Here is a 57,671-nt window from a genome sequence, read left to right on the forward strand (position 1 = left end):
CCCTCCATGGAAGCGGAACCCGTACCGCGAGTTCACCAGCAGGTACAGCACGACGACCGGGATCGAGAACAGCAGCGAGAACACCGGCAGCACCTGCAGGTTCACGCTGCCGCCCTCGTCGGTGAGGGTCTGCATCAGCACCGCCCCGGGCTGTAGGTCGATCGACCGGATGAGCAGGAAGGGCACCAGGAAGTTGCCCCAGGAGTTGACGAACGCCCACACCATGATGGTGGCCAGGCCGGGCCGCGCCACCGGTAGTACGACGTCGCGCAGGATCTGGCCCGTGGACGCGCCGAACACCCGGGCCGACTCCTCGTAGGACCGCGGCACCGCGTCCACGAAGTCCTTCAGGATGAAGATTGCCGCCGGCAACAGCCCGCTGGTCATCACCAGCGCCACGCCGAACCGCGAGTCGATCAGCCCGAGCTGGTAGATCATCACGAAGATCGGCACCATCGCGGCTGTCCCAGTGACAACTGACGACAGCAGCAACAGCCCGTACAGCAACGCGTCCCGGCCAGGGACCCGGACCCGCGACAACGCATAGCTGGCCAACGCGGCGAATGCGGTCACCGCCACCGCTGTGGTCACGCAGATGACGAGCGAGTTCACCATCGAGTGCATCGCGTACGGGTGGTCGAGCGTCTTGCGGACGTTGGCCAGCGTCCAGTCCGGCCAGCCCACACCGAGACCCGGCGAGGCGTCGAACGGCGCCGACGCAATCCACAGCATGGGTACGGCGAAGAACAGCATGATCGCGCAGATCAGCACGTAGAACCCGATCCGCCGTACGACGTAGGCAGGAGTCCTCACGAGCGCCTCCTCAGCAGCCGCAGGTAAATCAGCGAGACCAGCAGGTTCGCGATCAGCAGCAGGAACGAGATGGCCGAGGAGTAGCCGAGCTCACCGCCCTGCAGCGCCACGTTGTAGATGTAGACCGGCACCGTCTCGGACTCGTGGTTCGGCCCGCCCTTGGTGAGCAGGAACGGCGAGAAGTCGTTCGCCGTCCACAGCGAGATCAACAGCGTGTTGGTGAGCACGTGCCCCCGGATGTGCGGGAACACCACGTCGCGCAGCGTCTGCCATCCCGACGCCCCGACCATCCGCGCCGACTCGAGTTGCGACGGCGGCACCGCCTGCAGCGCGGACGAGTAGAGCATCATCGAGAACGCCGTACCGCGCCAGGTGTTGAAGATCACCAGGCACGCCATCGGGTAGTCGATCAGCCAGGCGGTCCCGGGTGTGCCGAGCAGACCGTTCAGCGTGCCGCCGTCCCGGTCGAAGAACGCCACCCACAGGTACGCGACCACCGTCGAGGGCAGGATCCAGGCCAGCAGGACCAGCGCTTCGACGGTCCGGCGGACGACGGGACGCGTACGGCGCATCACCCAGGCCAGCGTGAAGCCGAGGATGTTCTGGCCGATGATCGCGGAGCCGAGGACGAACAGCATCGTCAGCCACAGGGCGTTGTGGAAGAGCGCGTCGTTCAGGGCCTTGGTGTAGTTGGACAGGCCGACGATCGACGGTGACACCGCCTCGACACCGGTCAGCCGGTAGTTGGTGATGCCGATGTAGATCGTCCAGAACGCCGGGAAGACCAGGAACGCGCCGATCAGCAGCAGCGCCGGCGCGACGAAGCCGAGCGCGCGCCCGACACCGAGTCCGGCGACGTCCGCCGCCGGACTCCGTAGCCGTGTGCTCATCAGTTGCCGGCGACCTTGTCCTTGCTGCCGGCCGCCGCCTCGACCGCCTTCTGGTAGGCCTTCGCGGCGGCGTCGGAGGTCTTGCCGCCGACCACGTCCGCGGTCGCCTGCTGCAGGGCGGCCGAGATCTTCGGGTACTCCGCCACGCCCGGCCGGTACTGCGTGATCGGCAGCACCTTGGTGGACACGAAGTTCAGCATCGGGTCACTGGCCAGCACCTCGTTGTTGACGTCGGTGCGCTGGGTGATCTTGGCCGCGCCGTTCAGCGACTCCTTCACCATCTCGGCGGAGTTCATGAACTGCAGCAGCTCCCACGCCTGCTGCGGGAACTTGGTGTTCGGGTTGATCACGGTCGCGCCGCCACCGGACATCGAGACGAAGTCCTGGCCGTTGACGCCGCCGCCCGGCCGGGCAGCCGGGATCAGCGCGTAGCCGACGGCGGTGTCGCGGTCGGCCATCTTGGCCACGCCCTCCTTGGGCTCGACCACGCTGCGCCAGAAGTAGTCGCCCTCCAGCAGGATGCCGATCTTGTTCGCGGCGAACTGCGCGAACGACTTGTCCCGGCCCTTGGCCTCGCGCTGCAGCACTGGGTCGCCCAGACCGGTGGTGTAGATCTGGTGGTAGAAGTCGAGCACCTGGCGCAGCTTCGGGGTGTCGCCCAGCCACTTGCCGTCGGGGTAGACGGTCGTGCCGGTGCCGACCAGCAGCGGCAGCACGCCCTGCATGGAGGTCGCCTCGCCCATCGCCGTACCGGCGTTGAGCTGGATCGGGGTGACCCCGGGCAGCTTCTTCAGCGCCTGGCCGGCCGAGATGATGTCGTCCCACGACTTCGGCTGCCAGTCGGCCGGAAGGCCGGCCTGCTGGAACAGCTTCTTGTTGAAGTACAGCACCCGGCCGTCGGTGCCGCCGGGGACGCCGTACCGCTTGCCGTCGAAGCTGCCGAGCTGCTGGACCGCCTCCGGGATCTGCTTCCAGCCGTCCCAGTCGTCCACCTTGCCGGCGTCGCCGACGGTGTCGGCGAGCGGCTTGATGTAGCCCGCCTGGGCGAACTCGCCGACCCAGATGCCGTCGATCTGGACCAGGTCCGGACCGGACTTGTTCGACAGGTCCAGCGACAGCTTCTGCTTGTAGACCTCGTCGTCGGAGCCGTCACCCTGGAACTTGACCGTGACGTCGACGCCCTTGCCCTTCTGCTCGGCGACGAACTTCGGGATCAGCACGTCGGAGATGAAGGTCGCGCCGGCACTGCTCTTGCCGCCCTTGACCGAGTTCGAGCCGATCGTCAGCTCGACCTTCTTGGCTTCGGCGTTGCGGCCGGTGTCCTGCTCGCCGCCGCTGTCGGACGAGCCGAGACAACCGGTCAGCAGGGCCAGCGCGGCGGCGCCCAGGACTGCGGTACTGGACAACCGCGTGAGTGATCGCATCAAGGGTCTCCTTGCGAGGTCGGTGCAGCGAGTGCCGGTCAAACATTGGCATCCGCGAGCGACTATGTGAAGACTTTTTCCCAACCCGGGGTAAACGTTGTCAGATGCCGTGAGCAACTGTGTCAAGTTCGGATCCCGCTCGACGGATTGCGGAAGTGTTGAAGGATGCTCAAGGTTCCGTGGCAGCTGGTAGTTGATTAGATACATACTGTGACATCAGGAGGTACGGTCTTGCCGATCGGTTCAGCGGATCGGAGGTGAAAGACATGCTGTTGCACGGACTGGCTTGCCTTCTCGACGACCTGTACTGGCACTGCCGCCACCACTGCTGGTGGTGATCGGCCCGGCCGGCTGGTGACGGCCACGGACAACGGGGGAGGCCGGTGATCCCGACGCGAGGCTCCCGCTGACGCGCAAGCAGCGGGGATCCAGAGCGCCGGACCCGAGCACCGGTTCCGAACCGAAGAGCTCACCAGACCCACAACTGAAGGAGTGTCGATCACACCGAAGGAGTGAGAAAACAGCCGGCCCCGACATCGTCGGGGCCGGCTGTCCTCTGTGTGGCTGAGGATCCTCCTCGGGTCAGCGCTGAGCCAGCTGCATCATCTGCTTCGGCAGCTCGGTCATCTGCGCCGGGATCGCCGTCTTCGGGCGAACCAGCTCGAGCAGGCTGGATGCGGCGTTCGCGATCGGCAGCGGCAGGGCCAGGCCCAGGGCCGCGAGCAGCGCGTTCACGAGTGCCAGGACCGCACCCAGGATGTCCAGGCCTGGCAGCGGCAGCGCGCTCCAGCCCTGGACCGGTGTGCCGGACGCGGCCATGCTGCCGGTCGGCTGTGCCTGCTTGGCCTTCCCCTTGCCCAGCAGAGAGGTGAGGGCGAGACCGCTGGCGGCGTTCACGAACGTGCCGGCGCTCTCGTCGTGGCTCCACTTCTGTCCGTCGCCGGCCCGGCACGGCAGCACCAGCAGTGGCGCCGAGGCCGGAACCTTGGCCAGGTCCGCACCGCTGTCCAGGCAGGCGCCGGTCTTGGCAAGGGCGCCACCGACGCTCTTGCTCATCGCGACCTGCAGCTGGCCGGACTCGGTGTGGATCCACTCCTGGGTCTTGCCTTCCTTGCCCGGCGCGCAGGCCATCATGACCGCCATCGGGACCTTGGCGGCCGCGACGAAGGTCAGGCAGTAGCGCGTGTCGGAGCGGGTGGCGATCTGCTTGGCGACGCCCACCTCGACGCCCGGAGGCGCCGACTCGCGCGGCGAGACGTTCGCGGCCTGCGCCGGGACGGCGGTGGCCAGCGCGACGCTGACGGCAAGCACCGTCACGCCGGTACGGCTCAACAGCTTACGGATGATCAAGACAACCTCCAGAGGTCGTGCCCGGAAGGCGACAGTGACTCAACGCGACGTTGACGCCACAACCAGTAAGGCACAGGAGGCTGACGGGTGGTTATGGGCAGACCTGGGAACTTGATGCCATTGGCAACTAATTGCCAGCTCGGAGTCGTTGCGCACGGCATCGAAACCTGGCTGCGGGCTCGCCGTGCGGCGGCCGAGTGGCGGCTGTGAGTCGATCGAGATCTTACGGCAACCTGTGGATATTCGAGGGGCTCAGGCCGCTATTTGGTGCCGTTGGCAACGGAGTTGTCAGTGGGGCTGTTTGGTCTGGCCGGGGTCGATGGTGGTGGGTTCCTCGGAGGTCGGGCGCTCTTCGGTGGCCGTACGCTCCGCGGCGGCCGCAGGCTCCGCGGTCGGCGCCTCGTCGCGGTCGGTGGTGAGCTCCGGCCGGCTTTCCGGGGTGTCACTCTCGGTGACCTGGGCGCGGAGGTCGCGCATCTCCTTGCGGCGCCGGTAGCCGCGGCCGAGTCCCTTCTTCGTCAGCCACAGCCCGAAGATCAGGGTTGCCCCAGCGAGCGCGCCGAGCACGAACACGGTGGCGACCGAGACGCCGAAGTCGACGCCGAAGACCTCCATCGTGGTGGAGGCGCCGGACGTCACCAGGACGCCGAGGCCGAACAGGACGGCGAGGACGATCAGGACGATTCCGAGGACGGCCATGGCGAGCTGCCTCTCCGCCAGCCGGGCTGGCTGTTCAGGCCTCACTGCTGAGTAGTGCGGTGAGCAGCGCTACCGCGCCGCTCTTGTCGAGTGGGTTGTTCTGGTTCCCACACTTCGGCGACTGTACGCAGGACGGACACCCATCCATACATTCACAGTGTGCAATCGCCTCACGTGTCGCGGTCAACCACTCGCGCGCAGCGGCATAGCCGTGTTCGGCGAACCCGGCTCCGCCCGGGTGGCCGTCGTACACGAAGACGGTGAGGCAGCCGGTGTCGGCGTGCCGGGCGGTCGAGACGCCGCCGATGTCCCAGCGGTCGCAGGTGGCGAACAACGGCAGCAGCCCGATCGACGCGTGCTCGGCGGCGTGCGCCGCGCCGGGTACGTCGTACAGCCCGAGTGCGGCCACCGTCGTGTCCGGCATCGTCCACCAGACCGCCTTGGTCCGCAGTGTTCGCTCGGGGAGGTCGAGTGGCTGTTCGTCGAGTACGTCGCCAGTCGCGATCAGCTTGCGCTGGAACGACACCACCTGGCTGGTCACCTGGACCCAGCCACGCGACAGCTCCGCCGTCCCCCAGGAGCAGGTCTCCTCGGTCGCCAGGATGCTGATCTCCGTCACGTCCCGGGCGAAGGTGGTGTAGTCGGGGGCGGCCGGCTCCACGACGGCGGCGTACCCCTCGAGGTCGAGGGTCTTGACCAGGTACGACTCGCCGGCGTGCACGTAGACGGCGCCCTCGTGGACCGACGCGTGCGCCGAGCCGCCGTCGACCGTGCCGAGCAGGCGGCCGGTCTGGTCTTCCACGATCTGCACCGTCTTGCCGCCGGCCGAGCGGATGTCGATCGCGTCCACCGCCCGCTCCCGCCGCGTCCAGAACCAGCCGTGCGGACGCTCCCGGAGCAGGCCCTGCCGCACGAGCTGCGCGATGACCGACGGCGTCGTGCTGCCGAAGATCTCGTGGTCCGCGGCGGTCAGCGGGAGCTCCTGGGCGGCAGCGCAGAGCTGAGGGCCGAGGACGTACGGGTTCTCCGGGTTGAAGACCGTTGCCTCGACGGGGCGACCGAAGATCGCGGCCGGGTGTCGCACCAAGTAGGTGTCGAGTGGGTCGTCGCGTGCGACCAGCAAGGCCAGGGCGTCCCCACCGGCGCGACCAGCGCGTCCTGCCTGCTGCCAGAGCGACGCGCGGGTGCCAGGCCAGCCGGACAGCAGTACGGCGTCCAGGCCGGCGATGTCGATGCCTAGCTCGAGCGCATTGGTGGCCGCGACTCCGGTGAGCTCACCGCTCTGCAGCATGCCCTCGAGTCGGCGGCGCTCCTCCGGCAGGTAGCCGGCCCGGTACGCCGACACCTGGTCGGTCAGCCCGGGATCGACCTCGGCGAGGTTCTCCCGGGCGGTCATGGCGACCTGCTCGGCGCCACGCCTCGACCTGACAAACGCCACTGTCCGGACTCCGGTGACGACGAGATCGGTCAGCAGGTCGGCCACCTCGGCTGTGGCGGAGCGCCGTACCGGAGCGCCGTTCTCGCCGCGCAGGGTGGTCATCGGCGGCTCCCACAGGCCGAAGGCGACGCCGCCACGCGGAGAGCCGTCGTCCACCACCTCCACCATCGGCAGGCCGGTCAGCCGTTCACCGGACACGGCAGGCTCGGCCACAGTGGCCGATGCGCAGACGAAGATCGGATGAGCGCCGTACTGCGCGCAGACCCGGCGCAGCCGCCGCAGCACGCCGGCCACGTGCGCGCCGAACACGCCCCGGTAGTGGTGACACTCGTCGACGACGACGTACTGCAGGCAGCCCAGGAAGCGGGCCCAGCGTTGGTGGTTCGGCAAGACTGAGCGGTGCAGCATGTCCGGGTTGCTCAGTACATACGTCGCGTGGTCGCGGGCCCAGTCGCGCTCGGTGCGCTCCGAGTCGCCGTCCAGCGTCGTCGCGCGCAGGCCGGGCACCGAGTACGACGAAACCGCGCGGAGCTGGTCGTGCGCCAGGGCCTTGGTGGGGGACAAGTACAGAACAGAGGCCGTCCGTCGGTGGGGTGAGGCAGCCTGCGCGATGCTCAGCGTGGCGAAGGCGGGCAGCAGATAGCCGAGCGACTTCCCCGACGCCGTCCCGGTTGCGACCACGACATGCTTACCCGCGTACGCCGCTTCGGCTGTGGCGACTTGGTGGGTCCAGGGCGCTGTGATGCCGGCGTCCGCGAGTTGGCTGAGCACCTCCGGCGGCGCCCACCGCGGCCAGGCGCACGTCTGCCCGACGCGCGGCGGCACGGACTCGACATGGGTGAGCCGGTCGTCACGCCCCATGGCAAGGCGCTTCAGCACGCTCGTCGCCTCACCACCCACCCGCATGACTCTGAGCTTAGTAACGCCCTCGGACAGTGGTGTTGCGGACCAGCCCGACTTGTGCTGCTACCGGTGCACACGGCATTTTGGGCAGGGAGATCGACTTCGGGTGTAACGAGATGAAAGAGTTTTCGGTAGCGGCCCTACTCACGGTCCGTACATGGTTGAATGCAGCAGTTCACGGGATCGGAGGCCGAAGTGGATCTGTCGCTCAACACGCGCGCCGAGGGCGGGCGTACCGTCATCGAGGTGGCGGGGGAGATCGACGTCTACACCGCACCGAAGCTCCGCGAGAAGATCGCCGCGCTCGTCGACGAAGGTGTCCACCACCTGGTGATCGACCTGGAACGCGTGGAGTTCCTGGACTCCACCGGTCTCGGCGTTCTGGTCGGCGGACTGAAACGGGTGCGCACCCACGACGGATCCCTGTCCCTGGTCTGCACCCAGGAACGGCTGCTCAAGATCTTCCGGATCACAGGCCTGACGAAGGTCTTCGACATCCACCCGGACGTCGCTTCGGCGATCTGAAGTATGCGAAAAGGTATCCTCAGCACTACGAAGAGTGAGGTTGTTGCCTGACATCGCGGGTATGGCGTAGACCACCCTGTCGTCAGGTCTGGTCGGATACCCGTTAGAGTGACCCACCGCGCCAGTCATTGGCGCTGTGTCGTATTTTCCCAACCCTTCGGTTGCGGCAAACGGGGGCCGTCAAGCCCGGAAGGGTTGCCTACAAGGAGGACGGATGTCCGCGCTGCTTGCACAAGCGGTGGATCTTTCGTCGAGCAACACCACACTGGTGATCGTCGTCGGAGTGATCGCGGTCCTCGCGGTCGCCATTGCGATGGTCTTCCGGGGCCAGGTGCTTGCCGCGAACGATGGCACCGAGAACATGAAGACGATCGCAGCTGCGGTCCAGGAAGGCGCCTCGGCCTACCTGAACCGGCAGTTCCGGACGTTGTCGATCTTCGCCGTGGTGGCGTTCCTGCTGCTGTTCCTGCTGCCTGCGCACAGTGACGGCGACAACGAGACCACGCTGAAGATCTTCCGGTCCGTCTTCTTCCTGATCGGTGCGGGCTTCTCCGCCCTGATCGGCTACCTGGGCATGTGGCTCGCGACGCGCGCCAACGTCCGGGTCGCCGCCGCGGCGCGCGACGAGGGTCGCGATCCCGCGATGCGCGTAGCGTTCCGGACCGGTGGCACCGTCGGTATGGCGACCGTGGGCTTCGGCCTGTTCGGCGCCGCGCTCGTCGTCCTGCTGTTCAAGGGTGACGCCCCGACCGTGCTCGAGGGCTTCGGTTTCGGCGCCGCGATGCTCGCCATGTTCATGCGTGTCGGCGGCGGTATCTTCACCAAGGCCGCCGACGTCGGCGCGGACCTGGTCGGCAAGGTCGAGCAGAACATCCCCGAGGACGACCCGCGCAACGCCGCCACGATCGCCGACAACGTCGGTGACAACGTGGGTGACTGCGCCGGTATGGCGGCCGACCTGTTCGAGTCGTACGCCGTGATGCTGGTGGCATCGCTGATCCTGGGCAAGGCCGCCTTCGGCGAGCAGGGCCTGATCTTCCCGCTGATCGTGCCGGCCATCGGCGCCATCACCGCGGTCATCGGTGTCTTCCTGACCCGCCCGCGCACCGGCGAGAACGGCCTGCGGACGATCAACCGGGCGTTCTACATCTCCGCGGTCATCTCCGCGGTGCTCTGTACGGTGGCCGCGTTCGTCTACCTCCCGAGCAACTTCAGGGACCTGACCGGCGCCACCGAGGCGATCGCCGCCCACGACGGCGACCCGCGCCTGATCGCCACCGTCTCGGTGCTGATCGGCATCGTGCTGGCCGCCATCATCCTGGCGCTGACCGGATACTTCACCGGCACCGAGGACAAGCCGGTCAAGGACGTCGGCAAGACCTCGCTGACCGGCGCCGCGACCGTCATCCTGTCCGGTATCTCGGTCGGCTTCGAATCCGCCGTCTACACCGCGCTGGTGATCGCGGCCGCCGTGTACGGCGCCTTCCTGGTCGGCGGCTCCGGCGTCGTCGCTCTGTTCGCGATCGCACTGGCCGGTTGTGGTCTGCTGACCACCGTCGGTGTCATCGTCGCGATGGACACCTTCGGCCCGGTCTCCGACAACGCCCAGGGCATCGCCGAGATGTCCGGTGACGTGGATGGCGAGGCGGCCCAGATCCTGACCGAGCTGGACGCTGTCGGCAACACCACCAAGGCGATCACCAAGGGCATCGCGATCGCCACCGCCGTCCTGGCCGCGACCGCGCTGTTCGGCTCCTACACGGACTCGATCTACGCGGTGCTGGACGACGCCGGCGACCGGGCGTTCAACGCGGACGCGCTGGTCTTCGACCCGTCCACCCTGGTCGGCCTGATCATCGGCGCGGCCGTGGTGTTCATGTTCTCCGGTCTCGCGATCAACGCCGTCGGCCGGGCCGCCGGCGCGGTCGTCTACGAGGTCCGTCGCCAGTTCCGCGACATCCCCGGGATCATGGAGGGCACCGGCAAGCCGGAGTACGGCAAGGTCGTCGACATCTGCACCCGCGACTCGCTGCGTGAGCTGGCCACCCCGGGTCTGCTCGCGATCACCGCTCCGATCGCCGTCGGCTTCGGCCTCGGCGCCTCGGCGCTGGCCGGATACCTGGCCGGCGCGATCGCGTCCGGCACCCTGATGGCGGTCTTCCTGGCCAACTCCGGTGGCGCCTGGGACAACGCCAAGAAGCTTGTCGAGGACGGCAACCACGGTGGCAAGGGTTCGCCCGCGCACGAGGCTACCGTCATCGGTGACACCGTCGGTGACCCGTTCAAGGACACCGCCGGCCCGGCCATCAACCCGCTGATCAAGGTGATGAACCTGGTCTCGGTGCTGATCGCCCCGGCCGTCGTGGGCATGTCGACGATCGGCGAGGACACCAACACCCCGCTGCGGATCGGCATCGCCGTCGCCGCGGTGGTGATCCTGGCCGCGGCCGTGATCGTCTCCAAGCGCCGGGAGTCGGTCATCGCCGACACCCCCGCCGAGGTGAACGCCGCCGCCTGATCCAGGCAAGCAGCGCAACGGCCCGCCGGTCATCCGGCGGGCCGTTTCGCATGGACCCAGACAGTCGACCGCTTTACTGTCGTCGGTAGGTGCCGACGTTTGAGCGCAGGGAGGTGGGGGTGCCTCGTCTGCCGGCGATGCTGCTGCTTCTCGTCGTTGCGGGCCTGCTGGGTACGGCGCAGCCGGCGAACGCAACGACGACGCAAGAGGACGTCACCTACCTCAATGCCGCCCACCAGACCCATCTGACGATCATTCAGGCCGCCCAGGCGGCCAAGACCCAGGGAAAGACCCGGTGCGTGCAACAGGTCGGCGCCCTGATGGAACGTGACCACCGCAGGCTGGCCGCGCAGGACCTCGAGGCCGCCAGCCAACTCGGCGTCGGGCTGGTCACCATCCCCTCGCAGGCCCAGCGTCAGCAGCTCGACGCCCTCCAGGCCAAGGCCGGGACGTCCGGGTACGACGCCGCCTGGCTGGAGTTGCAACGCCAACAGCACCAGCAGCTCCTGACGCTGATCTCAACCGAGCTGAAGAACGGCAGCGAGCAGGCCGTCCTGTCAGTGGCCAAGGGCGCCCAGCCCGTGGTCCAGATGCATCTGCGCATGGTGTCTCCGACCTGCCGCGTCATTTCCGGTTCCCCGATGGTGCCCACTGGCGATGGCGGCCAGGTGGCCGACGCCCAACGGACCCGCTCGCTGACCGCACTGGCGTTGCTCGGCCTCGGCGTACTCCTCCTCGCCGGCAAGGCGGCTCCTGTACGTCGGCGATTCTTCGGCGTCGTGGCGCTGGGAACCGGGCTCTTCATGGTGTTCGGAGGGCAGCCCGGTAACACCGGCGAGGTTCCGAAGGCCGGAACCACTGCGGCGGAACGGGAAGCGGCCATTCCACCGGTGCGCCTGTCGCTGCCCGGCTTCCTGGACGCGTCGGTGACCCCGGTCGCGACCGGTGGCGACGGTCTGCTGCAGATGCCGAAGTCGCCGGTCGACGTGGGCTGGTGGGCTGCGGGCGCCGCGCCGGGCGCGTCCGGCGGCACCGTGCTGCTCGCCGGGCACGTGGACTCCGCGCGCCACGGACGTGCGGTTTTCGCTGCGCTGTCGCAGGTGCCGGTCGGTGCCAAGGTCTCGGTGACGTCCGGGGATGGCGACGTACACCGGTATCGCATTGTGGCTCGCCGTACCTATCGCCAACAGGACCTGCCCGCCGACCTCTTCCACGGTGCTGCGAAGCCGCGACTGGCGCTCGTCACCTGCATTGGCAGCTACAACCCGGCGACCCGGCGCTACAGCCACAATCTCGTTGTGTACGGCGTTCCGGTGGATTGACGCGATTTTCGCGCTAAACCACACCATGCCGTCATTCGGTGGCGACTTCCATTTTTCGCATGGTTATCCGGAAGTACCGCCGTCCGTCGACTTTCGGCTGATGCGGCGGGTGGGGTCGATGGGGGATCGTCGGGGTCGTGGTCAGGGCTTTAACCGATGGCAGCGCGAACCGGCCGGACGGCAGAATCAACCCACGGGTGGACACACCGGATCCGCCCCGGGTCCGATGATCCGGCCCGGTCGGACCTCGATACTGATCTGGACACCACCGCCCGACGAAGTGCTGCACTGGCGCGTCACCGAACGAGGAGTACGGCGATGATCGAGGCAATCGGCCTCACCAAGCGATACGGCGCAACCGTTGCCGTAGACAACCTGTCTTTCGAGGTGAAACCGGGAAAGGTGACCGGCTTCCTCGGCCCGAACGGGGCCGGCAAGTCCACCACCATGCGGATGATCCTCGGCCTGGACACCCCGACCTCCGGCGACGTCCGGATCGACGGCCAGCGCTACCGCGACCTGCACCAGCCGCTGACCAAGATCGGCGCGCTGCTGGACGCCAAGTGGGTGCACCCGAACCGGTCCGCCCGGTCCCACCTGGCCTGGATGGCCGCCTCCAACAGGCTGCCGAAGGCGAGTGTCGACAAGGCGCTGGAGATGGTCGGCCTGACCTCGGTCGCGAACAAGCGGGCCGGCGCCTACTCGCTGGGTATGTCGCAGCGGCTCGGGATCGCCGGCGCACTGCTCGGTGACCCGGAGGTGCTGCTGTTCGACGAGCCGGTCAACGGCCTCGACCCCGAGGGCATCCTCTGGATCCGGAACTTCATGCAGCGGCTGGCCGCCGAGGGCCGGACCGTGCTGGTCTCCAGCCACCTGCTGTCCGAGATGGCGCAGACCGCCGAGGAACTGATCGTCATCGGCCGCGGCAAGCTGATCGCGCAGAGCTCCACCCAGGAGTTCGTCGACCGCGCCAGCGGCACCACTGTCAAGGTGCGGACCCCGCAGCTGGACCAGCTGGCCGGTGTCCTGCACCAGCAGCAGCTGGTCACCCGGATCGAGGACGTCGAGAAGGAAGGCAAGGTGTTGTTCGTCGAGGGCGACCTGACCACCGACCAGGTCGGTGAGGCGGCCGCCGCGCACGGCATCGTGCTGCACGAGCTCACCCTGCAGCGCGGCTCGCTGGAGCAGGCGTTCATGCAGATGACCGGCGACTCGGTCCAGTACCACGCACACGACGAGCTCGCCCACGTCGGCGACGTGAACCTCGACGCGCCGTCGAGCGTCGAGGTCGTCTCGGGTCCGAAGGAGGACAACTGACATGTCGCTGATCACCGTCGAGCGGATCAAGCTCTTCTCCACCCGCTCACCGTGGTGGTGCATGATCGTCGCGGCCGTGCTGTCGATCGGCCTGGCCGCGCTGGGGACCGGTTTGGCCCCCGACGATGCCGAGGTGACTCCGGCGATGTCGCAGTTCGGCGTCAACCTGGGGCAGATGGTCATCATCGTGATGGCAGCGCTGGCCGTCACCACCGAATACCGGTTCGGCACCATCCGGACCAGCTTCCAAGCCGTCCCGCAGCGCACGGCCTTGCTGTTGAACAAGACCGTCGTGGTCGCCACGCTGGCCGCCGTCGTCGGTCTGGTCGCTTCCGTCGGCTCCTGGGGGATCGGTTATCTCTTGGCCGGTGGGAGCGCCGACATGGCGATCGACACGTCGGGCGAGTACCGGCTGATCTTCGGTCAGGGCCTGGTCTACGGGATCGCGGCGATCTTCGCGATCGCGGTCGGCATCTTGATCCGGCAAAGCGCGGGCGCGATCGCCATCCTGCTCGTATGGCCGCTGCTGGTCGAGAACCTGGTGGTGCTCATCCCGAAGGTCGGAGACGACCTGCAGAAGTGGGCGCCGTTCACGAATGCGAACCAGTTCATCAACGGCGGCCAGGACATGGGTTCGGCCGGCGCCGAAGCCGCAGGTCCCACCACCGCGCTGTCGCCATGGTGGGCGCTGGCCTACTTCGCCGCCTGGGGTATCGGCCTGCTGATCATCGCCCTCGTCACCGCAAGCAAGCGCGACGCCTGAGAATCGTCGTCCCCGGCCCTGGTTGAGGGGCCCTGGCCGGGGACGCGAGGGCCCGGCCGGGCTGAGGGGTCCTGGCCGCTACGGCCCGTGGCACATCCGGGAGACCGGATGGACCACGGGCCGTTCCCCGTTCTGGAACCGGGCGGCGGGCTGGCGGGTTGTGGTGGAAAGCGTTTAGCCTGCCGCGCATGACCGACTGGGCGCGGGTGCGCGCCGACGGCTTCGCCGTCCCGACCGATCGTCCGCTCACCGATCTCGTCGCCGAGCTCTCCGGCCTGCTGCGCTCACCCGACCCGGTGCTGCGCGACGTCCAGGCCTACCCCACGCTCGCCACCTGGATCGGTCGCGGGGACCTCTCCACCGACCAGCTCCGCGGCCTCGGCGACGAGATGGTCACCCGGTTCGCCGACCCCGAGGTGCAGGCCCGCACGTTCGCACCGCTGATCCTTCGTGCGATCGTCTCGGCGGGCGTGTTCGAGGCGACCTGGGTGCCGCCGTTCGAGCGCTGGTACGTCGCCGAGGAGGACCTGCGCGGGTACGACGACAAGCTCGGCTGGCTGCACGCCGTTGCCCACGGCGCCGACCTGCTGGGCACACTCGGCCTGCACTCGGCGGTCGAGCCGGTCCAGATGCTCCGGCTCGGTATCGGCCGGCTGCTGACGCCGACGCCGTACGTGGTGCGCGACATGGAGGACGACCGCCTCGGCTACGCCCTCGCCGCCACGCTGACCCGCTCCGACCTCACCGAGACCGACGCCACCGAGTGGCTCGACCCGGCCATCCGGGTGCTCTCGAACCCGCCTGCCGAGGGGATCACCCCGGAGGTCACCAACACGATCCGCACGCTGCGGGCGACGTACCTGCTGATCGACCACGGTGTGCGGTTGCCCGGCGCCACTACGCTCACTCGCATCCCGCACCAGGACCAGGTCAAGACAAAGCTGGCCGACGTCGTCCGGATCGTCACGCCGTACTACCTCTGAGCGTCAGACCGTCGGTGGGCGGCACATCCGACTTTCGGTTGGGGTTTCCCTGAAGTGTCCCTGGACCACGGCGTGCCGCGGTCCAGGGCACGGTACAGGTGGTATCCGGTGGAAGCCGAACCCCTGTCGTGGGATCGTCTGTGCTGGCAGCGCCGTGGACCCCTCCCATGGTGGTGCCAACGCCACTACCGCAGTAGTGCAAACACCATCGGATCTGGTCCGTGGCGACGTTAGCTTTCTGGCTGACGAAAGCCGTTGGGGGCAGCAGTTCAGAGAGGGCGCGTGGAGTCATGGTTGCGACATACCTGAAGAAATGGGTCGGCAGCCGGATCTTGAACAGGACCACCCGCAAGGGTGGTCTCGACCTGTCCAAGATGCGGATGTTCCCGAGTTCGGTCTCGATGCCGCTGCGCCGCCACGGCGTGGACCCGGTGCCCGCCCTGCGGCAGGTGCGCGAGACCGAGCCGGTGCACAAACTGGCCCATCTGTTCGGGCTCAACGTCTGGGTGGTGAGCGGGCACGCCGAGGCGAAGGCGGTGCTGGCCGACACCACGAACTTCAGCAACGACATCCGGCCGCTGGTCGGCTCCGACCCGAACAAGCCGTCCGAGGGCATCGGCGGTCTCGGGTTCACCGACCCGCCGGACCACACCCGGCTGCGCAAGCTGCTGACCCCGGAGTTCACCAAGCGCCGGCTGGCCCGGCTGGAGCCGGCGATCGAGAAGATCGTCAACGACCAGCTCGACCTGATGGAGGCCAAGGGCCCGGTAGTCGACATCGTGGCGGACTTCGCCTTCAACGTGCCGTTCCTGCTGATCGCCGACCTGCTCGGCGTCGAGGAGTCCGACCGCGACCGGTTTCGGGCGCTCGGTCCGGCCCGGTTCGACTTGTCCGGCGGCGGGATCGGGGTGTTCGGGTCGGCGAGCGAGTCGCGGGACTTCCTGTTCGAGATCGTCGGCAAGCAGCGGGCCGAGCCCGGTGACGGGCTGATCGGGTCGATCATCCGCGAGCACGGCGACGCCATCGACGACATCGAGCTCGGCGGACTGGCCGACGGGGTGTTCCTCGGCGGGTACGAGACGTCGGCGAGCATGCTTGCGCTCGGCACGCTGGTGCTGCTCCGCGACCCGTCGAACTTCGAGCGGATCCGGAACGAGCCGGGCGCGGTCGACGTGATCGTCGAGGAGCTGCTGCGGTACCTGACGGTTGTCCAGGTCGCCTTCCCGCGGTTCGCGCGGCACGATCAGGAGTTGTTCGGGCAGCAGGTGAAGAAGGGCGACCTGGTCGCGGTCTCGCTGTCCGGGGCTGACCGGGACAAGCAGGTCTTCGGAACCGACGCCGAGGACTTCTACCCCCGCCGTACCGTCTCCTCCGCGCACCTTGCCTTCGGCCACGGCATGCACCGCTGCGTCGGCGCCGAACTGGCCCGCATGGAGCTCCGGGCCGCCTTCACAGCCCTCGCACACCGCTTCCCCGACCTGTCCCTGGCGGTCCCCGAAGAACAACTCCGCTTCCGCGACTTCTCCATCGTGTACGGCGTCGAAGCCCTCCCCGTCCAACTCCACGCCAACACCACGGAACAGGTCGCCGGGTAGTCCCCCTACGCGGCGGACCCGAGCGGGTTGGTCAGGGGGCGGGGTGGTTGCGGCGGGTTCTCAGGGTCTCGAACTTGTCGGCCAGGGAGGGGGAGTGGGTGCGGAGGCGGGAGAGGTCGCCTTGGGATTCGAAGAGTTGGGTCAGGAGGACGGCTCGTCCTTGGTCGAGGAGTTCTACGGCTCGGGCGTGGAGGGTGTCGGCCTCCGGGGTGCCGTTGGATGCTTGGAGGGCGGAGGCGGCTGCGTCGGCGCCGAGAGAGCTGAGTTGGCGTAGGCCGTGTTCCTGGTCGGAGCGGTCCAGGAAGCGGGGCGCGACGTACGGGAGTTGTTCGAGCGCGGTCGTGTAGCCGTCGAGCGCTTCGGTCCAGTCCTCGGCCCCGGCGGCGAGCGCTCCCCAATCAGCGGCGGCCTGCGTTCTGAGGAACGGCGGTGCCGACGAGGATCCCGCCGTCGACTGGTAGGCGGTCAGGGCCTTGCTGAAGTCCGCTGGATCGGCCGTCCGCCGGAACCGCTGCAGCCAGCATCCCCCGAGGTTGAACCCGGCGGCTATCCGGAACTGCGCCCCGGCTGCCGGGGCCGCGATCGCCTCCTGGTGCGCGACGATCGCGGCATCGAGGTCAGCCAGTACGCCGTCACGCTCGAAGCGACTCAACAAGGCGCGGCCCAGGTTGGACTGGAACATCGGCAGCCGGTTGTTGTCCGGCCGCGACTCCTGAACCGCTCGCTGGAGGACCGACACCATCTCGTCGAGGACCGCCGGCTCACGAGTCCGCTCGTACTGCGTGGCCAGGGCCAGACCGAGGTTGCTCAGGTGACCGGGGTCCACGCCGTCGTGCTCGGCTCCGACCTGTACCGACTGCCGCAGCTCAGCCAGAGCGGCCTCCAGCTCACCCGGGTCATTGGTGCGCAGATGACGTGCCCACCGCGCGTTGCCCAGTTGGTTGAGCACGGCCGCACGCAGGTCAGGGGCCCCTGCATGTTCGTTTGCGGACTGCAGGAGGTCGATGGCGTCGTTGAGGCTCGCCAAGTGCTCGGTCTGCTCGTAGCGGAGCCGCAGGGCGAAGCCGACCGCGTTCTGGGCTCGCGCGAGCTGGTCCGGGTCGGTGAGAGCGTCGACGGCTTGCAGACCCGCCGTGATCGACCGGTCCAGATCGGCCCGCTCGCCGGTGGCCTCGAACCTGAGCCGCAATGCGGAGCAGAGGTCGGTGAGGGCAGTCGGGTCGACCGCCATCCCGAGCTCGCACGCCTCGATGATCCGGTCGAGCTCGGCGTCGTCGGTGGTGTGGCCGAGGGAGCGCAGCAGCCGCCAGTGACCGTCGAAAGCGTGCAGCCTGGCGAGATCGGTGTGCAGGTGCGAGTTCTCCGGGTGCGACTCCGGGAGCTGCGCGAGACAGTCGCGGACGAGCTCGATGGCCTCGCCGGTCAGCGCGATCGTGTCATCGCCGACCGGACCGTGGACCAGCGCCGCGGCCAGCGACCGGACCACGGCCGGGTAGGTCGGCTCGGTCGTAGCCATGGCCCGCTGTGCGCTGCGGCCCTCCGCTACGGCCTCGGTGAGGACCGCAGGATCGCCGGTGAGTTCGTGCTGCTTCAGCAGCGCCATGACGACGATCGCCCGGCGCATCGGGTACTCCGGGTCCGACGGCGCGGAGATCTCGACGACCCGACGGGCGATGGTCACCGCTTCCGCCGCGAGCTCCGGGCTGTCCGCCGCGGCCCGGAGGATGTCGGCGAGGGCCATCAGCCGGCGCACGTGGTCCGGGTCCGCGGGATCGGTGGCGTCGGCGGCTTGTCGCAGTACGGCGACAGCCTCGGTCATCGCGGCGTGGTCGCCGGTGAGCAGGTGCCGGGTGCGCAGCGCCGTACCGAGCACCTGGAGGGTTCTGCTCTCGCCGTCCGTGGCGGCCGCGCGGCGGGCGAGGTCGACGGCCCGATTCGCGGCTTCGGCATCGTTGCTTGTCGTGGCTCGGTGGATCAGCGAGAGTGCGAGGCTGCGCTGCGGCCAGGGGTTCGCGGGCTCCAAGGACAGTGCCCACTCCGCTGTCGCCACAGCGTCGTCGAGCATTTCGAGTCGGGCGGTGCGCTCGTAGGCCAGCTGGATCAGGTCGGCGAGGAAGGCGGCGTACGACGCCTGGTTCGTGGTCGCGAGCTGAGCCGAGCACCGTTGGACGTGGATGGCGTACAACAGGAAGTCGAGCGCGTTGCTCGCCTCATAGGCGCTGAGGAGTTGGCTGGCGTGCTCGTAGAGCGCCGGCGCGGCCCCGGCGAGCTGCCCGCCGTGGTCGTTCTCGGTCGCGACCGTGAAGTGCTCGACCGCGGTGGCGAGATCGGCCGGGTCGCCGAGATGGCGGTAGCGGGTCCAGCAGAAGCTGCCGACGTTGAAGCGGAACGTGACTGCGGCCGGTGCTCCTGCGGGCACCATGTTCAGTGCGCTCGTCATCAGCTCGATCGCCCGGTCCAGGAGCGCGAGCTCGCCGGTCTGCTGGTACTGCTCGAACAGCGCAATCGCCTCGTCGGACACCGCCGCGGTGCTCTCCCTGGCCTGGACGACCTCTCGCACCCGATCCGGTACGGCGTTCGGCTGAGCGAACACGATCGGCTCGAGCAGGCCGACCGCGGTCCGGAACGTGTCCTGGTCGGTCGACCCCGAGGCGAGGAACCGGCACCAGAACAGCATCCCGGCGGCGTGCCGGCCTTCCAGGTTCTCGGCGAACCCCGGTGTCTCGAACAGGCCGGCCACTTCCGCATCGGCGTCGGGGCCGAACACTGTCCGCGCGCGCGGATCCTGTTTGAAGTGCTCGACCCGGCCGTAGAGCGACTCGATCAGTTCGCGGGACATGAGTCCACCGCCTCGACGGACGTGAGCTTGTTCAGCTCGACGGAGATCTCTCCGGCCTGGGTCTGGAGGGTCATCCGGCCGGACTCGATCCGGAGCACCGAGCCGCACACGGTCCGGCTGTCGGTCGTGATCTCCACCTTGGGCCGGTTGCGGGCCGGGCCGTACCAGGTGCTTGCGACGGCAGCCACGAGTAGCGCTGCGCAGGCCAGGCTCAGTCCGATCCCGCGGCGCAATGCCCGCGCTGCGGCCTGAGCCTCGCGGTGCTCGGCGATCGGAAGGGGCGCGAGCGCGGCGACGGGGACGACCGCTGGGCGCCCGTTGGAGGCTCGGAGCAGGTAGAGCGCGGCGGCTGCTCCTGCGAGTAGGGCGAGGAGCAGGAGTACGCCGACGATCGCAGCTGCTGCCGGGGTCAGTTCGGTGATGTCGGACCGTCCCTTGATCAGGCTGAACCCGACCAAGGCGATGAGGAGGCCGGCCAGGCCGTTGCGCCACTGGGTGGCGGCTGCACGGACTCTCGCGAGTTCGGTACGACGCATGAGGTCGACCTGCTGTGCGCGGAGCAGGTCAGCTGTCGTGGCCGCGCGGCCTGGCGCCGGCCGACCTGGTCCCGGCCGGCTCACGAGCCGGCCGGGAGGTTGAAGATCCAGTACGCGCCGCAGCCGACGCGACCGTCCGGCCGTCCTGGGTGCGCCTCCGTGCAGGTGCAGATGACCGGCACAGCGTGGTGGCCGTTCCGCTCGGCGCGCTCCGTGGTCGGCGCGCTCCGGAAGATGCCGTCGACCAAGGGCACTTCGATTGCCGCCTGACACCGTGGGCAGACCCCGCCGAGCAGGGACATGCCGACGTCGAAGTTCTCGATCACGAACGTCTCGGCGGCCTTCTCGGCGTACCCAGGTTCGCTCACCTCGCGATACGGCACCGGTCCGCCGGGGCGAACGTCGTTCATCGTCAGGGTCTCCTTGGTCGTCACGGTCCGAGGTGCACGAAGGGCGTCCACACGCTCGGACTCGCCGGGTGCTGGTCGCGTAGTCGCCGTACGACGCGATGCAGCGCCGCCGCGGCCCCGTCGGCGCCAACCTGTCCGTCGGAGCAGAGCTCGGTGTAGACGCTCTCGACCACGTCAGCCGCGGTCGGGTCGTACACGGACCAGAGGGTCGCGACGACCTGGCGGTAGCCGGCGTAGTGGAGCGCCGCGGCCAGGGTGATCACTTCGTCGGCGAGGTCCAGTCCACCGGTCGCGGTCTTGCAGGCGGACAGGAACGCGAACTCGCCCAGATCCGTGCGATTGCTGATGCTCTGCACGGTCAGCGTGCCGTCGTACAGCAGGAGTCCGCCGTTCGATGGATCCGTGAGGTCCTGGTGGCCGTGACAGCTGAAGTGAGCCCAGTGGTGCCGGCCGAGCTCCTCACGGACCCGGGTGGTGGTGGCGTCCGCGCCGTACAGGACCGTGCTCCGGTCGCCAGGGAACAGCCTGGCCAGCAGGTCGGCCTCGCGGTCGACGTTGGGGAGCGGGGTCTGGCCGGGTGCGTCCGGTACGGCGACGACGAGGAGCTCCGGCCGTGGTGCCGGGCTCCTGCTGTTAGTTGCCTCGTGCAACGCTCGGAGGGTCGGTGTGTACGACGGGATGACGCGGTCGAGCACCGACTCCTTCGCGCCGTGCCGGCCTGCGGCGTGCAGTGGCAGGGCGGTGAGCAGGCCGGTCGGGCACCACCACAGTCGCGGCCATGCGTCGTCCGGTGGGGTCTGAGTGAAGCCGAGGTGGGTCAGCACGGGGTCGGAAATCGCTGCCCATAGCCAGTCGAGTACCTCGGTGACGACGGTTTCCATCAGGAGCCGCTCGGTGTGCAGGCGCTGCGCGGCCGCGTGGAACTCCTGGAACGCGGCCGGCGACTGGTCGCCCTCGCGGAAGCGGCGCTGCGCCTCGTAGGTCTCCTGCTCGGCGAGTTGGAAGCGATGCACTGCCTCTAGGTAGCGCGCGGCCCACTCGGTGGTGCGTTGCTGTGAGGCCTCGGGTAGTTCGAGGGGCGGTAGCACTCCGCCTTCTGTGACGATCAGCGCGTCTGAGCGCCATTGGCTGACGTTCACCATCACGACCGGTCCGCCGGTCGCAGCCAGTCGGAGTGCATCTAGTCGCGGCGGCTTCAGGAAGTCCGCGAACCCGTCGAGTGCCCGGATCTCCGCGAGCACGTCGTTCCACTCCTGATCGAGCGCCATCCGCTCACCGGCACGCCGGGACTCCGCAGCCGGCCTGTCATGCCTCATCGCTAAGCCCCCAGAAACCCTCGGCGATCGAACGTTCACTCTAAGGCGCGAACCGGTCCACCGCCACGCCAAAGGACACCGCCGCGCGGCGACAGCCTTCGCCTGCTCCAGGGTCAAGGCAAATCGAACGGAACGAGCCTGGATAGAGTCCCATCGTGACTGGTTGGCCGGTGCCGGATGAGGTCGGGGAGATTCTTCGGGTGTTGCCGGAGAAGTGGCATGCGCAGTTCCTGGATGAGTACGACGGCGCCGGTGGCGAGGTCTTGAGGCTGTGGCGGCTGCGGGCGGTCGCGTACTCGAGTCCGCGGTACGACGAGGCGCTCGAGGCAGCTCGCGAGGGGCGGGATGAGGAGTTCATCCCGGCCGAACAGGTGATCCCGGGCTGGCCTGACGGACGCTGAGTCCTGTCGCGTTCGTCGGGGCGCTTTGGACGACGACATCCCGTCGGCACCACCTGCTTTCAAACAAAGCGTGGGTAACTGATTCGTGGCACTAGGTGGTCTGTGGCGGGTTCGGGTCGTGACAGATGTGGGGGTGGGTGGTCACAATGGGCGGTCCGGCCCGATGTGCGGGTGTGGAGAGGGAAAGGCCGCCGGCGGGGTTATGGGTAGTGGCGAGATGGCGACTGGGGGCGCGCTGACCGCCCGGATCGCCGCCGCGATGACGTTGGCTCAGACGGGTGGGCATGCGACCGCGGCCGCTGAGATCGAGGCGGTCCGCGCGGAGCTTGGTGGTGTGCCGAGTTACCAGCTGGCCGCCGCCGAGTACGTTCGCGGCGTCGCTGCTCATCACGCGAGTGACGCCGACGAGGCCATCAAGGCTGTCGACGACTGCATTGCGGTCGCGAAGGCGATCGACGAGCCGGGGTGGGAAGCGAACGCGCTGCCGATCCGGATCATCAACCTGGCCCGCAGCGGTCGCGGCGGGGACACCGTGAAGGATCTGGTCGCCGCCGAACACGCCCTCAAGAGGACCCGAGACGACGGCCTGACTGCCTGGGCGCACACCGGCCTCGGCTACGCGTACGACGTACTACGCCTTTACGAACTCTGCATTCCGCATTACGAGCTCGCCACCCGGCTCGACGCGGACGTCTTCGAGCTGGCCGAGTCCTTGGCGATCGATCGGCTGAATCTGGCCGAGACGTATCTGCGGTGGGCGCACGAGCTCGAGCGGCTGGGTGATCCGTCGTGCCAGCGGGAGATCCAGGAGCGGCGGGCGTCGGCGGCGTACTGGGCGCGGGCGGCGGAGCGGGTGATCGTCGACGGCGAGGGCCAGGAGTTCTGGCGGTTGAGTGCCCGGTTGTGGCTGGCGGCGGCTGCGACGGACGAGGATCCGGCGCAGGCGGTTGCCGAGCTGAAGGAGTGCCGGGACGAGATCAGCAAGCTGGGTGAGACCGAGCGGCTGGCGATCGCGGGCACCTACCTGGCCAGGGCTCTCGAGGCCGACGGTAAGCATGACGAGGCGAAGGCAGCGGCCGATCGGGCTGCGGACGACCTTATTCCGTTGGCGGATCCGGCGACCCACGTGCTGGTGCTGCAGACCAGGGCGGAGCTCGCGGCGAGTACGGGCGGGCCGGGAGCCGTTGCAGGGTTGGCGTATGCACGTTCGGTTGCGCGTGGCTGGTGGAAGGAGCGGCAGCGAGCGCTGAACGCCGTACGGCATGCGCTTGCCACGCATGACCTGTCGCAGCGGCACGACGCCGAGTGGCATGCGGCGCGGCAGGATCCGCTGACCGGGATCGGAAACCGCCGGGCGCTGGACGAGCGGCTGACCGCGGCCCGCGACTCGGGCCGGGCGGTGACGGTGCTGGCGATCGATGTCGACGACCTGAAGGTTGTCAACGACACGTACGGGCACGCCTGCGGGGACGAATTGCTGCAGGTTGTGGCAAATCTCCTGGTAGAACAGGCGCGAGCGACCGATGCCGTGATTCGATCGGGAGGCGACGAGTTCATCGTGGTGCTGGACCAGCCGGACGCCAAGGGTGGCGCCCAGTTGGCGCTGCGGATCCGTACGGCGGCCGCGGCGATCGCGGCGTCGACCGCGAAGCCTTGGCTCGGTCGGCTGGGGTTGAGCATCGGGTACGCCGCGACGGCCGAAGGAGTCGCGGTCGATCAGCTGATCGCCACCGCGGACCGCCGGCTGTACGACGACAAGCGCCGTAGGCGGTGAGGCGACAGGGGGTTGTGAGGTGCGCGACACGTCGGGGGTGACCGCGCGGATCGCGACGGCGATGACGCGGGCCCAGTCCGGCAATCCGGCCGAGGCGGCGATCGAGCTGCACCGGTTGCTGGCCGAGCTGGGGTCCGAGCCGAGCCCGGAGCGGGCCGCCGCCGAGTACGTGCGGGCCGTCGCGGCGCACCACGCCACCGACGCCGGCGAGGCGCTGGACGCGGTCGACGCCTGTATCCGGGTGGCCCGCGCGATCGACGAGCCCGGCTGGGAGGCGAACGCGATCGCGATCCGGATCATCACCCTGATCCGCACCGGCGAGGGCGGTGACTCGGTCGCCGACCTGGTCGCGGCCGAGAACGCGCTGTCCCGGACCCGCGACCTCGGTCTGGCCGGCTGGGCGCACACCGGCCTCGGGTACGCCTACGACCTGCTGCGCCTGTACGAGCTGTGCATCCCGCACTTCGAGCTTGCGGCCGAAGGGGACCACGACCCGCTCGGTCTGCCCGAGGCGCCGACGATCAACCGGCTCAACCTGGCCGAGTCGAATCTGCGGTGGGCGCACGAGCTCGAGCGCCTGGGCGACACGTCGTACGACGACGAGATCGGCGAACGCCGGCGGGATGCGCACCGGTGGGCGGCTGAGGCGGTCAAGGTGATCGTCCGGGACGACCTGCTCGGGTATTGGCCGATCGCCGGGCGGATGTGGCTGGCCGCGAGCGACGACGACACCGACGCAGTCGAGGCAGTGGCGATCCTCAAGGACTGCCGTGACCAGCTGGCGAAGCTGGGCGACCTGGAGCTCGCGGCGATCGCGGGCACCTACCTGGCCAAGGCGTACGCAACAGCGGGCAGGCTGGAGGACGCTGCAGAGGCCGCACAGCGGGCTGGTAGCGACCTGCCGCCGACATCGGATCCACCGGTCGAGGCGCTGGTCCGCCACACCGCTGTGCAGATCGTGGCGGACTCCGGGGACCTCGGGGCGGTCACTGGGCTGCAGTACGCGCGTGCGATCACCAGAGGCTGGTGGGCCGAGCGGTTGCGCGGTCTGTACGCCGTACGCTCCGCTCTGGCCAACCACGAGCTCTCGATCCGGCATGACGCGGAGTGGCGGGCGGCCCGTGAGGATCCGCTGACCGGCGTCGGCAACCGCAGAGCACTCGACGAGCGCATGTCGGTCGCGCGCGCCGCCAACCGTTCGGTGGCGGTGATCGCCATCGATGTGGACAACCTCAAGGTGATCAACGACAGCTACGGGCACGCCTGCGGTGACGACGTACTGCGACTCGTCGGGCAGCTGCTGACCGAGCAGTGCCGTTCCGAGGATGTGGTGGCGCGAGCCGGTGGAGACGAGTTCGTCGTCGTACTGGACAAGCCCGACGAGCGTGGTGCGCGGGAGCTGGTGGAGCGGATCAAGGTCGCGGCGGACCGGGTCGCGGTGTCGGCGGCGGAGCCGTGGTTCGGCATGCTGCGGCTGAGCGTCGGTCAGGCGAGCAGCACCGACGGTACGGCGGTCGCGGACCTGCTCAGCGAGGCCGACCGGCGAATGTACGCCGACAAGCGCCGACGCCGGACTTAGTAGTCCAGGAACCCTTCCACCACAAGGCGTCTGACCTGTGGGAGGTACTCCCGAAGGACATTCTCCAGCGGCTGCTCCAACAAGTCCGCCAGCGCCGCCAGGATCTGCCCCACGCTCAAGTCCCCGTCACACGCACCGACGAACCCAGCCAGCACGGTGTCCGCCTGCTCCGCCCGCCGCATGCCGCGCTGCCGTCGCAGCACGATCGACGCCGGGTCCTCGGCGCCCGGCTGCCCACTCGTCTCCTGGATGACGTCATCCGCGACCACCAAGTGCTGCCCGGTCAGGTCGTCCGGCAAACCCTCCGACCGTTCGAACCGGCGCAGCACGTGCGGACCGATCGGCCGCTCGATCTCGTACGGCCACTCCTCGGCGTCGAGTGACCCGGCCACGTTGTGCAAGGTGATCCAGCCCATGCCGATCGCCTCGACATCCTGGTCGTCCAGCCAGCGCAGCCAAGCGTCGTACCGGGCCGTGTACTCCGGGGACCCGTGCAGCCCCGCGTCCCGCAGCCACAGCTCGACGTACTCCGCCGGGTCGAGCTGCTCGCGCTGCACCGCCCACGCCGACCGGTCGCCCGTCCACCCAGCGATCCGGTCGCGCCAGTCCTCGCCACGGACGCACGTCCAGTTGGCCAGCAGCTGGCACCAGCCCCCCTCGGTCAAGTGGTACGGCGCCTGTCGCACCAGCTGCTCGACGACGGAGTCACCGGCGAACCCGGTCTCCCGGTACGTCAGCCGCCCGTCGCCCGGCGAGATCACGTACGGCGGGTTGCTCACGATCAGGTCGAACCGCTCGCCACGGACCGGCTCGAACAGACTGCCCGAGCGGACGTCGAGGTCGACCCGGTTCAGCGCGGCCGTCCACCGGGCCAGCTGCAGCGCCCGTGGGTTCACGTCGGTGGCGACGACCTGGTTGACCCGGTCGGCCAGGTGCAGCGACTGGATGCCGCACCCGGTGCCGATGTCGAGGGCCCGCTCGGCCTTGATCGGCACGGTCAGGTGGATGAGGCTCAGACTGGCCGGCGCGATCCCGAGCACGTAGTCGGACCGCATCGCCTCCCGCCGCCCGTCCAGCCCCGGCGTGAGATCCGCGACCACCCACCACTCCCGCCCGTCCTCGGCATACGGCCGAATGTCGAGCAATGCCTCTCCGGTCGAGTCAACGATGCCTAGAGCAACTAAATCGATGCCGGGAAAGGCCTGTGTGACAAGGGATTCCGGTACGGCGCGCTGCAGCAGGAACAACCGGATCATCGTGTCCAGCGCGTCACCGGAGCCGGTGCGCCGGCCCGCAAGAGTGGTCTCGTTGCGGGCCAGCGCACTGTTGGCCTGAGGACCGAGCCGTTCGGCCACACCCTCGACCGTGTACCCGGCTGCTGTGAACGCCTGTCGCAGCGCGTCCACAACGGTCGCCGTCAGTTCAGTCATGCAGCCATTATGGGTTGCAGCTCACCTTTGCCTCCGCCCAGTCGCCGTGGTCGCTGGTGATGCCGTCGCCGCCGTCGGTGACCTGCAGGGTCAGGGTCTGGCCGCCGCTCACGTCGACCGAGACGTTGGCGGTGGGCGACGTACCGGTGAGCAGGTCGGAGGTGTACTTCGCGACGCCGTCGACGAGCACCTTGAAGCTGACCTTGCCGCGGTCCTCCATCTCGTCGTCCACGCCGACCTTCGCGGTGAAGGTGTTGCAGTTCCCGCCGATCCGGACACTGACCGCGGACGGCGCGTGCGTTCCGAGGCCCTTCACGTACTGCACCCCGTCGAGGGTGATCGGGTTGCCGTCGGCGGCCCCGTCCTCGCCGTTGCTGCGGTCCCGTTCCACCGGACCCCAGCCGTTGGTCGAGTCGAGGAACTCCAGGTCGCTGACCCATTTCTCGCCGGTCGGTGCCGGTGGCAACGGCTTGTCGGCGATCGTGGCGGCGAAGAACCCGAGTCCGCCACCGGGCAGCTTGATCGCCTTGACCGTCTTCCCCGGGTCGAGCGGTACGGCGGTGTAGAAGACCCGGTAGTCGGTCGTCGTGTTGCTCAGACCTGCCTGCGTGTAGCGACCCTTCACCGACACCGCGAGCTTGGCGCCGCCCGTGGCCGGGTCCTGGCAGCACCAGTTCGGCAGCTGGAACGTGCCTTGGGACTGCGAACCGTCGGTGTAGATGATGGTCACGGCCCCGCGAGCGTTGAGGCTGGCGCCGGCGCCCAGCAGGGCGAGGTGCGAGCCGGTACCCGAGACCAGGATCGGCGCCGGCTGGTTCTTCACCAGGTTGGGTGTTCCCGGCGCACCGGACGGCCAGGTGAACTGTGCGTCCTGCACGGTCACCGTCGCGCCAGGCGTGTATCCGGCTGCCGCGAGCGCCTCGCCGTTGAAGCTGTTACCCGACCCGTCGAAGTTGCCTTGGGCGTACGTCGACGCGTCGCTGATACCGACCACGTTGGCTGCCTGGGACAACGAGGCGTACGGCAGTTGGGCGGTGGCCGCCGCACTGTTCGAGTAGCTCTTGCCTCCAGCAAGGTAGGTCGCCACCAGCTTCAGCGTGAACGACGCCGGCTTCACGTCCGCGCCGGGCGTGACGTGCAGCTTGGTCGTCACGGTCTTGCCGCGCTCGACGCTGGCGAACACCTTCTGACCGGTCACGGTCCAGCCGCTTGGGACCTGCACGTCCAGGCTGACGTTCCGCATCGTCTCCTTGCTGCCGTTCTGGAAGGTCGCGGTCACCTCGGTGGCCTGGCCGGGAGCGTTCCACAGCGACGGGGAGATGAGCTCCGGCGTGCCGAAGGTGTTCGCGACATCGGGGCCACCGACCGACGACGTACCAACGAGCTGCACCACAGCAGAGCGTGAAGTGGGGATCGCTGCCGTCTTCACGTTGACGACGCCGTTCTCGTACGTCCAGCCGCTCACCTTGCGGCCGTCCACCAGGACCTCACGCGGCGCGGTGCCGGTGTGGACGGTCAGTTCGTACGGGCGAGACGCGGGCTTGCCGGAGTACGAGCCGACGCTCGCGCCGATCTTGACCGTCACGTCGCCGCGGTCCTGCGTCGGCGCGTCCACGGTGAAGACCTGGGTGGCGGACTGCCCGGACCGCGTGACCCGGTCGTCCTCGAACAGGCTGAACGACGACTTGCCCTGCGGGTAGATGTCGACGGTCAGCGGGTCGCCGAAGCCCTGCTCGGCCGCGGTGTTGATGCCCGCCTTCCACATCGGTACGACGGCGCCCGCCTTCACGAACAGCGGCAGGGTGTCCAGCGGCGCGTTGTACCCGTTCAGCGTGGTCGGGCCCTGGTAGACGCGGCCGGTCCAGTAGTCGACCCAGTTGCCCTTGGGCAGGTAGATGCCGTTCTTCACCTCGTCCGCACCCCACATCGGCGCGACCAGGAACTCCTTGCCGGCCAAGAACTCGTACTTGGTGGTGTCGTCCCAGGTCTTCGGGTCGTTCGGGTACTCCAGCACCAGCGACCGGTTCAGCGGTGCGCCGGTCCGGTGCGCCTCCGCGGCGTACGTGTAGAAGTACGGCAGCAGGCGCTCCCGCAGCTTCAGGTATTTGCGGTTGATCGAGGTGTAGGGATCGCCGTACGCCCACGGCTGCTTGAACGCCGGGGTGGCCCAGCCGGACATCGTCATGAAGGCCGGGTTGAAGACCTTCCACTGCATGTCCCGGACGTACGACGTGGGCGAGCCGCCGAAGATGCCGTCCACGTCGCCGGCGGTGTAAGCGATGCCGGAGTTGCCGGAGCCGTGGATGGCCGGGATCTGCCACTTGATCGCGTCCAGCGAACCGCTGTGGTCGCCGGTCCACTGCACTGCACACCGCTGCGCACCGGCCCAGCCCTCCACCATCCAGGCGAAGCCGCGGGCGTTGCTGTACTGCTCGATGCCGCCGTGCGCGGTGTCGCAGGCGCTCAGCGCGTGCCGGTAGCCCGGGCCTACCCAGGCGACGTCCAGCTTGCGGACCCGGACCCCTGCCTCGCCGACCTCGGCCGGCTGCCGGTCCAGCGACGACTGCGTCCACAGACCCATCTCGATGTTGCGCCGGCGGAGCTCGTCACCGGTCTGCTTGAGCGGCGGGATCTCCCGCTTGCCCCACCAGGTGCCCTCGACCTGCTCGAAGTCGGTGTCGTCGGAGTACCCGCAGCCGTAGTCGTCGTTGACCAGCATCCAGCCGCCGGGCATGTCCTCGTCCTTGAACCGCTGCGCGATCTTCACCGCGTCCAGCGTGGTCACCTTGTCCGGGTGCACCTTCCAGTCGTTGCTGGTGTCCGGGTCCTTCGCGTAGTGACCGCGGTTGTAGCAGTCCGAGTCGCCGTACTCGAGCCCGTAGATCGGCGGCATGAACGGCCGGCCGGTGAGCTCGGTGTAGCGGTCGAGCGAGGTCTTGAGGTCGCCGATGAAGTAGTAGGCGTCGAACCGCTGCTCGTCGTGCTTGGTGACGACGGGCTCGGTGAAGCTGTAGCTCCCCGGGCTGAACGTGTTCCGCAGTACGCCGTACCCCGCGGTGCTCATGTAGTAGGGAGAGGCGTTCGGGTTGCCACCGTCCTCCCAGTTGAAGTCGCGGGAGATCTTGATGGTCTGGTCGCGGTGCGAGAACCGGCCGTTCTGCATGCCGCCGCCGAAGAACTGCTCACTCGGCCCGCGGCCCAGTGACTGCGTCGTGGAGCTGTCGTTCCACGACAGCGGCGCCGTCTCGGCCCAGACCAGTTGGCCGTTCGAGCGGTGGACCGAGAACCGCAGCGGCGACTTCTGCGCCCGGACCTCGATCTTGCCGGTCGTCAGCGAGTAGAAGCTGCCACGATCCCGCCACGATGTACCCGGCGTGCCGTAGTCGGTCTTGGCGACGATGTTCGACGCGGGTCCGGTCGGGTCGGTCGGCGGCGTGTTGGCGGGGTCCGTGAAGTTCCCGTCCGGTGCGAGCCAGAGCCGGAACACGTCGTCCTTGAGGAACGCCACCCGCACCTTCGCGGCGCCGGCGCTGAGTGTGTACGTCGCCCCGTCGGCGGAGAACCCGGTGACGTCACCCAGCGTGGTGTCGGCGGTGGGTTGGGCCTGCGCTTGGGCGCTGACAGCGACCAGTGCGCCCGCGATCATCGCAAGGGCGATCACTGAACGTTTCATGCGGACAAAGATGCTCACGAGTGCCTCACTTCACGCATCTATGAACAAGAATGCGCTCATTGAAGCGCACCGGTCCCGGCTTGTCATCAGCTCGGCCGTGATGAAGTTGAGACGCCGCCGCCATCACGGGGTGAACCCGGGTAGTGACGATGTTTCGCATGGCGAACAGTCGAACCTTCAGTCGACGCGCAGTGCTGACCGGTGGTCTGGGCCTGGGCGTCGCGCTGACCACCCCGGCCCTCGCCCAGGCCCACCCCGTCGACCCCGACCGCTTCACGGCCCAGGACGACCCCGACTTCCACCCCGTGACGTTCCAGCTGCCGCCTCCGACCGGCCGGAAGGCGCTCGGCACGACCGCCCTGCACCTGATCGACCAGTCCCGCCCGGACCCGACCATGCCCAGCGGCAAGCGGGAGCTGATGATCAGCCTCTGGTACCCCGGCTCGGTGGTCGCCGCGGCTCCGCTGGCCAAGTACATGCCGAAGCGGACCGCGGTCGAGGTCGACGAGGCCTGGACCGGGGAGTACGGGCTGGCGGTGCCGACCGGTTCGTTCGACTTCGCCAACACCGACACGTACTCCCGCGTGGATGCGCCGATGCAGCCGATCCCGCACCCCGTCGTACTGCGGGCGGGTCCTGCCCGGCGTGCCGGCCGGCCAGCTGCCGGATCCGGCGTTCACCCGCAAGGCGGTCGAGACCCGGACGGCGGACGCGCGCTTCGTGCTGGATCAGCTCGAGCGGATCGTCCGCGGCGACAACCCCGACCTGGACGGCAAGACGCTGCCGCCCGGGCTCGCCGGCGGCCTCGATCTGCAGCGCGTCGGCATGTTCGGCTTCTCCCTCGGCGGCTACGCGACCGCGAACACGCTGCTCGAGGACCGGCGGTTCGCGGCCGGCCTCGACCTGGACGGGACGCTCCAGGACGACCCGGCCAAGGGCCCGCTCGGCGAGGTGGCCCGGAAGGGACTCGACCAGCCGTTCCTGCTGTTCGGCTCGGACACCAGTCAGCGCACCGACGCAGGCAAGGAGTACTACGACAGGTCGTGGGCCCGGTTCTGGGACGAGCAGCGCGGCTGGAAGCTGAACCTCGGCCTGACCGGCGCGAAGCAGAAGGCGTTCACCGACTTCCAGTTCGTCTTCGACCAGTTGTTCCGGTCGATCTACGGCGAGGACGAGATCATCACCTCGGTGATGACGGCACTGGTCGGTGCGGTCCACCCGTACCGCAGCGTGCTCGCCCAGCGCCGGTACATCGCCGCCTTCTTCGACCACAACCTGCGCGGGCGACCCGAGATGCTGCTCCGCGGCGACTCGCCGGAATTTCCCGAGATCCGGTTCGCCCGCTGACCAGGTTGTGACACTTGCCACCTCCGCCGGGCCTCCGACGGCGTACCCTCGGGGTCGAGAGGGCGGGAGTTGCCGGGCACTTTCTGAAACCCCGTGACGTGTAATCACGGCACGACCGGTTACCGTGCGTTGAGAAATGCGTTGCCGTCGGCCGTACCCTGTCCTCGGACGGGGTCGGTCTGTGCTCGGGGAACAGACGCCTGATCGCGGGCGTTGTCGGCGGACGAGAGAGTGCTAGGGCAAGGAGCGCAGTGGCAGGGGCAGCAGGGACGAAGACATCGGCAAGCAGGCTGGTGATCGTCGAGTCGCCGAAGAAGGCGCGGATGATCGCCGGTTTCCTGGGGTCCGGGTACGTGGTGGAGTCCAGCTTCGGTCACATCCGGGACCTGCCCAGCGGGGCGGACGAGATCCCGGCGAAGTACAAGGGCCTGCCCTGGGCCCGGCTCGGCGTGAACGTCGAGGACCACTTCGACCCGCTGTACGTCGTCCCGGCCGACAAGAAGGCCCAGATCCGCAAGCTGAAGGACCTGCTCAAGTCCGCCGACGAGCTCTACCTGGCCACCGACGAGGACCGCGAGGGCGAAGCGATCGCCTGGCACCTGCTGGACGAGCTGAAGCCGAAGGTCCCGGTCAAGCGGATGGTCTTCCACGAGATCACCCCGAAGGCGATCCAGGACGCGGTCGGCAGCGCCCGCGACATCAACGAGTCCCTGGTCGACGCCCAGGAGGCGCGCCGGATCCTGGACCGGCTCTACGGCTACGAGGTCTCGCCGGTGCTGTGGAAGAAGGTCATGCCGAAGCTGTCGGCGGGCCGGGTGCAGTCGGTCGCGATCCGGATGGTGGTCGACCGTGAGCGCGAGCGGATCGCCTTCCGCAGCGCGTCGTACTGGGACCTGGACGCCACCCTCGACGCCGGTGCGGGCCGCACGCCGCGGCAGTTCCCGTCCCGGCTGGTCTCGGTGGACAGCCGGCGGGTCGCCCAGGGCCGCGACTTCAGCGCCTCCGGCGAGCTGAAGGGCCAGACCACGGTCCACCTGAACGAGGAGACCGCGACCGCACTCGCCGCCGCGCTGCGCGACTCACAGTTCACCGTCCGGTCGATCGAGTCCAAGCCGTACACCCGCAAGCCGTACGCGCCGTTCCGGACCACCACCCTGCAGCAGGAGGCCGGCCGCAAGCTCGGCATGTCCGCCTCGCAGACCATGCAGATCGCCCAGCGGCTGTACGAGAACGGCAACATCACCTACATGCGTACCGACAGCGTGACGCTGTCGGACACCGCGATCACCGCCGCCCGGGCCCAGGTCCGGGAGCTGTACGGCGCGTCGTACCTGCCGGACAAGCCGCGGGTCTACACCTCCAAGGTGAAGAACGCGCAGGAGGCGCACGAGGCGATCCGGCCGGCCGGCGAGGTCTTCCAGACCCCGGCGCAGACCGGGCTGAGCGGCGCCGAGTACCGGCTCTACGAGCTGATCTGGATGCGCACCATCGCGTCCCAGATGAAGGACGCCGAGGGCCGCAGCGTCTCGATCAGGATCGACGCGACCGCCTCGTCCGGCGAGAAGTGCGAGTTCACCTCGTCCGGCCGGGTGATCACCTTCCACGGCTTCCTCAAGGCGTACGTCGAGGGCGCGGACGACCCGTCCGCCGGGACCGACGACCAGGAGACCAGGCTGCCCGACGTGGCCGAGGGCGACGTGCTGCCCGCGGTCGAGGTGCTGGCCTCCGGGCACGAGACCAAACCGCCGGCCCGCTACACCGAGGCGACGCTGATCCGGGAGCTGGAAGAGCGCGAGATCGGCCGGCCGTCGACGTACGCGTCGATCATCGGCACCATCCAGGCCCGCCGGTACGTGTACAAGAAGGGCTCCGCGCTGGTGCCGGCCTGGCTGGCGTTCGCGGTCGTCCGGCTGCTCGAGGAGCACTTCACCCGGCTGGTGGACTACGCGTTCACCGCGACCATGGAGGACGTGCTCGACGAGGTCGCCGCCGGGGACCTGCAGCGCGAGGGCGTGCTGTCGCGGTTCTACTTCGGCGACGCCGACCTCGAGGGCCTGCACTCGATGGTGAACGACCTCGGCGACATCGACGCCCGGGAGATGTCCACCTTCGGTGTCGGCGGTGACGACAGCGGCATCGTGGTCCGGGTCGGCCGCTACGGTCCGTACGTCGAGGACAAGGACGAGCGGCGCGCGAACGTGCCCGAGGACCTGCCGCCGGACGAGCTGACCGTCGAGAAGGCCCAGGAGCTGCTCAGCCAGCCGTCCGGCGTCGAGCACGAGCTCGGTACAGCGCCCGACACCGGCCTGAAGGTGGTCGCGAAGGCCGGCCGGTTCGGTCCGTACGTGACCGAGGTGCTGCCGGAGGACGCGCCGAAGAGCGCCAAGCCGCGGACCGGGTCGCTGCTGAAGTCGATGACGCTGGACAGTGTCAGCCTCGAGGACGCGATGAAGCTGCTGTCGCTGCCGCGGGTGGTCGGCATGGACCCGGAGAGCGGTGACGAGATCACCGCGCAGAACGGCCGCTACGGGCCGTACCTGAAGAAGGGCACCGACTCGCGGTCGCTGTCGTCCGAGGAGCAGATGTTCGACATCACCCTCGAAGAGGCGCTGAAGATCTACTCCGAGCCGAAGCAGCGCGGCCGCCGGGCCGCGGCGCCGCCGCTGAAGGAGCTGGGCGAGGACCCGGAGTCCGGCAAGCCGGTGGTGGTGAAGGAGGGTCGCTTCGGCCCGTACGTGACCGACGGCGAGACCAACGCGACCCTGCGCAAGGACGACTCGGTCGAGACCATCTCGCTGCTGCGCGCCGCCGAGCTGCTGGCGGACAAGCGGGCCCGTGGTCCGGTGAAGAAGGCGGCCAAGAAGTCCACCGCCAAGAAGACCACGACGAAGAAGGCGGCCGCGAAGAAGACCACCACGAAGAAGGCCGCGGCGAAGAAGACGACCGCCAAGAAGACGGCCGCCAAGAAGTCCTGAGGCTTCTGAGTAGTCCTGAGAGAGGCCCAATGACCAGTGCTGTCGAAGTCACCGCGCAGCGCCTGCGGGAACGGGGCGAGCGGGTCACGCCGGCCCGGCTCGCGGTGGTGGAGGTGCTCGCTGGCACCGAGGAGCACCTGAGCGCCGAGCAGATCGGCGAGCGCGCCGAGCAGTTGCGCCCCGGCATCCACCGCGCGACCGTCTACCGGGCGCTGGACGCGCTCGGCGAGTTCGGTCTGGTCACGCACGTTCACCTCGGCCGCGCCGGTACGACGTACCACCTGGCCGGCGACCTGGCTCCGCGCCACCTGCACCTGCGGTGCTCGGAGTGCGGCACGGTGTACGACGCCCCGGGCGACACCCTCGACTCGGCCAGGCGCAAGCTTCAGCGCGAGCTCGGCTTCCAGTTGGCCCCCGAACAGGTCGCTCTGATCGGCGTGTGCAAGGCGTGCCAAGCCTGACCTGATCCGGTCACCTTCCTGTCCATATCTGTTGATCGGTGTGGATTCGTGAACAACTTGGGCTTAGGCTCGATGCCTGTGACCCATGACCACAGTTATGTCGAGGACTTTGCTCCCGGCGCCAACGTGCTTCCCCCGCGTGCCTGGCTCGACGACGACTCGGCCAAGCTCCCGCTGACCGGCGAGTGGAGCTTCCGGCTCTCCCCGAGCGTGGCCGACGCCCCCGACGACCTGAAGGACCCGGACACCACCGGGTGGGACACCATCGCGGTCCCGGGTCACTGGCAGCTCAGCGGGTACGGCGCCCCGGCGTACACGAACGTCGTCTACCCGTTCCCGCTCGAGCCGCCGTTCGTGCCGACCGACAACCCGACCGGCGACTACGTCCGGACCGTGACGGTCCCGGCGGACTGGGCCGGCTCGCGGGTGGTGCTGCGGTTCGAGGGCGTCGACTCCCGGTTCGCGCTGCACGTGAACGGCGAGCTGGTCGGCTGGTCGTCCGGCTCCCGGCTGCCGTCCGAGTTCGACCTGACCGACGTGGTTGCCCCCGGCAGGGAGGCCCGGATCGCGGTCCGGGTGCACCAGTGGTCGGCCGGCAGCTACGTCGAGGACCAGGACATGTGGTGGCTGTCCGGGATCTTCCGCGAGGTCAACCTGCTCGCGCTGAAGCCGACCGCCCCGACCGACGTCTTCGTGCACGCGTCGTACGCCGACGGGACCGGCACGCTGAAGGTCGACTCCGACGTCGCCGGGACGGTCGTCGTACCTGAGTTGAACCTCGAGTTCGCGACCGGTGCCGAGGTCACGGCGGCCGTCGAGCCGTGGTCGGCCGAGAGTCCGCGGCTGTACGACGGTGTGGTCCGGACCGACGGTGGTGACGTGCGGCTGCGGATCGGCTTCCGGACGGTCGCGATCGCCGACGGTGTGCTGACCGTCAACGGGAACCGGGTGCTGTTCAACGGGGTCAACCGGCACGAGTTCCACCCCGACCGCGGCCGGGCGCTCACCGAGCAGGACATGCTGGACGACGTACTGCTGATGAAGCGCGCCGGGATCAACGCGGTCCGGACCAGCCACTACCCGCCGCACCCGCACTTCCTGTCGCTGTGCGACGAGTACGGCCTGTACGTGATCGACGAGTGTGACCTGGAGACGCACGGGTTCGGGTACGAGCCGGAGCCGCCGAAGCTGCCGAACCCGGTGATGGACCCGCGGTTCCGCGACGACCTGGTGTCCCGGATCGAGCGCACCGTGCACCGCGACAAGAACCACCCCGCGATCATCATCTGGTCGCTCGGCAACGAGTGCGGGATGGGCGACAACCTGAAGGCCATGTACGACCTGGCCAAGGAGCTCGACCCGTCGCGCCCGGTGCACTACGAGCGCGACACCGAGGCCGAGTGGGTCGACATCTACTCCCGGATGTACACCGACCCGGCCGGCTGCGCGGAGATCGGCGCGGACCCTGAGCTGTACCGGAACCTGCCGTTCATCCTGTGCGAGTACGGCCACGCGATGGGCAACGGACCGGGTGGGCTGCTCGACTACCGCGAGGTGTTCGACAAGTACCCGCGCTGCCAGGGCGGTTTCATCTGGGAGTGGATCGACCACGGCATCCGCACCACCATCGACGGCCGCGAGGTCTACGCGTACGGCGGCGACTTCGGCGAGACCATCCACGACAGCAACTTCGTCTGCGACGGCCTGCTGTTCCCGGACCGGACGCCGTCACCCGGCATGCTCGAGTACGTGAAGGTGATCGAGCCGCTCCGGATCGTTGCGGACGGCAACGGTGGGGTGTCGGTCACCAACCGCTACGAGGTGCTCGACACCAGCCATCTGACCTTCACGTACGTCGTCGAGGTCGAGGGCACGCAGGTCGACGCCGGTGAGCTGTCAGTGCCGGCGATCGCCCCCGGTGCGACCGCCACGGTGGAGCTGCCGGCGGTTGACGGTTCTAAGCCCGAGACCTGGGTGACCGTCATCGCTTCGCTGACTTCTGCGACTCCGTGGGCCGAGGCCGGCCACCGGATCGCGTGGGGTCAGATTCGGGTCGACGAGCCTGTCTCGGTGGAGCCGGTCACCGGTGGTGTGCCGGCTGACGGTGTTGCCGGCGTGGGCGGGATCAGCGTTGCCGGCGTGCAGAACGTGCGGCTCGACGTCTGGCGTGCGCCGATCGACAACGACGCCATCCCCGGGGTCGCGAACGCCTGGCGCGAGGAGGGTCTGCACCGCGTGCAGCACCGGATCGTCTCGCAGGGCGAGCGCGACGGCGCCTGGGAGGTCGTCACCCGTACGGCACCGCCGCAGCTCCAGTGGGGTCTCGTCAGCACCTGGCGCTGGACCGCGGTCGACGGTGGGGTCGTGTTGGACCTGAACGTCGTACCCGAGGGCCAGTTCCCGGAGGTGCTGCCGCGACTCGGCATCACCTTCGAGCTGCCGAAGGTCGAGCGGGTCGAATGGTTCGGCACCGGCCCGAACGAGGCGTACGTCGACACGCGCGAGGCTGCCGCGGTCGGCAAGTACTCGGCCACGGTCGCCGAACTGCAGACGCCGTACGTCCGCCCCCAGGAGAACGGCCACCGCATCGACACCCGCTGGGCCACCCTCGACAACCTCCGCATCGAGGCGGTGGGCACCCTCTTCGGCCTGACCGTCCGCGACTGGACCACCCAAGCCCTCGAATCCGCCACCCACACCGCCGACCTGGTCCCCGGCAACACCACCCACGTAACCCTCGACATCGCCCAAACCGGCGTAGGCACAGCCGCCTGCGGCCCCCAACTCCCCGACCGCGACAAACTGAAAACCGCCCCAGCAACCTTGACGGTGCGCTTCACCACCAGCTGATCTGGAGTTCCTCGACACGCCTTGCCCACCTCTTGGAGGGCAAGGCGTGTCGCGCTATTCAGCGCCAGGTGCGGCAATAGCGAGGCCTGCATCGGCCGCCGCCGCCAACAACCGCTTGTCGTAAGTCACCAACGCAGTCAGAGGAAGACCCTCCAGCACCAAGGTCTGTGCGCTTGCCAGATGGATGGCATCAAGGGTCCGCAGCATCGGGTCCTGGTACGCCGCGGCCGTTGCGAGCACCGTGTCGTCCATTGGAACCCGGTTGAGCTTTGCGAGCACCGTTGGCACGGCAGCCAGCCGGCCAGGGTCTGTCCGCCGCAAGGCGCGTGGAACCTCCGTGAGTACCAGAGCTGAGGCCACAAGCGTCTTGTCTTCGTTTGCTGTGAGCCACTCGTGGAGTGCCTCGGTCTCCTTCTCCCGCCGAATCAACTTCACGATCGCGGCGGAGTCGAGGTAGATCACAGCCGTTCCTCCCGGAGATCCGAGATGACCTCCGCCGAGTCGATCGAGAGATCCAGATCGCCCGGGGGTAGCGCCGGCGGAGCTGGGTCGGTGGCCGGAATCAGCCGACCGCGGCGGACCAGGTCGGCGATGCCACGGGAGTTGTCGTCGACAGGAATCAGCAGCGCCGCGGGGCGGCCGCTGACGGTGATCTCGAGGGACTCGCCGCCGGCCACGCGCGCCAGCACCGCGCTGGTGTGCTGGTTGAGTTCACGCACCGGGATGCTTTCCATGACCCCAGTGTAGAACGTCATGTTCTACACCCGCTAGCCGATTCAGATTGCGATGGCCGGCCGAGGGTGTACTCGGTCGGCCGGTGGGTTGTAGGCATGCCAGGCGGTGGTTAGGCGGGTTACTGCTTCGGTTAGTTCGGTCGGGTGGGCTCGGAAGTGGAGGCGGACGTAGGGGTCGCTGGCGCCGGTGACGTCGAGGCCGGAGCCGGGGAGGATGGCCAGGCCGTGGCGGAGGGTGGTTTGGGCGAAGGAGTTGCCGTCGCCGTGCGGCAGTCTGGCCCACAGGCACTGGCCGCCCTGGATAGTGGGGATCTGCCAGGTCGGGAGGTGTTCGGCCAGGAGGGTCCGGAGGTGGTCGTGGCGGTGCTTGAGCTCCTCGGCCAGGCCGAGGGTGTCCAGTTGAGCTACCAGGTGGGCGGCGGCTAGTTGGGCGGGGACGTTGCCGCCTAGGTCGTGGACGGCGCGGAGGCGGGCGAGGCGGTTGACGATTGGCGCGGCTGCGCGGATCCAGCCGATCCGCAGTCCACCCCAGACGCTCTTGCTGAGCGACCCGATCGAGATCACGGTCTCGCTGTACGCCGCCATCGGCGCCGGCGGCGTCGTACCCGGGAAGCCGAGATCCGCCGGCACCTCGTCCTCGATCAGCGGTACGTCGGCCGCCGCAGCAGCCCGCGCCAACCGCTCCCGGACCAGCGGCGACAACACCGACCCGGTCGGGTTCTGGTACGTCGGGATCACATAAACCAACCCCGGACGCCGCTCCCGCACCGCCGCCTCGAACCCCGCCAGTCCGACCGGCAGCCCTCGCAGTACGGCGGCCTCCTCGCGGAACGCCTCCAACGCACCCGGGTACGTCGGCGCCTCCACCAGCACCTGATCCCCGGGCGAGACCAGCGCATGCGCCAACAACGACAGCGCCTGCTGGCCGCCGTTCGTCACCATGATCTGGTCCGGTGAGGTCGGTACGCCGCGATCGCCGTAGCGCTCCGCGATGGCCTCCCGCAGGACCGGGTGACCGTACGGGTAGTACCCGATGTCTCCGCTGATCTCCCGCAACGCCGGCAGGACGCGCTCGTACGCCTCGGCCAACTGCGGAGGCGGATCGCCAGGCGCGGCACAGATGGCCAGCAGTACGTCGTCGTCCCGCGCCTCCAGTGAGTCGAGGAAGATCGGGTCGACCGTCGCATCCTCGATCGTCGCCGGCGACTGGCTGCCCGCCACCCGCGTCCCGCTGCCCTGACGCCGGGTGATCCGGCCCTCCGAGCGCAGCAGTTCGTACGCCGCGACCACCGTCGTACGGCCGACTGCCAGCGCAGCCGCCAGCGCGCGGTCCGGCGGCAGCAACGCGCCCGGCGGAAGCTCGCCGTCGTCGATCAGCCGGCGCATCCGGGCGGCGAGCAGCACGTACAGCGGCCCGCGGCCGGACGACCAGCGGCCCAGACGGTCACATACCTCGATTGGTCTCATTCGCGAACCAATTCTGCCGGATTGGCTCTGGGGTGGCCAGACCTGGGCTCGGACGATGGCGGTATGGCCACCTTTCTTCGCAACGACATCGCGTCCCTGACCGAAGTGAAGCCCACCTACGACCTCGGCGAGAGCTACGGCCCGGACCTGCGGCTTGCGGACCTGCTGACCCCGGAGCTCGGCGACCTCGACCTCAGCTACGGCACCGCGTACGGCGACCCGCGGCTGCGGACCGCGCTCGCCGAGCGCCACGGCGTACGTCCCGACCAGGTCGTCACCACCGTGGGCGGGATGCATGCGATCTTCCTGCTCGCCTACCTGGTCGCGGACGGCGGCGGTCAGGTCGTCACGACCGAGCCGCTGTTCCCCTTGGCCCGCAACTGCTACGAGTCCGTGGGTGCGGACGTCCGCGTGATCCCGTTGTCCTTCGACGACGGCTACCAACTGACCGTGGAGCACGTTCGCGCCCACCTCACGCCCGAGACCAAGCTGGTCAGTCTCGCGACGCCGCAGAACCCTTCAGGCGTTGAGGTTTCGCGCGAGACGCTGCAGCAGATCGTGGCCGTCATGAGCGAGATCTGCCCGGATGCCTACCTGATGATCGACGAGACCTACCGCACCGCGGCGTACGGCGACGATCCGATCGTGGGGACCGCCGTACACCTGGGACCCAAGGTGGTGGTCGTCTCCTCGCTGTCGAAGTGCCACGGCGCGGCCGCCCTGCGCGTCGGCTGGCTGATCAGCACTGACGCCGAGCTCGTCGACCAGGTGGTGACCGCGAAGTTCAACACCGTCGTGTCGGGATCGCCGGTCACCGAGGCGCTCGCAGTACAGCTGTTCGAGCAGGAGGACGAGATCCTCGAGGTACGGCGTCGCTGGCTGGCGGACTCGTTGGCCACGACGGATGAGTGGATCCGCGCGAACCACGAGCTGGTCGAGTGGGTCCGGCCTGACGCCGGCGCGCTGTGCTGCATCCGGCTGAAATCGGCCGTGTCCGTCGACCGGTTCCGCGAGGCCACGGCCGAGCTGAGTGTCCGGCTGGCCGACGGTGACTGGTTCGGGGACGAGTCGCGGGTCTTCCGGCTCGGGTTCGGATTCCTGCCGCTGGTCGAGCTGAAGGCCGGTCTGGACGCCTTGGCGACCGCGCTGCGCAAGGCTGTCGATGCCTCCGACTAGTCTTTGGGTGTGCCGGAGGTTTATGACCCGATGACTGATCCAGCACCGGCGCATGACGTGCGCGCGGTGCTGCGGATCCGGGCGTTCCGGCGGCTCTGGGTGGCGTTCGGGCTGTCCAGCCTGGGGGACTGGATCGGCCTGCTGGCACTGACCGCGATGGCGAAGTCGTTCGCCGGTGACGACTACCAGGCGGCGAACTTCGCCATCGGCGGCGTGCTGTTCCTCCGGGTGCTGCCCGCGCTGGTGATGGGCCCGGTCGCGGGCTGGGTCGCGGACCGGCTGGACCGGCGCTGGACGATGATCGTCGGCGACCTGATCCGGGCCGCCTTCTTCGTCAGTATCCCGATCGTCGGCACCCTCACCTGGCTGCTGGTCGCGACCGTGCTGATCGAGATCGTCAGCCTGATCTGGGGCCCGGCCAAGGACGCCAGCGTGCCGAACCTGGTGCCCCGGCACCGCCTCGAGGCGGCCAACCAGCTCAGCCTGATCACCACCTACGGCAGCGCGCTTCCGGCCGCCGTCATCTTCACCGCGATCACCCTGGCCACCCGCGGGCTCGGCGAGGTCTCCATCGACCTGGCCGTCTACGTCAACGCGGCCACGTTCGTGGTGTCCGCGCTGGCGATCTTGTCGGTGGCCGAGATCGGCCGCGCCATCCACGAGCACGAGACACACCCGACGCTCTGGCGGACGATGGTCGAGGGCTGGTCCTACGTCACCGGGACGCCGGTCGTCCGCGGTCTCGTGGTCGGTATCTCCGGCGCGTTCGCGGCCGGCGCGGTCGTGATCGGCCTCGGCCGCACGTACGTCGAGGATCTCCACGCCGGCGACCCCGGGTACGGCGTCCTGTTCGGCGCGGTGTTCGGCGGTCTGGCGCTCGGCATGGGGTTCGCGCCGCGGTTGTTCTCCGGCCTGTCCCGGCGGCGGTTGTTCGCGGCCGGGCTGGTCGGCTCCGGCATCTGCCTGGCCGGGCTGGCGCTGATCCAGCAGATCGAGATCGCCACCATGATCGCGATCCTGCTCGGCTTCTGCGCCGGCGCCTCCTGGGTTTCCGGCTACACGCTGCTCGGTCTCGAGGTGCCGGACGCGGTTCGCGGCCGGACCTTCGCCTTCGTCCAGTCCGCGGTCCGGACGGTCCTCGCGGTCACCCTGGCCATCGCCCCGTTCGCCGCCGGCGCGATCGGCCGCCGTACCTGGTCGATCGGCGGACGGTCGTGGACGTACAACGGCGCCGCGCTGACGATGCTGATCGCGGCGATCCTGGCCGGCGTGATCGGGCTGATCGCCTGGCGGCAGATGGACGACCGGCCGGGTGTCCCGTTCTGGCGCGACGTACGGCGGAGCTTCGGCAAGACCCCCGGCGTCTACCCGACCACCGGCCTGTTCATCGCGATGGAAGGCGGCGAGGGCGCCGGCAAGTCGACTCAGTCCGCGTTGCTGGTCGAGTGGCTGAAAGAGCAGGGCCAGCAGGTGCTGCTCACCCGCGAGCCGGGTGCGACCGACCTCGGCAAGACGCTGCGGCAGATCGTCCTCGACCCGGCCACCGGTGACATCTCGCATCGCGCCGAGGCGCTGCTGTACGCCGCCGACAAGGCCGAACATGTGGACTCGGTGATCAAGCCCGCCTTGAAGGCAGGCGCCGTCGTCATCACCGACCGGTACGTCGACTCCGCCCTGGCCTACCAAGGATCCGGGCGGGATCTGGACCTCACCGATGTCGAGCGGGTCAACCGCTGGGCGACCGACGACCTCCGGCCGAACTTGACCATCCTGCTCGACCTGCCGCCGAAGAGCGGGCTCGACCGATTCACCGAGCGGGACCGGATCGAGGCCCAGTCGCACGACTTCCACCTCCGGGTGCGCAACGCGTTCCTCGAGCTAGCCGCGGCCGAGCCCCAGCACTACCTGGTCGTCGACGCCTCCCAAGGCCGCGAACAGATCGCCGCCCAAATCCGCGCCCGTCTCCAACCAATGCTCCCCAAGGTGGATCTATGACCGTGTGGGACGACCTGGTCGGCCAGGAGCCGGCGGTCGCCGTACTGCAGAAGGCTGTGGCCGGTGCGGAAGCGGGCATGCGGGGTGAGACCGGGGCTGCGGTAGCGGGGATGACGCATGCGTGGCTGATCACCGGGCCGCCCGGGTCGGGGCGGTCGAACGCGGGCCGTGAGTTCGCGGCCGCGCTGCAATGCGAGAACCGGGGATGCGGCGAGTGCAACGAGTGCCGTACGGCGCTGACCGGCGCGCACCCGGACGTGTCGCTGATCCGCACCGAGCTGCTGTCGATCCGGGTCAGCGAGATCCGCGAGCTGATCCGCCGGGCCGCGATGAGCCCGACCCAGGGCCGCTGGCAGGTCATGGTCGTCGAGGACGCGGACCGGCTGACCGAGCAGGCCGCCGACGCGCTGCTGAAGAGCATCGAGGAGCCGGCGCCGCGGACGGTCTGGGTGCTGTGTGCGCCGACCGTCGAGGACGTCGTACCGACGATCCGGTCGCGCTGCCGGCTGCTGGTGCTGCGCACGCCGCCGGTGGACGCGGTGGCGAACATGCTGATCGGCAAGCTGGGGGTCGATCCCGAGCTGGCCGGGTTCGCCGCGCGCGCCGCGCAAGGCCACATCGGACGGGCGCGGGCGTTGGCGCGCGACGAGGAGGTGCGGGCCCGGCGGACGAACGTGCTGGAGGTCCCGTTCGCGCTGCGCGACCTCGGCGCCTGCTTGAAGGCCGCGCAGCAGCTGGTCGAGGCCGCGAAGGCCGAGGCGAAGGCCAGCGCCGAGAAGGTCGACGAGAAGGAACGCGCTGCGCTCGAGCAGGCACTCGGAGTCGGCACGAAGGGCGCCAAGCCGCGCGAGGCGAACGCCGCGTTGAAGGAGCTCGAGGACCAGCAGAAGGCTCGGGCGAAGCGGTGGGAACGCGACGTGCTCGACCGGTCACTGGTTGACCTGATGGCCTTGTACCGCGACGTTCTGATGGTTCAGACCCGCGCCGGCGCCGAATTGATCAACGCCGAGCTTCGCTCGAACATCGAGCAATATGCGGCCCGAACCACCCCAGAGCAGACGATTCGAAGGATCGACGCCCTGGCCGCCTGCCGAGAGGCGATCGAGACCAACGTCGCACCCTTGCTGGCTCTCGAGGCGATGACGATCGCGCTGTTCGAAGGGTGACACCTGCGTCCGGTTAGCGGGCAGCGGCTGTAACACCGAGACCGGCCGGTCCGATGTCTGCGGTGTCCGGGCAGACCGCTCGGCGCCCTGCCCGAAACGGAACTGCATGACACAACCGCCCCCGATCCAGCCTGCCCGGCCATCCTTGCCGCCGGCCGAGTCCTGGCTCGCGGGTGTACCGACTCCCGCGCAGCAGCGCCAGGACCGCTACGCCGTGGCCGCGCTGGTGACGAGCCTGCCCGGGCTGGTGCCGATCGCCGTGGTGCTGGCCGCGATCGCGTTGCGCCGGATCAAGCGGACCAGCAGCCGGGGCAAGCGGCTCGCGTACGGCGCCCTGGCGATCAGCCTGGCCTGGACGATCGCCATCGCAGTCGCGGTCGCCCTGAACCTGATCGGCGAACGCCGGGCGGGGATCGGACGGACGGTCGCCATCTCGCAGGTCGCCGTACAGCAGTGCTTCGACGCGGACCTGGAGGCGGAGACCCTGCGGGTCGTGCGGATCGCCGACTGTGCGGTCGCCCACACCGGCGAGGCATACGCGAAGGTCCGGGCCAACCTGGCCGGGCTGTCGGCGGAGGACAAGGGCACGGTCGCCACCCAACAGTGTGCGACTGCCTTCAGCGCGTTCGTCGGCAAGCCGTACGAGCGGTCGGAGTTGGACATGTACTACGTCGTGCTGGGTGAGCGCGCAGTTGCTGACGGCAACGTCCTCTGCCTGGTCGGCATGCCGGGGACCCATTTGACGGGTAGCATGCGCGGGTCGCAGCGGTAGCACCAGCGGGGGAAACGTGAGTCAACCACCGTACGGACCGGAGCCGGGCCGGCCTCAAGACGTGCCGAGGTCGTTCCCGACGTACGGACGGCCTGGGGAACAGCAGCCGGGGCAGCAGCCGGGTGGGCCGTCGGGGCAGCCGTCGTACGGTCAGCCGGGGCAGTCTGGTCCGCCGGGGCAGTCGCCGTATGGGCAGGGGTCGTCTGGCCAGCTGTCGGCAGGGCAGCAGCCGGCGGGGCAGCAGTCGCCGGGGCAGTCTGGGGCGACGCAGTGGGCGGCTCCGGGGCAGACGACGGGGCAGTCGCCGTACGGACAGCCTGCGGCTGGGTCGCCGTACGGGCAGCAGTCGGGTGGGGCGCAGTACGGGCAGCAGGGTGCTTCGCCGTACGGGCAGCCGCCGTACGCGCAGGCTGGGTATCCACCGGTGGGGGCGTTTCCGACGCCGTACGGGTACGGGTATCCGGGGTCCGGGGGCGGCAACAACGGGATGGCGATCGGCTCGCTGGCGACCGGGATCGGCGGCTTCTGCGTCCCCATCGCCGCACCGGTCGCGGTCGGCCTCGGCATCGCGGCGCTGGTCCAGATCAAGAAGCGTGGGGGCGACGGCAAGGGCATGGCGATCGCCGGCCTCGTGCTCGGCGGCCTGACCACCATCGGCTGGCTGCTGTACCTCCTGCTGATCGTGGTGCTCGGCGTGTTCGGTGCCACCAGCGACGATGACTACTACGGCGCCCCCGAGCCCAGTTCGACGTACTCGACGCCCACCACGTTCATCGACGACCTGGCCGTCGGCGAGTGCTTCGACGAGGCCGACGAGGAGGACGAGGTCGTCCGCCGCCCGTGCGCCGACCTGCACGACGCCGAGATCATCGCCGGCGTCACCCTCCCCGACGGCCCGTACCCCGGCGACCGCGAGGTCGACAGGGCCGGCGAGCAGGCCTGCACCACAGAGTTCGCCAAGTACGTCGGCTCCACCGTCAAAACCACCGAGCTCGAGTGGGACTACTGGACCCCCACCCGCCAACTCTGGAACTCCGAAGACCGCCTGGTCGTCTGCGCCGCCTACGGCCCCGACTTCGACCAACTAACCGGAAGCATCAAAGGCACCAAACGCTGAGCCTCCTGCCCCACGCGCACTACGCGCCGGCTCCTCCGTCGCCCCGCTCCGCGCGCTCCCACCCACCTTCCTGCGGGCTACCGCCCGTCCTTAAGCGACCCCTGGCCCGCGTGGATCCAGCAACTGAGTCGCCTCGGCTGGCGAACCGGATATTGGGGCGTCGGAAATCCTCTACACTAGCGACCCTGATGTAGAGGATTTCCGACGGAAGGTGTTGTGGTGCCGACGACTGCCTAGCCGTCTCCCGTCCCGGCGCTGGCGAACCAGGTATGCCGCGTAGGATATCCTCTACACTAGGCATGTTTGTGTAGAGGGTTTCCGACGGAAGGAGGCGAGGTGCCGACGATCGACGAGCTGCTCGGCGAGCTGCCCGAGACCTTCCGCTACTCCGAGGCCATCGACCGGATCAGTGAGCGGCAACTCCGCAACCTCATTACGCATGAGCGGATCACCGCACTGTCGCGCGGGCTGTACCGCAAGAACGATTGGCTGGGCGACGACAGCTTGATCGAGATCGCGGCCAAGTCGCCGCAGGCGACTCTCTGCCTGCGGTCTGCGCTGGCCCGCCACGACCTAATCGATGACATCCCCGCCGAGATCGATATCGCGATCCCGCGCGGCTCATGGACGCCGGCTACGACCACGCCGGTCAGCTGGCGAAACTTTGATCCAGCTACCTTCACCATTGGCCGTACAACCCTCGACATCGGTGCAGGCCGAACCATCGGCATCTACTCTGCCGAACGCAGCATCATCGATGCCTTCCGGCTTCGGCACATCGACGGCTCGGACCTTGCCTACGAGGCACTCAAACGCTGGCTGCGCGTGGGCGGACAGCCGTCGGAGCTCCTACGACTGGCCAAGGCATTCCCTAGGGTCGTCACATCAATCCGTCAGACGCTGGAGATCCTTCTTTGAGCCGAATCTCGCGAGGCACGCCAGCCGGCGATGCCTACCTCGATCTCAGGAACCAGGCACAGCGGACCGGACGCACTACCCAGGAACTGCTGCAGTTGTACGTGCTTAGGGATTCCTCGCGCGCCTCGCCGCCAGCCCGGTCCGTGACAACTTCGTCCTCAAGGGCGGCGTGCTGCTGGCCGCGTTCGACACTCGCCGACCCACGAAGGATGTCGACCTCGCCGGCCGCAAGCTGGCCAACTCCACCCAAGCGGTCCTGGAACTGGTCCAGGTTGTGCTCGGCTTCTCGCCCGCGGATGACGGCGTCGAGTTCTTCCCCGACGCCGCCACAGCAGATGTCATCCGCGAGGAAGACCAATACTCCGGCGTGCGAGTACATGTCGACGCACAGCTCGCCAGTGCGCGTCTGCCATTCCATGTGGACGTCAACGTCGGCGACCCGATCTGGCCCGAGCCGGTGCTTGTGGAAGTGCCTCGCCTGCGAGGAGGCGATCCGATCCGGCTGTCCGGCTATCCGATCCACATGGTCCACGCCGAGAAGATCGTCACGGCCGTCCAACGAGGCATCGCGAACACCAGGTGGCGCGATTTCGGCGACATCTACACCCTCGCCAGGCGGCATCGGATCGACGGCTCCGATCTGGAACGAGCAATCCATGAGGTCGCCCACGGTCGCGGTGCGACTCTGGCGCCCTTGGCCGACGTTCTGGATGGGTATGCGCCGATCGCGCAGACCAGGTGGGCGGCCTGGCGTCGGCGCAACGGCTCAAGCCACCTACCCGAGCAGTTTGCCGATATCCTCGACGACGTGCTGCGGTTCGCCGAGCAGCCGCTTCGCGCCGACGTCGGCGGCCTTGCGTGGGATCCGGAACTCGCCCTCTGGAAGTAGCGCCTCAGTCGTCACAGCCGTGGTGTGTCCGCGACCACGGGAGGCTTGCGGTCGCCGGGACGGGCGGTTGTTGTGCGGGCGGGCGCCGGCCTAGCACTTGAGTGCGGGCGACGAAGGAGCACGCATAGGGCGGGTGGAGCCCGCAGACCCCGGCGGTAGCCGGGTGAGGGATGCACGGCGATTAGCCGGGGGTGGGTGCGAGCGGGCGGAGTGGGGGCGACGTAGGAGCCGCTGCGTAGCATGCGTGGGCTGATGCATGCGGGTTGGGCAAGTACGCTGGCGCCGTGGGCATGGTGATGGCGGTGTCGTTCGAGAGGTACGGGCGGCTCTACTACCTGGACCCCGGCCCGCATCGTCCGCGTGTCGGGGACAAGGTGCTGGTTCCGACCGATGACGGGCCCGAGGTGGCAGAGTGTGTGTGGGCGCCGCAGTACGTCACGGAGGAGATCGGCGGGCTGCCGCTGTGTGAGGGGATTGCGACTACGGCGGACCTGGATCGGGACGAGCAGAACCGGCAGCGGCGGGCTGATGCGCGGGTGACGGCGAAGCGGTTGATCCGTCAGCATGGGTTGCCGATGAAGGTGGTCGGGATCGACTTCGTGGATCGCCGGCCGGATGTGGACCAGTTGGTCATCGTGTACTTCTCCGCGCCGCACCGGGTCGATTTCCGGGAGTTGGTGCGGGATCTGGCCCGTGGGCTGCGGGCCCGGATCGAGCTGCGTCAGGTGGGTGCGCGCGACGAGGCCCGGCTGCAAGGCGGGATCGGGCCGTGCGGGCGGGATCTGTGCTGTGCGACGTTCCTGAAGGACTTCGAGCCGGTCAGTGTGCGGATGGCGAAGGACCAGGACCTGCCGCTGAACCCGCTGAAGATCTCCGGCGCCTGCGGCCGGCTGATGTGCTGCCTGAAGTACGAGCACCCGCTCTACCAGGAGTTCAACGCCAAGGCCCCGGCGGCCGGGACGCACGTCGAGACCCCCGCGGGTGATGGAGTGGTGGTCGGACACAACGTGCCGAGCGACACCGTGGTGGTGCGGTTGGCGGCGTCGGGCCGGCGCTGCGCCTGCAGCCGGGCGGACGTCTGCTCGCCGCGCCAGCAGTACGAAGCCTCCAGTACGACGACACCGGACGCCCCGCCGATCGTCGACGTACCGGCGGAAGGCGTACCGGCGGAAGGCGTGCCGGCCGACGACGTACCGGCAGACGACGTGCCGGCACAGGCGGAAGTCACGGCGGAGACCGTGGAGGAGCCACGGCGACGGAAGCCGCGGCGGCGCCGGCGCGTGCACCATGACGACGAGGGAGACAGCCCGCAGTGAGTGACCGCAGAACGACCGACCCCGGCGCGGGGCTCCTCAAGCGTGGGGTCGCTGTGTTTGCGGTTCTCGCGGTGCTGACGAGCGGTTGTGGGATCGCGAGCCGGGCCCAGGACGCCGGTGAGGAGAGCACGACCGGCTCGAGCGGCACCGGCAGCAACCCGACCAAGGGGCCGGCCGGGCCGATTCCCGCCGGTCTGGAGAAGTTCTACCAGCAACAGCCGGACTGGGAGCGCTGCGGCTCGAACCAGCAGTGCGCGACCATCGAGGTGCCGCTGGACTACTCCAAGCCGACCGGCGAGACGATCGAGCTGCGGGCCCGCAAGGTGCTCGCGCGGGACCGGGCCGGCAAGATCGGCACGCTGTTCATCAACCCGGGCGGTCCGGGCGCCTCGGGGCAGGACTTCGCCGCCTCGGCCGGATTCGTGCTCGGCGCGCAGCTGCTGCGGAAGTTCGACGTGATCGGCTGGGACCCGCGCGGGGTCGGCCAGTCGACGCCGGTCCGCTGCCTGGACACCGCGCAGATGGACAAGTACATCGCGACCGACGGCAGCCCGGACGACGACGCCGAGATCAACGAGCTGAACAACGAGTCGAAGGTCTTCGCGAACGGGTGCCAGCAGCGCTCCGGCGAGCTGCTGCCGCACGTGTCGACCAAGGACGCCGCTCGCGACATCGACGTACTGCGGGGAATCGTCGGCGACTCGGAGTTGTACTACCTCGGCATGTCGTACGGCACCTACCTCGGGGCGACGTACGCCGAGCTGTTCCCGAAGAACGTCGGCCGCCTGGTGCTGGACGGCGCCGTGGACCCGGCGAAGACCTCGAAGCAGAACAACATGGCTCAGGCGAAGGGCTTCGACACCGCGCTGGACGCGTTCGCGGAGGACTGTGCGCAGCGCTCGTGCCGGCTCGGCAGCACCAAGCAGGAGGTGCTCGCGAAGGTCGACAAGCTGATCAACGACAGCGACGCGACTCCGCTGCCGGGCGACGGGCAGCGCGAGGTCACGCAGGCCCTGGTGGTGCTCGGCGTGATCTACCCGCTGTACGTGAAGGACTTCTGGCCGCGGCTCGAGGACGCGGTGCTGGACGGGCTGGCCGGGAACGGCGCCCGGCTGCTGGCGCTGGCCGACGAGTACACCAGCCGCGAGCCGAGCGGGTACTCGAACAACAGCAACGAGGCGATCTACGCAGTGAACTGCTTGGACCGCCCGGACATCACCTCGGTCGCGCAGGCGAAGGCGGAGGAGCCGGAGTACAAGGCGGCGTCACCGCGGTTCGGCTCGTTCCTGCTCTGGGGCTCGATGGCCTGCGCGAACTGGCCGGTCAAGCCGGAGAACCAGCCGCACGCGATCAAGGCCGCCGGTGCGAAGCCGATCGTGGTCGTCGGCACCACGCGCGACCCGGCGACGCCGTACGAGTGGGCCGTCGGGCTGGCGAGCCAGCTGGAGAGCGGTGTCCTGATCACCCGCGACGGCGACGGCCACACCGGCTACAAGGCCGGCAACGCCTGCGTCGACAACGCCGTGGAGAGCTACCTCCTGCAAGGTACGGCGCCCACCGCCGACATCAAGTGTTAACTCGGACGAGTGTCGTTGTCCGCCGTGGGTAGCTGCAACGTTTGAGTGGCCTGCTCGAGGATGGCGCGCAGGGCCGCCTCGTCCTTCGGGCGGCCGCCGACGGTGATTTCGACGGCGGTCTTCTGGCTGCCGTTCTGCGTGATCCAGCGGGACAGGCCCATCCGCGGCCCGCGGGTCTCGTCGACGTACGTGTAGATCAGCGTGCCGTTGGCGCGGCTGATCACCTTGAGGTCCTGCTCGTCGATGCTCCGAGCGCGGCTGTCCACCAACTCGTCCGGGGACTTGCTGCTGCCGCGGGTGTCGAACCGGAGCTGCCAGACGCCGCTCGGGTCGACGAACCGCGGCCGGGTGCCCGCCTGGGTGCTCTTCCACCCGTTCGGGACCTCGGCGGACACCGGGTCGCTCTTGGTGCCGAAGGTCTGCAGCGTGTACTGCAGCGAGTCGGCCTGCAGGCAGTCGGTGCAGGAGGGTGTGCTCGGCGCCGGTTTGCTGCTGCTCACGTTCCCAGCCTGGGAATCACTCCCCAGCAAGTCCCCGTTGATCGCCAGCACGCCGCCGAACACGGCTACGCCGACGGTCATTCCCGCCAGCGTCATCAGCAGCGCCTGGTGCCTGGGCGTGAGCATCCCGACCTCGCTTCCTTCTCTCCCGCCCTGATTATCGACCACGAAGGGGGCGACCCCACAATTCCCGCGTACGCTGACACGTCGTGGATCCCGATTTCGACCAGGCCCTGCAGCGGTACGACGCCGGTACGGCGGAACGCGCGGACCTCAAGCTGCTCACCAAGCAGTTGCTGAAGCTGCTGGTCGCGAAGGCTCCCGGCCACGCGGTCGAGGTACGCGTCCCGCCGTACGGCGCGGTGCAGTGCATCGAGGGTCCCCGGCACACTCGAGGCACTCCGGGCGCGGTGGTCGAGCTCCCGCCCGAGCTGTGGATCGACCTCGCCCTCGGTCGCACCACCTGGCCGGAGGCCCGGAGCTCCGGCAAGCTCCGAGCCAGCGGCGAACGCACCGACCTGGGCCCGCTGCTCCCGCTCGTCTGACCGGTGACTCAGCGGCCGGCGGTGTTGGACGCCCAGACACGGGTGCGGCGGTCCGGGGAGATTGACGCCGGGGGCAACCAATTGGCTCCACGGTAGGAACGAAAAGGGTTCTTCCCGGGACGGATCCGCATGCCACTATGTGCGCGTGGCATCAACCGTCCGTGCCCGGCTTTCCCGGCTCCGCGTCGATCTGACGCCCTGGCGTGGTTCCCGAGACTTCCGCATCCTGGTGATCTCCGGATCGGTGTTCTTTCTCGGCGGCATGGTCGGGTACGTCGCACTCCCGTACCAGCTGTACCAATTGACGCATTCCAACTTCGCCGTCGGCGCGATGGGCCTGGTGACGATCGCGCCGCTCGTCGTGTTCGGTCTGTACGGCGGCGCGCTCGCGGACCACGTCGACCGGCGGAAAATGCTGATCGGCACCGGTGTCGCCCAAGTCGTCATTTGTGCGCTGCTGCTCGCCAATGCCCTGCTGACGAATCCGCAGGTCTGGCTCATTTACGTGTGCGGTGGTCTGAATGCGATTGCGTCGTCGCTGCAACGCCCCAGCCGGGACGCGCTGTTTCCGCGGGTGGTCAAACACGAGGAAATGCCGGCCGCGGTCACCCTGAACGCGCTGACCCTCCAGGTCGGCCAGCTCGCCGGTCCCGCACTCGGCGGCGTCCTGGTCGCGACCGCGGGCGTCGCCTGGGCGTTCACGGTCGAGCTCGCCGGGCTGGCCGTCGCGACCCTGCTCTACCTGCTGCTCCGCCCGTACAAGACACGCGAGCACAGCACGCCGCCGAGCCTGCGCGCGATCGGGGAAGGCATCAGCTACGCCTTCCGCCGCCGCGACCTGCTCGGGACGTACGCCGTCGACATGGTCGGGATGTTCCTGGCGATGCCGATCGTGCTGTTCCCGGCGTTCGCGACCGAGGTGCTGCAGGAGCCGAAACTGCTCGGTCTCCTCTACAGCGCGGAGGCCGTCGGCGCAATGCTGGCGACCCTGACCAGCGGCTGGGCCCGACGGGTACACCAGCACGGACGGGCCGTCGTACTGGCCACCATCACCTGGGGCGCCTCGGTCGGCATCGCCGGGCTGGCGCCGAACATCTGGTTCGCGATCGCGTTCTTCGCCGTCGCCGGTGGCGCGGACATGATCTCCGGGCTGTTCCGGGCGGTGATCTGGAACCAGACCATCCCGGACGAGATGCGCGGCCGGCTGGCCGGGATCGAGATGCTGTCCTACTCGCTCGGCCCGCTCGGCGGCCAGACCCGGTCCGGCCTGGTCGCGGACCTCACCAGCGTTCGGACGTCGATCGTCAGCGGCGGTGTCCTGTGCGTCGCCGGAGTGGTCGCGACGGCCGTCTGGCTGCGCGACTTCTGGCGGTACGACGCCCGCACCGACGAACACGCAGTCCGCGAAAGGGAGCTACGCGCGGCGAGATAGTGCCTCGCGTCGGACGTGTTGGCGCTTGCGGCGCCCAGGCACGCACCTCACGGCACTTGCCCAGCGCCCACGATGCTCCGCATCGAGGCCACTGCTCAAGCACCGCGATGCACGCACCTGAACACCGCAATCACTCAAGCGACGTCCGACGCGAGGCACTAGAGTCGACTCACCATGCGTATCCGTCCTGCACTCCTGGCTGCTGCTCTGCTCGTCGTGGCGGGCTGCAGTGGTCCCGGTAACGAGACTGCGCCGAACGTGCCGCCGCTGGTGTCGGTGAGTACCACGCCTACCCAGACGCCGTCGGAGACGCCGTCACCGAGCACCCCGCCGACCGCGAAGGTTGCAGAGACGCTGTGTGTGCGGATGGACCAGCCGCTGGTGCAGGCGACCCTCGGAACGCCCGTGGTGACGCTCCAGACCAAGGTCCCGCCGGCCGACTTCGGCCTGCCGACGTACGACGTCTGCCAGTTCGGGCTGAGCACCAGTCCCAACGGGCCGGTGCTGCGGGTCGGCATTTCGGTGCTTCCGGCAACGAAAGCGACGCTGGCCGGCGCGCAGAAGGCCTATGCGGCGACGAAGGGTGAGGCTGCCAAGCCCGTGGCCGTGGGCGAGGGCGGGTTCGGGACCAGCACGTTCGTGGTGTACCTGCTGCAGGGACGGCTCTACAAGGTCAGCGGACCACCGGCGACGCTCGCGAAGTACGTCGTACTCGGGCAGGAAGTCGTGCGGCAGGCGCCCGGGCTGCCGGAGCCTCCGCCGCTGATCGCGCTGCCGGACTGCGAGCGCGGGTCGGACGAGGCCGAGAAGGTGATGGGTGCGCCGGCGATGGTCCGCCGCGACGGCCAGACCGCACTCGGCGACCTGGTCTGCGGCTGGGTCAACCCGACCAGCGTGCTCTCGACGTCGGTGCGCCGTACCCCGAACGCGAAGGCGTTGATGGAGCCGATCCGGAAATCACCGACGGCGCAGTCGATCCCACTGGGCGACGAGGCGTACGTCGACACCGCCACCGGCCGCACCACGATCCTGGTCGGCGACGACAAGTTGGTCGAGCTGGTCCCGCTGCCCGCCCGCGCGATCGACCCGGACACCATGACGGCCTTCGCGCTCGCGACGTCACCGCTCTACACCCGATGATCTAGGGAGCCTCGAGCGGGGCGAGGTAGCCGACCAGGGCTCGGTTGAGTTCGGTGATCCAGCGGTCGCGGTCGGCGGGTGGGGCGGAGACGATCGTGCCGAGCAGGGCGGCGAAGATCTGGGTGGCCACGGCTGCGGCGGTGTCGCGCTGGTCGGCGGGGAGGTCGGGGACCCGGGCGCCGATGATCTCGGCCACCCGGCCGGTGACGGCTTGCTGGAGGGCGCGGGTCGGCGCGGTCAGGCGGTCCGGGAGGTCGCCGCTGCTGAACAGGGCCTTGAAGCCGGGGTTGGCGAGGTTGACCTCGACCATCGGGCGGATCATCCGGTCGACCATCTCCGGCAGCGGCAGCTTCACCATGCTCAGGTCGAAGGCCTGCTCGTGGGCGGCCTTCAGTTCGGCCCGGTAGCGCTCGGCCAGCGCCTCGGCGAGGGCCTCCTTGTTGGCGAAGAACTGGTACAGCGTGCCGGGTGAGACGCCGGCCTGCTTGGCGATCGCGTTGGTGGTCGCCTTCGCGTACCCGACCTCGGCGAACACCACCGCGGCCGCGTCCGTCAGCTGCTCCATCCGCCGCTGACCGCGCGCCTGCCGCCGCGGTTCCTCGGGCATGCGTCACCCCTCGATTGACAAACACGAGCAAATACTCGTATTTTCTCCATACGCGAGCAACTACTCGTGTTCTGTCATCCTACCGCCGCATGTCCGGAGGTTTCGCCATGCCCGCAAGCACCACAGGTCTCCTCGAGCAGCTTGGCCGGTTCGTGGTACGCCGGCGCCGGCTTGTCGCCGGGCTGTCCGCGCTGGTGACCGTGGTGGTCCTGGCGATCGCCGCTGGTGCTCTGAATGTGCTGTCCCTGTCCCGGATCGCCGACCCGGCGTCGGAGTCCGATCGAGCCCGGCGCGTCCTCGACACCCAGTTCCAGACCGGGCCGCCGAATCTTGCGTTTCTGGTGACGGCCGGCGGGAGCGTTGACGACGCCAAGGTGCGGGCAGACGGGCTCGCGCTGACCGAGGAGATCGCGGACCGGGCCGGCGTTGCGGACGTGGCGTCGTACTGGTCGCGGGGCAACAGCCCGGCGTTGCGTAGTGAGGACGGGCGGCAGGCGCTGGTGCTGGTCCGGGTGCCCGGGGAGGTGAACGAGGCGCGGGCCCGGGTTGGGGAGCTTGCGCAGGAGTTCGCCGGGCAGCGGGGTGGGATCTCGGTGCAGGCGGGCGGGCAGGACGAGGTGTTCCGCGAGATCGGGGCGCAGGCGCGGGCGGACTTTCTGCGGGCGGAGGTGATCGTGCTGCCGATGGTCCTGCTGCTGCTCGTGCTGATCTATCGGCGGGTGTCGCTGGCGCTGGTGACACTCGGCGTCGGGATCTTCGCCGTCGGCGGCGCGCTGGCCGGGCTGCGGGCGATCGCCGCGTTCACCGAGGTCTCCACCTTCGCTGCCAACCTCTCCCTGGTCATGGGTCTCGCCCTCGGCGTCGACTACTGCCTGTTCGTGATCGCCCGCTATCGCGAGGAGTTGGCACGCGGCGTGGACGTCGGCGACGCGGTGGTCGCGGCGGTACGCACGGCCGGCCGGACGGTGTTCTTCAGCGGCCTGACCGTCGCCATGTCGTTGCTCGCCCTGTTGTTGTTCCCGCTGTCCTTCCTGCGCTCCTTCGGGTACGCCGGAGTGTTGGTCGTCGCCTCCGCACTCGTCGGCGCTCTCGTGATCCTCCCCGCCGCGCTAGCTCTTCTCGGCCACCGCGCCGCGGGACCAGTTGCCCAACGCAAGAAGACCGGCTGGTTCCGGTTGGCGCACTACGTGATGCGCCGACCGGTGCTCACCGGCGGTGCGATGCTCGCCCTGATCTTGTTGCTCGCAGCACCGGCCCTGGGACTGCGGCTCGGTCTGCCGGACGCGCGGATCCTGCCGGCCGACGCGAGCAGCCGGATCATGGCCGACCAGGTCCGCGCCAACTTCGGCCAGGAGGAGTCCGACGCGCTGTACGTCGTGATGCCGCAAACGCCTGAGCCCGCCGGACTTCCGTCGTACGCCGAGAATCTGTCAAAGCTGGACGGGGTTGCGCAGGTCGACACCTACACACGGACCGGCGGTGCCTACCTGACCGTCACGCCGACGCAGGAGGTGCTCGAGGGCGATGTCGCCGGCTGGGTGGATCGGGTGCGTGCGGTCGAGACGCCGTACGACGCCATCATCGGAGGGACTCCGGCCGAGATGGTCGACTGGCGCTCGGCGATGACCGAGCGGATCCCGCTGGTGCTGGGGTTGATCCTGCTGCTCAGTTTCGCGGTGCTCTGCTTCGCGACCGGCAGTGTGCTGCTGCCGTTGAAGGCGACTGTGCTGAATCTGCTCAGCCTGGCGGTGATGTTCGGCGTGATGGTGTGGGTCTTCCAGCAGGGCAACCTGTCCGGGCCGCTCGGGTTCACGGCGACCGGGGTGCTCGAGGCGAGCATGCCGATGCTGATGTTCTGCATCGTCTACGGACTGTCGATGGACTACGAGGTGTTCATCGTGTCGCGGATCCGGGAGGAGTACCGGCGGACAGGGGACACCGTGGGGGCGGTGGCGACCGGACTGCAGCAGTCGGCGCCGTTGGTGACGACGGCCGCCGTCGTACTGGCGTTGTCGTTCGCGGTGTACGCGACCGGTGGGGTGGTCTATCTGAAGATGATCGGGATCGGTATGGCGGTGGCGGTGCTGGTGGATGCGACCGCGATCCGGGGCGTGCTGCTGCCGGCGTTCATGAAGTTGGCCGGGCGCGCGAACTGGTGGAGCCCGGTCACCTGACGTCGGCGATGGTGG

44 protein-coding genes and 1 pseudogene (2 of these 45 cut by a window edge) are annotated in these 57,671 nt (G+C 68.9%); 27 read left to right on the plus strand and 18 right to left on the minus strand.

What is annotated here, in order from left to right; genetic code table 11:
• From ACIBL3_RS06215 to ACIBL3_RS06240, 6 genes are all read right to left on the minus strand, one after another.
• On the minus strand, positions 1-813 hold the 5' portion of the coding sequence (locus ACIBL3_RS06215; RefSeq protein WP_396352104.1) for a carbohydrate ABC transporter permease. The gene continues 12 nt to the left of window position 1, outside the view; only the first 813 of its 825 coding nucleotides appear in the window; its start codon is at positions 811-813; the stop codon falls past the left edge of the window.
• Positions 810-1,703, minus strand: coding sequence for a carbohydrate ABC transporter permease (locus ACIBL3_RS06220; RefSeq protein ID WP_396352105.1), 894 nt, complete (start codon positions 1,701-1,703; stop codon positions 810-812). Before ACIBL3_RS06220 ends, ACIBL3_RS06215 begins: the two co-directional genes overlap by 4 nt.
• Positions 1,703-3,127 (minus strand): extracellular solute-binding protein, encoded by a 1,425-nt coding sequence (locus ACIBL3_RS06225; protein ID WP_396352106.1) that lies wholly within the window; start codon positions 3,125-3,127, stop codon positions 1,703-1,705. The genes ACIBL3_RS06220 and ACIBL3_RS06225 overlap by 1 nt, the downstream gene beginning before the upstream one ends.
• Positions 3,128-3,709: 582 nt before the next feature.
• Positions 3,710-4,477, minus strand: coding sequence for a hypothetical protein (locus ACIBL3_RS06230; RefSeq protein WP_396352108.1), 768 nt, complete (start codon positions 4,475-4,477; stop codon positions 3,710-3,712).
• A 288-nt stretch (positions 4,478-4,765) separates the two neighbouring features.
• Complete coding sequence (locus tag ACIBL3_RS06235; protein ID WP_396352109.1) at positions 4,766-5,176, minus strand: hypothetical protein; 411 nt, start codon at positions 5,174-5,176, stop codon at positions 4,766-4,768.
• A gap of 34 nt (positions 5,177-5,210) precedes the next feature.
• Positions 5,211-7,520 (minus strand): DEAD/DEAH box helicase, encoded by a 2,310-nt coding sequence (locus ACIBL3_RS06240; RefSeq protein ID WP_396352111.1) that lies wholly within the window; start codon positions 7,518-7,520, stop codon positions 5,211-5,213.
• A gap of 192 nt (positions 7,521-7,712) precedes the next feature.
• On the opposite strand from ACIBL3_RS06240, the gene ACIBL3_RS06245 reads away from it, so the two are divergent.
• From ACIBL3_RS06245 to ACIBL3_RS06275, 7 genes are all read left to right on the plus strand, one after another.
• Positions 7,713-8,042 (plus strand): STAS domain-containing protein, encoded by a 330-nt coding sequence (locus ACIBL3_RS06245; RefSeq protein ID WP_360527270.1) that lies wholly within the window; start codon positions 7,713-7,715, stop codon positions 8,040-8,042.
• 214 nt (positions 8,043-8,256) lie between these two features.
• Positions 8,257-10,560: a sodium-translocating pyrophosphatase gene (locus ACIBL3_RS06250; RefSeq protein ID WP_396352113.1), complete on the plus strand. Its 2,304-nt coding sequence runs from the start codon at positions 8,257-8,259 to the stop codon at positions 10,558-10,560.
• Between the two features lie 119 nt (positions 10,561-10,679).
• Positions 10,680-11,882, plus strand: coding sequence for a DUF4142 domain-containing protein (locus ACIBL3_RS06255; RefSeq protein WP_396352114.1), 1,203 nt, complete (start codon positions 10,680-10,682; stop codon positions 11,880-11,882).
• A gap of 318 nt (positions 11,883-12,200) precedes the next feature.
• On the plus strand, positions 12,201-13,199 hold the full coding sequence (locus tag ACIBL3_RS06260) for an ABC transporter ATP-binding protein (protein ID WP_396352115.1): 999 nt from the start codon (positions 12,201-12,203) through the stop codon (positions 13,197-13,199).
• A 1-nt stretch (position 13,200) separates the two neighbouring features.
• Positions 13,201-13,962, plus strand: coding sequence for an ABC transporter permease (locus ACIBL3_RS06265; protein ID WP_396352116.1), 762 nt, complete (start codon positions 13,201-13,203; stop codon positions 13,960-13,962).
• Between the two features lie 188 nt (positions 13,963-14,150).
• Positions 14,151-14,945, plus strand: coding sequence for a DUF2785 domain-containing protein (locus ACIBL3_RS06270; RefSeq protein ID WP_396352117.1), 795 nt, complete (start codon positions 14,151-14,153; stop codon positions 14,943-14,945).
• Between the two features lie 290 nt (positions 14,946-15,235).
• Complete coding sequence (locus ACIBL3_RS06275) at positions 15,236-16,540, plus strand: cytochrome P450 (RefSeq protein ID WP_396352118.1); 1,305 nt, start codon at positions 15,236-15,238, stop codon at positions 16,538-16,540.
• 31 nt (positions 16,541-16,571) lie between these two features.
• On the opposite strand, the gene ACIBL3_RS06280 is transcribed toward ACIBL3_RS06275, so the two are convergent.
• The 4 genes from ACIBL3_RS06280 to ACIBL3_RS06295 form a co-directional block, all read right to left on the minus strand.
• A complete protein-coding gene (locus ACIBL3_RS06280; protein ID WP_396352119.1) occupies positions 16,572-19,379 on the minus strand; it encodes a hypothetical protein in 2,808 nt (935 codons plus the stop codon).
• Entirely contained in the window at positions 19,364-19,915 is a 552-nt protein-coding gene (locus ACIBL3_RS06285; protein WP_396352121.1) for a hypothetical protein, read from the minus strand. Before ACIBL3_RS06285 ends, ACIBL3_RS06280 begins: the two co-directional genes overlap by 16 nt.
• Before the next feature lie 80 nt (positions 19,916-19,995).
• Entirely contained in the window at positions 19,996-20,325 is a 330-nt protein-coding gene (locus ACIBL3_RS06290; protein WP_396352122.1) for a hypothetical protein, read from the minus strand.
• A gap of 20 nt (positions 20,326-20,345) precedes the next feature.
• Positions 20,346-21,641 (minus strand): CHAT domain-containing protein, encoded by a 1,296-nt coding sequence (locus tag ACIBL3_RS06295; protein ID WP_396352123.1) that lies wholly within the window; start codon positions 21,639-21,641, stop codon positions 20,346-20,348.
• A gap of 155 nt (positions 21,642-21,796) precedes the next feature.
• On the opposite strand from ACIBL3_RS06295, the gene ACIBL3_RS06300 reads away from it, so the two are divergent.
• The 3 genes from ACIBL3_RS06300 (at position 21,797) to ACIBL3_RS06310 (ending at position 25,395) form a co-directional block, all read left to right on the plus strand.
• Entirely contained in the window at positions 21,797-22,042 is a 246-nt protein-coding gene (locus ACIBL3_RS06300) for a hypothetical protein (RefSeq protein WP_396352124.1), read from the plus strand.
• 217 nt (positions 22,043-22,259) lie between these two features.
• On the plus strand, positions 22,260-23,816 hold the full coding sequence (locus tag ACIBL3_RS06305; RefSeq protein WP_396352125.1) for a diguanylate cyclase domain-containing protein: 1,557 nt from the start codon (positions 22,260-22,262) through the stop codon (positions 23,814-23,816).
• Positions 23,817-23,835: 19 nt separating this feature from the next.
• Positions 23,836-25,395, plus strand: a complete 1,560-nt coding sequence (locus ACIBL3_RS06310; RefSeq protein WP_396352127.1) for a diguanylate cyclase — start codon at positions 23,836-23,838, stop codon at positions 25,393-25,395.
• Here the strand turns inward: ACIBL3_RS06310 and ACIBL3_RS06315 are convergent.
• Together ACIBL3_RS06315 and ACIBL3_RS06320 are read right to left on the minus strand one after the other, a co-directional pair.
• Complete coding sequence (locus tag ACIBL3_RS06315) at positions 25,392-26,825, minus strand: methyltransferase (protein ID WP_396352129.1); 1,434 nt, start codon at positions 26,823-26,825, stop codon at positions 25,392-25,394. The two genes, ACIBL3_RS06310 and ACIBL3_RS06315, sit on opposite strands and share 4 nt — an antisense overlap.
• 7 nt (positions 26,826-26,832) lie before the next feature.
• Entirely contained in the window at positions 26,833-30,498 is a 3,666-nt protein-coding gene (locus ACIBL3_RS06320) for an NPCBM/NEW2 domain-containing protein (RefSeq protein ID WP_396352130.1), read from the minus strand.
• A 588-nt stretch (positions 30,499-31,086) separates the two neighbouring features.
• Here ACIBL3_RS06320 and ACIBL3_RS06325 point away from each other — a divergent pair.
• The 4 genes from ACIBL3_RS06325 to ACIBL3_RS06340 all read left to right on the plus strand — a co-directional run bounded on the left by ACIBL3_RS06325 (position 31,087) and on the right by ACIBL3_RS06340 (position 38,131).
• Positions 31,087-31,845 carry a hypothetical protein gene (locus ACIBL3_RS06325; protein ID WP_396352132.1) on the plus strand — a complete coding sequence of 253 codons (759 nt, stop codon included), beginning with the start codon at positions 31,087-31,089 and terminating at the stop codon, positions 31,843-31,845.
• A 251-nt stretch (positions 31,846-32,096) separates the two neighbouring features.
• Positions 32,097-34,820 carry a type I DNA topoisomerase gene (topA, locus tag ACIBL3_RS06330; RefSeq protein WP_396352133.1) on the plus strand — a complete coding sequence of 908 codons (2,724 nt, stop codon included), beginning with the start codon at positions 32,097-32,099 and terminating at the stop codon, positions 34,818-34,820.
• Positions 34,821-34,849: 29 nt separating this feature from the next.
• Positions 34,850-35,281, plus strand: coding sequence for a Fur family transcriptional regulator (locus tag ACIBL3_RS06335; RefSeq protein WP_396352134.1), 432 nt, complete (start codon positions 34,850-34,852; stop codon positions 35,279-35,281).
• Between the two features lie 72 nt (positions 35,282-35,353).
• Positions 35,354-38,131 (plus strand): glycoside hydrolase family 2 TIM barrel-domain containing protein, encoded by a 2,778-nt coding sequence (locus tag ACIBL3_RS06340; protein WP_396352136.1) that lies wholly within the window; start codon positions 35,354-35,356, stop codon positions 38,129-38,131.
• Between the two features lie 54 nt (positions 38,132-38,185).
• Here the strand turns inward: ACIBL3_RS06340 and ACIBL3_RS06345 are convergent, their stop codons facing one another.
• Genes ACIBL3_RS06345 through ACIBL3_RS06355 form a run of 3 tightly spaced genes read right to left on the minus strand, consistent with a single transcriptional unit; the run spans position 38,186 to position 40,332 of the window.
• The gene (locus tag ACIBL3_RS06345) at positions 38,186-38,593 is read right to left on the minus strand and encodes a type II toxin-antitoxin system VapC family toxin (protein WP_396352138.1); all 408 of its coding nucleotides are present in this window, start codon (positions 38,591-38,593) and stop codon (positions 38,186-38,188) included.
• Positions 38,590-38,865, minus strand: a complete 276-nt coding sequence (locus ACIBL3_RS06350; RefSeq protein WP_396352139.1) for a type II toxin-antitoxin system prevent-host-death family antitoxin — start codon at positions 38,863-38,865, stop codon at positions 38,590-38,592. Before ACIBL3_RS06350 ends, ACIBL3_RS06345 begins: the two co-directional genes overlap by 4 nt.
• A gap of 42 nt (positions 38,866-38,907) precedes the next feature.
• The gene (locus ACIBL3_RS06355; protein WP_396352141.1) at positions 38,908-40,332 is read right to left on the minus strand and encodes a PLP-dependent aminotransferase family protein; all 1,425 of its coding nucleotides are present in this window, start codon (positions 40,330-40,332) and stop codon (positions 38,908-38,910) included.
• Positions 40,333-40,395: 63 nt separating this feature from the next.
• Between ACIBL3_RS06355 and ACIBL3_RS06360 the strand changes: the two genes are divergently transcribed.
• The 9 genes and pseudogenes from ACIBL3_RS06360 (at position 40,396) to ACIBL3_RS06400 (ending at position 51,258) form a co-directional block, all read left to right on the plus strand.
• A complete protein-coding gene (locus ACIBL3_RS06360; protein ID WP_396352142.1) occupies positions 40,396-41,508 on the plus strand; it encodes a pyridoxal phosphate-dependent aminotransferase in 1,113 nt (370 codons plus the stop codon).
• Positions 41,509-41,538: 30 nt separating this feature from the next.
• Complete coding sequence (tmk, locus tag ACIBL3_RS06365) at positions 41,539-43,503, plus strand: dTMP kinase (protein ID WP_396352143.1); 1,965 nt, start codon at positions 41,539-41,541, stop codon at positions 43,501-43,503.
• On the plus strand, positions 43,500-44,669 hold the full coding sequence (locus ACIBL3_RS06370) for a DNA polymerase III subunit delta' (protein WP_396352144.1): 1,170 nt from the start codon (positions 43,500-43,502) through the stop codon (positions 44,667-44,669). Before tmk ends, ACIBL3_RS06370 begins: the two co-directional genes overlap by 4 nt.
• Positions 44,670-44,775: 106 nt before the next feature.
• Entirely contained in the window at positions 44,776-45,441 is a 666-nt protein-coding gene (locus ACIBL3_RS06375; protein ID WP_396352145.1) for a DUF4190 domain-containing protein, read from the plus strand.
• A gap of 61 nt (positions 45,442-45,502) precedes the next feature.
• The gene (locus ACIBL3_RS06380) at positions 45,503-46,558 is read left to right on the plus strand and encodes a DUF4190 domain-containing protein (RefSeq protein WP_396352147.1); all 1,056 of its coding nucleotides are present in this window, start codon (positions 45,503-45,505) and stop codon (positions 46,556-46,558) included.
• 336 nt (positions 46,559-46,894) lie between these two features.
• Complete coding sequence (locus tag ACIBL3_RS06385; protein ID WP_396352148.1) at positions 46,895-47,476, plus strand: hypothetical protein; 582 nt, start codon at positions 46,895-46,897, stop codon at positions 47,474-47,476.
• A 124-nt stretch (positions 47,477-47,600) separates the two neighbouring features.
• Positions 47,601-48,365, plus strand: a pseudogene (locus tag ACIBL3_RS06390) (nucleotidyl transferase AbiEii/AbiGii toxin family protein); the annotation flags it as partial.
• A 290-nt stretch (positions 48,366-48,655) separates the two neighbouring features.
• Complete coding sequence (locus ACIBL3_RS06395) at positions 48,656-49,681, plus strand: stage 0 sporulation family protein (RefSeq protein ID WP_396352312.1); 1,026 nt, start codon at positions 48,656-48,658, stop codon at positions 49,679-49,681.
• A complete protein-coding gene (locus tag ACIBL3_RS06400) occupies positions 49,678-51,258 on the plus strand; it encodes an alpha/beta hydrolase (RefSeq protein WP_396352149.1) in 1,581 nt (526 codons plus the stop codon). The genes ACIBL3_RS06395 and ACIBL3_RS06400 overlap by 4 nt, the downstream gene beginning before the upstream one ends.
• Here ACIBL3_RS06400 and ACIBL3_RS06405 read toward each other — a convergent pair.
• Positions 51,255-51,884 carry a hypothetical protein gene (locus ACIBL3_RS06405; RefSeq protein WP_396352150.1) on the minus strand — a complete coding sequence of 210 codons (630 nt, stop codon included), beginning with the start codon at positions 51,882-51,884 and terminating at the stop codon, positions 51,255-51,257. The genes ACIBL3_RS06400 and ACIBL3_RS06405 overlap by 4 nt on opposite strands.
• Before the next feature lie 83 nt (positions 51,885-51,967).
• On the opposite strand from ACIBL3_RS06405, the gene ACIBL3_RS06410 reads away from it, so the two are divergent.
• From ACIBL3_RS06410 to ACIBL3_RS06420, 3 genes are all read left to right on the plus strand, one after another.
• Positions 51,968-52,303 carry a sterol carrier family protein gene (locus ACIBL3_RS06410; RefSeq protein ID WP_396352151.1) on the plus strand — a complete coding sequence of 112 codons (336 nt, stop codon included), beginning with the start codon at positions 51,968-51,970 and terminating at the stop codon, positions 52,301-52,303.
• Between the two features lie 145 nt (positions 52,304-52,448).
• Positions 52,449-53,735 (plus strand): MFS transporter, encoded by a 1,287-nt coding sequence (locus ACIBL3_RS06415; RefSeq protein WP_396352152.1) that lies wholly within the window; start codon positions 52,449-52,451, stop codon positions 53,733-53,735.
• Positions 53,736-53,909: 174 nt separating this feature from the next.
• Positions 53,910-54,875, plus strand: a complete 966-nt coding sequence (locus tag ACIBL3_RS06420) for a hypothetical protein (RefSeq protein ID WP_396352153.1) — start codon at positions 53,910-53,912, stop codon at positions 54,873-54,875.
• A 1-nt stretch (position 54,876) separates the two neighbouring features.
• Here the strand turns inward: ACIBL3_RS06420 and ACIBL3_RS06425 are convergent, their stop codons facing one another.
• Positions 54,877-55,482: a TetR/AcrR family transcriptional regulator gene (locus ACIBL3_RS06425; protein ID WP_396352154.1), complete on the minus strand. Its 606-nt coding sequence runs from the start codon at positions 55,480-55,482 to the stop codon at positions 54,877-54,879.
• Positions 55,483-55,589: 107 nt separating this feature from the next.
• On the opposite strand from ACIBL3_RS06425, the gene ACIBL3_RS06430 reads away from it, so the two are divergent.
• The gene (locus ACIBL3_RS06430) at positions 55,590-57,656 is read left to right on the plus strand and encodes an MMPL family transporter (RefSeq protein ID WP_396352155.1); all 2,067 of its coding nucleotides are present in this window, start codon (positions 55,590-55,592) and stop codon (positions 57,654-57,656) included.
• Here the strand turns inward: ACIBL3_RS06430 and ACIBL3_RS06435 are convergent.
• Positions 57,649-57,671, minus strand: the 3' end of a protein-coding gene (locus ACIBL3_RS06435; protein ID WP_396352157.1) for a PLP-dependent aminotransferase family protein. It continues 1,483 nt past the right edge of the window; 23 of the gene's 1,506 nt are visible here — the last part of the coding sequence; its start codon lies off the right edge, out of view; it ends in the stop codon at positions 57,649-57,651. The genes ACIBL3_RS06430 and ACIBL3_RS06435 overlap by 8 nt on opposite strands.

The organism is Kribbella sp. NPDC050124 (genome assembly GCF_044460355.1).
In the GTDB taxonomy this organism is placed as follows: Bacteria; Actinomycetota; Actinomycetes; order Propionibacteriales; family Kribbellaceae; genus Kribbella.

What these genes read in the sequence shown, in the direction of transcription:
- ACIBL3_RS06395 (WP_396352312.1), top strand. Translation starts at nt 48,656, where the DNA reads ATGGTGATGGCGGTGTCGTTCGAGAGGTACGGGCGGCTCTACTACCTG.
- ACIBL3_RS06360 (WP_396352142.1), top strand. Translation starts at nt 40,396, where the DNA reads ATGGCCACCTTTCTTCGCAACGACATCGCGTCCCTGACCGAAGTGAAG.
- ACIBL3_RS06280 (WP_396352119.1), bottom strand. Translation starts at nt 19,379, where the DNA reads ATGTCCCGCGAACTGATCGAGTCGCTCTACGGCCGGGTCGAGCACTTC.
- ACIBL3_RS06250 (WP_396352113.1), top strand. Translation starts at nt 8,257, where the DNA reads ATGTCCGCGCTGCTTGCACAAGCGGTGGATCTTTCGTCGAGCAACACC.
- ACIBL3_RS06315 (WP_396352129.1), bottom strand. Translation starts at nt 26,825, where the DNA reads ATGACTGAACTGACGGCGACCGTTGTGGACGCGCTGCGACAGGCGTTC.
- ACIBL3_RS06320 (WP_396352130.1), bottom strand. Translation starts at nt 30,498, where the DNA reads ATGAAACGTTCAGTGATCGCCCTTGCGATGATCGCGGGCGCACTGGTC.
- ACIBL3_RS06285 (WP_396352121.1), bottom strand. Translation starts at nt 19,915, where the DNA reads ATGCGTCGTACCGAACTCGCGAGAGTCCGTGCAGCCGCCACCCAGTGG.
- ACIBL3_RS06420 (WP_396352153.1), top strand. Translation starts at nt 53,910, where the DNA reads ATGCGTATCCGTCCTGCACTCCTGGCTGCTGCTCTGCTCGTCGTGGCG.
- ACIBL3_RS06375 (WP_396352145.1), top strand. Translation starts at nt 44,776, where the DNA reads ATGACACAACCGCCCCCGATCCAGCCTGCCCGGCCATCCTTGCCGCCG.
- ACIBL3_RS06430 (WP_396352155.1), top strand. Translation starts at nt 55,590, where the DNA reads ATGCCCGCAAGCACCACAGGTCTCCTCGAGCAGCTTGGCCGGTTCGTG.
- ACIBL3_RS06405 (WP_396352150.1), bottom strand. Translation starts at nt 51,884, where the DNA reads ATGCTCACGCCCAGGCACCAGGCGCTGCTGATGACGCTGGCGGGAATG.
- tmk (WP_396352143.1), top strand. Translation starts at nt 41,539, where the DNA reads ATGACTGATCCAGCACCGGCGCATGACGTGCGCGCGGTGCTGCGGATC.
- ACIBL3_RS06350 (WP_396352139.1), bottom strand. Translation starts at nt 38,865, where the DNA reads ATGGAAAGCATCCCGGTGCGTGAACTCAACCAGCACACCAGCGCGGTG.
- ACIBL3_RS06260 (WP_396352115.1), top strand. Translation starts at nt 12,201, where the DNA reads ATGATCGAGGCAATCGGCCTCACCAAGCGATACGGCGCAACCGTTGCC.
- ACIBL3_RS06290 (WP_396352122.1), bottom strand. Translation starts at nt 20,325, where the DNA reads ATGAACGACGTTCGCCCCGGCGGACCGGTGCCGTATCGCGAGGTGAGC.
- ACIBL3_RS06295 (WP_396352123.1), bottom strand. Translation starts at nt 21,641, where the DNA reads ATGAGGCATGACAGGCCGGCTGCGGAGTCCCGGCGTGCCGGTGAGCGG.
- ACIBL3_RS06340 (WP_396352136.1), top strand. Translation starts at nt 35,354, where the DNA reads ATGCCTGTGACCCATGACCACAGTTATGTCGAGGACTTTGCTCCCGGC.
- ACIBL3_RS06275 (WP_396352118.1), top strand. Translation starts at nt 15,236, where the DNA reads ATGGTTGCGACATACCTGAAGAAATGGGTCGGCAGCCGGATCTTGAAC.
- ACIBL3_RS06305 (WP_396352125.1), top strand. Translation starts at nt 22,260, where the DNA reads ATGGCGACTGGGGGCGCGCTGACCGCCCGGATCGCCGCCGCGATGACG.
- ACIBL3_RS06220 (WP_396352105.1), bottom strand. Translation starts at nt 1,703, where the DNA reads ATGAGCACACGGCTACGGAGTCCGGCGGCGGACGTCGCCGGACTCGGT.
- ACIBL3_RS06265 (WP_396352116.1), top strand. Translation starts at nt 13,201, where the DNA reads ATGTCGCTGATCACCGTCGAGCGGATCAAGCTCTTCTCCACCCGCTCA.
- ACIBL3_RS06370 (WP_396352144.1), top strand. Translation starts at nt 43,500, where the DNA reads ATGACCGTGTGGGACGACCTGGTCGGCCAGGAGCCGGCGGTCGCCGTA.
- ACIBL3_RS06335 (WP_396352134.1), top strand. Translation starts at nt 34,850, where the DNA reads ATGACCAGTGCTGTCGAAGTCACCGCGCAGCGCCTGCGGGAACGGGGC.
- ACIBL3_RS06425 (WP_396352154.1), bottom strand. Translation starts at nt 55,482, where the DNA reads ATGCCCGAGGAACCGCGGCGGCAGGCGCGCGGTCAGCGGCGGATGGAG.
- ACIBL3_RS06325 (WP_396352132.1), top strand. Translation starts at nt 31,087, where the DNA reads ATGCGCCGATGCAGCCGATCCCGCACCCCGTCGTACTGCGGGCGGGTC.
- ACIBL3_RS06235 (WP_396352109.1), bottom strand. Translation starts at nt 5,176, where the DNA reads ATGGCCGTCCTCGGAATCGTCCTGATCGTCCTCGCCGTCCTGTTCGGC.
- ACIBL3_RS06355 (WP_396352141.1), bottom strand. Translation starts at nt 40,332, where the DNA reads ATGAGACCAATCGAGGTATGTGACCGTCTGGGCCGCTGGTCGTCCGGC.
- ACIBL3_RS06270 (WP_396352117.1), top strand. Translation starts at nt 14,151, where the DNA reads ATGACCGACTGGGCGCGGGTGCGCGCCGACGGCTTCGCCGTCCCGACC.
- ACIBL3_RS06225 (WP_396352106.1), bottom strand. Translation starts at nt 3,127, where the DNA reads ATGCGATCACTCACGCGGTTGTCCAGTACCGCAGTCCTGGGCGCCGCC.
- ACIBL3_RS06240 (WP_396352111.1), bottom strand. Translation starts at nt 7,520, where the DNA reads ATGCGGGTGGGTGGTGAGGCGACGAGCGTGCTGAAGCGCCTTGCCATG.